Origin of the sequence: Mesorhizobium sp. WSM4976, from assembly GCF_029625685.1 — a bacterium.
GTDB lineage: Bacteria > Pseudomonadota > Alphaproteobacteria > Rhizobiales > Rhizobiaceae > Mesorhizobium.
In genome coordinates, this window is record NZ_JARTVT010000017.1 from 1 (window position 1) to 50897 (window position 50897).

Annotated in this window: 50 protein-coding genes and 1 pseudogene; 11 read left to right on the forward strand and 40 right to left on the reverse strand. The window is 62.8% G+C overall.

Annotation, left to right across the window (positions count from 1 at the left end):
- From P9272_RS20560 to eno, 5 genes are all read right to left on the reverse strand, one after another.
- Positions 1-669, reverse strand: a 669-nt coding sequence (locus P9272_RS20560; RefSeq protein ID WP_278161965.1) for a biotin/lipoyl-containing protein, incomplete at its 3' end; no start/stop codon positions are given.
- 18 nt (positions 670-687) lie between these two features.
- Positions 688-2073, reverse strand: a complete 1386-nt coding sequence (locus P9272_RS20565; RefSeq protein ID WP_278161966.1) for a pyruvate dehydrogenase complex E1 component subunit beta — start codon at positions 2071-2073, stop codon at positions 688-690.
- A gap of 15 nt (positions 2074-2088) precedes the next feature.
- A complete protein-coding gene (pdhA, locus tag P9272_RS20570; RefSeq protein WP_278161967.1) occupies positions 2089-3144 on the reverse strand; it encodes a pyruvate dehydrogenase (acetyl-transferring) E1 component subunit alpha in 1056 nt (351 codons plus the stop codon).
- Between the two features lie 176 nt (positions 3145-3320).
- Complete coding sequence (locus P9272_RS20575) at positions 3321-3644, reverse strand: septum formation initiator family protein (protein ID WP_278161968.1); 324 nt, start codon at positions 3642-3644, stop codon at positions 3321-3323.
- 155 nt (positions 3645-3799) lie between these two features.
- On the reverse strand, positions 3800-5074 hold the full coding sequence (gene eno / locus P9272_RS20580) for a phosphopyruvate hydratase (protein ID WP_278161969.1): 1275 nt from the start codon (positions 5072-5074) through the stop codon (positions 3800-3802).
- A 200-nt stretch (positions 5075-5274) separates the two neighbouring features.
- On the opposite strand from eno, the gene P9272_RS20585 reads away from it, so the two are divergent.
- On the forward strand, positions 5275-5397 hold the full coding sequence (locus P9272_RS20585; RefSeq protein ID WP_278161970.1) for a hypothetical protein: 123 nt from the start codon (positions 5275-5277) through the stop codon (positions 5395-5397).
- 67 nt (positions 5398-5464) lie between these two features.
- Here P9272_RS20585 and P9272_RS20590 read toward each other — a convergent pair whose 3' ends face one another.
- The 7 genes from P9272_RS20590 to P9272_RS20620 all read right to left on the reverse strand — a co-directional run bounded on the left by P9272_RS20590 (position 5465) and on the right by P9272_RS20620 (position 11842).
- Complete coding sequence (locus P9272_RS20590) at positions 5465-5830, reverse strand: PRC-barrel domain-containing protein (protein ID WP_128260648.1); 366 nt, start codon at positions 5828-5830, stop codon at positions 5465-5467.
- A 139-nt stretch (positions 5831-5969) separates the two neighbouring features.
- Complete coding sequence (kdsA, locus tag P9272_RS20595) at positions 5970-6815, reverse strand: 3-deoxy-8-phosphooctulonate synthase (protein ID WP_278161971.1); 846 nt, start codon at positions 6813-6815, stop codon at positions 5970-5972.
- A complete protein-coding gene (locus tag P9272_RS20600; protein ID WP_128260650.1) occupies positions 6812-7687 on the reverse strand; it encodes a VOC family protein in 876 nt (291 codons plus the stop codon). Before P9272_RS20600 ends, kdsA begins: the two co-directional genes overlap by 4 nt.
- 70 nt (positions 7688-7757) lie before the next feature.
- The gene (locus P9272_RS20605; protein ID WP_128260651.1) at positions 7758-8048 is read right to left on the reverse strand and encodes a Dabb family protein; all 291 of its coding nucleotides are present in this window, start codon (positions 8046-8048) and stop codon (positions 7758-7760) included.
- Positions 8049-8150: 102 nt separating this feature from the next.
- Positions 8151-8279 (reverse strand): hypothetical protein, encoded by a 129-nt coding sequence (locus P9272_RS20610; protein ID WP_278161972.1) that lies wholly within the window; start codon positions 8277-8279, stop codon positions 8151-8153.
- A 165-nt stretch (positions 8280-8444) separates the two neighbouring features.
- Positions 8445-10433: a bifunctional 2',3'-cyclic-nucleotide 2'-phosphodiesterase/3'-nucleotidase gene (locus P9272_RS20615; RefSeq protein WP_278161973.1), complete on the reverse strand. Its 1989-nt coding sequence runs from the start codon at positions 10431-10433 to the stop codon at positions 8445-8447.
- Between the two features lie 143 nt (positions 10434-10576).
- On the reverse strand, positions 10577-11842 hold the full coding sequence (locus tag P9272_RS20620) for an NAD(P)/FAD-dependent oxidoreductase (RefSeq protein WP_278161974.1): 1266 nt from the start codon (positions 11840-11842) through the stop codon (positions 10577-10579).
- A 172-nt stretch (positions 11843-12014) separates the two neighbouring features.
- Between P9272_RS20620 and P9272_RS20625 the strand changes: the two genes are divergently transcribed.
- Complete coding sequence (locus P9272_RS20625) at positions 12015-12674, forward strand: 5-formyltetrahydrofolate cyclo-ligase (RefSeq protein ID WP_278161975.1); 660 nt, start codon at positions 12015-12017, stop codon at positions 12672-12674.
- On the opposite strand, the gene P9272_RS20630 is transcribed toward P9272_RS20625, so the two are convergent.
- Positions 12671-13021: a hypothetical protein gene (locus P9272_RS20630; RefSeq protein ID WP_128260655.1), complete on the reverse strand. Its 351-nt coding sequence runs from the start codon at positions 13019-13021 to the stop codon at positions 12671-12673. The genes P9272_RS20625 and P9272_RS20630 overlap by 4 nt on opposite strands.
- Before the next feature lie 40 nt (positions 13022-13061).
- Positions 13062-13535 carry an Lrp/AsnC family transcriptional regulator gene (locus P9272_RS20635; RefSeq protein ID WP_040994689.1) on the reverse strand — a complete coding sequence of 158 codons (474 nt, stop codon included), beginning with the start codon at positions 13533-13535 and terminating at the stop codon, positions 13062-13064.
- A 214-nt stretch (positions 13536-13749) separates the two neighbouring features.
- On the opposite strand from P9272_RS20635, the gene ald reads away from it, so the two are divergent.
- Complete coding sequence (ald, locus tag P9272_RS20640) at positions 13750-14865, forward strand: alanine dehydrogenase (protein ID WP_278161976.1); 1116 nt, start codon at positions 13750-13752, stop codon at positions 14863-14865.
- A 460-nt stretch (positions 14866-15325) separates the two neighbouring features.
- Here the strand turns inward: ald and P9272_RS20645 are convergent, their stop codons facing one another.
- The 6 genes from P9272_RS20645 to P9272_RS20670 all read right to left on the reverse strand — a co-directional run bounded on the left by P9272_RS20645 (position 15326) and on the right by P9272_RS20670 (position 20182).
- Positions 15326-15793, reverse strand: a complete 468-nt coding sequence (locus tag P9272_RS20645; RefSeq protein ID WP_278161977.1) for a DUF1203 domain-containing protein — start codon at positions 15791-15793, stop codon at positions 15326-15328.
- 650 nt (positions 15794-16443) lie between these two features.
- Positions 16444-16653 (reverse strand): hypothetical protein, encoded by a 210-nt coding sequence (locus P9272_RS20650; protein ID WP_278161978.1) that lies wholly within the window; start codon positions 16651-16653, stop codon positions 16444-16446.
- Between the two features lie 245 nt (positions 16654-16898).
- Positions 16899-17462 carry a GNAT family N-acetyltransferase gene (locus P9272_RS20655; protein ID WP_128260684.1) on the reverse strand — a complete coding sequence of 188 codons (564 nt, stop codon included), beginning with the start codon at positions 17460-17462 and terminating at the stop codon, positions 16899-16901.
- Positions 17462-18313, reverse strand: a complete 852-nt coding sequence (gene sseA, locus P9272_RS20660; protein WP_278161979.1) for a 3-mercaptopyruvate sulfurtransferase — start codon at positions 18311-18313, stop codon at positions 17462-17464. The genes P9272_RS20655 and sseA overlap by 1 nt, the downstream gene beginning before the upstream one ends.
- A gap of 91 nt (positions 18314-18404) precedes the next feature.
- Positions 18405-19148: an alanyl-tRNA editing protein gene (locus tag P9272_RS20665; RefSeq protein ID WP_278161980.1), complete on the reverse strand. Its 744-nt coding sequence runs from the start codon at positions 19146-19148 to the stop codon at positions 18405-18407.
- Entirely contained in the window at positions 19148-20182 is a 1035-nt protein-coding gene (locus P9272_RS20670; RefSeq protein WP_278161981.1) for a cysteine synthase A, read from the reverse strand. The genes P9272_RS20665 and P9272_RS20670 overlap by 1 nt, the downstream gene beginning before the upstream one ends.
- Positions 20183-20373: 191 nt before the next feature.
- On the opposite strand from P9272_RS20670, the gene P9272_RS20675 reads away from it, so the two are divergent.
- On the forward strand, positions 20374-21222 hold the full coding sequence (locus P9272_RS20675) for an SDR family NAD(P)-dependent oxidoreductase (RefSeq protein WP_128260662.1): 849 nt from the start codon (positions 20374-20376) through the stop codon (positions 21220-21222).
- Positions 21223-21306: 84 nt separating this feature from the next.
- Complete coding sequence (locus P9272_RS20680) at positions 21307-22293, forward strand: alpha/beta fold hydrolase (protein WP_278161982.1); 987 nt, start codon at positions 21307-21309, stop codon at positions 22291-22293.
- 59 nt (positions 22294-22352) lie between these two features.
- Here P9272_RS20680 and P9272_RS20685 read toward each other — a convergent pair whose 3' ends face one another.
- Positions 22353-23810 (reverse strand): DEAD/DEAH box helicase, encoded by a 1458-nt coding sequence (locus P9272_RS20685; protein ID WP_128260664.1) that lies wholly within the window; start codon positions 23808-23810, stop codon positions 22353-22355.
- Between the two features lie 387 nt (positions 23811-24197).
- On the opposite strand from P9272_RS20685, the gene P9272_RS20690 reads away from it, so the two are divergent.
- The 3 genes from P9272_RS20690 to waaF are packed head-to-tail and all read left to right on the forward strand — an operon-like array spanning position 24198 to position 27755.
- Positions 24198-25730: an acyl-CoA carboxylase subunit beta gene (locus P9272_RS20690; protein WP_128260665.1), complete on the forward strand. Its 1533-nt coding sequence runs from the start codon at positions 24198-24200 to the stop codon at positions 25728-25730.
- Between the two features lie 19 nt (positions 25731-25749).
- Positions 25750-26691: a glycosyltransferase gene (locus P9272_RS20695; protein WP_128260666.1), complete on the forward strand. Its 942-nt coding sequence runs from the start codon at positions 25750-25752 to the stop codon at positions 26689-26691.
- Between the two features lie 59 nt (positions 26692-26750).
- The gene (gene waaF, locus P9272_RS20700) at positions 26751-27755 is read left to right on the forward strand and encodes a lipopolysaccharide heptosyltransferase II (RefSeq protein ID WP_278161983.1); all 1005 of its coding nucleotides are present in this window, start codon (positions 26751-26753) and stop codon (positions 27753-27755) included.
- Between the two features lie 19 nt (positions 27756-27774).
- Here the strand turns inward: waaF and P9272_RS20705 are convergent, their stop codons facing one another.
- A complete protein-coding gene (locus P9272_RS20705; protein WP_278162086.1) occupies positions 27775-29292 on the reverse strand; it encodes an NAD(P)H-hydrate dehydratase in 1518 nt (505 codons plus the stop codon).
- A gap of 346 nt (positions 29293-29638) precedes the next feature.
- On the opposite strand from P9272_RS20705, the gene P9272_RS20710 reads away from it, so the two are divergent.
- Together P9272_RS20710 and glnA are read left to right on the forward strand one after the other, a co-directional pair.
- A complete protein-coding gene (locus tag P9272_RS20710) occupies positions 29639-29977 on the forward strand; it encodes a P-II family nitrogen regulator (RefSeq protein ID WP_018428041.1) in 339 nt (112 codons plus the stop codon).
- A 61-nt stretch (positions 29978-30038) separates the two neighbouring features.
- On the forward strand, positions 30039-31448 hold the full coding sequence (gene glnA, locus P9272_RS20715) for a type I glutamate--ammonia ligase (protein ID WP_042642240.1): 1410 nt from the start codon (positions 30039-30041) through the stop codon (positions 31446-31448).
- A 303-nt stretch (positions 31449-31751) separates the two neighbouring features.
- Here the strand turns inward: glnA and P9272_RS20720 are convergent, their stop codons facing one another.
- Positions 31752-32789 (reverse strand): glutamine synthetase beta-grasp domain-containing protein, encoded by a 1038-nt coding sequence (locus P9272_RS20720; protein WP_128260669.1) that lies wholly within the window; start codon positions 32787-32789, stop codon positions 31752-31754.
- 309 nt (positions 32790-33098) lie between these two features.
- On the opposite strand from P9272_RS20720, the gene P9272_RS20725 reads away from it, so the two are divergent.
- Positions 33099-33290 carry a DUF2735 domain-containing protein gene (locus tag P9272_RS20725; RefSeq protein WP_278161984.1) on the forward strand — a complete coding sequence of 64 codons (192 nt, stop codon included), beginning with the start codon at positions 33099-33101 and terminating at the stop codon, positions 33288-33290.
- Positions 33291-33368: 78 nt separating this feature from the next.
- Here P9272_RS20725 and P9272_RS20730 read toward each other — a convergent pair whose 3' ends face one another.
- The 17 genes and pseudogenes from P9272_RS20730 to secY form a co-directional block, all read right to left on the reverse strand.
- Positions 33369-35258: an MFS transporter gene (locus tag P9272_RS20730; RefSeq protein WP_278161985.1), complete on the reverse strand. Its 1890-nt coding sequence runs from the start codon at positions 35256-35258 to the stop codon at positions 33369-33371.
- Positions 35259-35519: 261 nt separating this feature from the next.
- A complete protein-coding gene (locus P9272_RS20735) occupies positions 35520-36311 on the reverse strand; it encodes an ATP12 family chaperone protein (RefSeq protein WP_278161987.1) in 792 nt (263 codons plus the stop codon).
- Between the two features lie 10 nt (positions 36312-36321).
- Positions 36322-37239 carry a DMT family transporter gene (locus P9272_RS20740; RefSeq protein WP_278161988.1) on the reverse strand — a complete coding sequence of 306 codons (918 nt, stop codon included), beginning with the start codon at positions 37237-37239 and terminating at the stop codon, positions 36322-36324.
- A complete protein-coding gene (locus tag P9272_RS20745) occupies positions 37236-37442 on the reverse strand; it encodes a hypothetical protein (protein WP_278161989.1) in 207 nt (68 codons plus the stop codon). The genes P9272_RS20740 and P9272_RS20745 overlap by 4 nt, the downstream gene beginning before the upstream one ends.
- 16 nt (positions 37443-37458) lie before the next feature.
- Positions 37459-38439: an RluA family pseudouridine synthase gene (locus P9272_RS20750; RefSeq protein ID WP_278161990.1), complete on the reverse strand. Its 981-nt coding sequence runs from the start codon at positions 38437-38439 to the stop codon at positions 37459-37461.
- Between the two features lie 123 nt (positions 38440-38562).
- Positions 38563-38927: pseudogene (locus tag P9272_RS20755) on the reverse strand (DUF779 domain-containing protein).
- A 69-nt stretch (positions 38928-38996) separates the two neighbouring features.
- Positions 38997-40514: an aldehyde dehydrogenase gene (adh, locus tag P9272_RS20760; RefSeq protein ID WP_278161991.1), complete on the reverse strand. Its 1518-nt coding sequence runs from the start codon at positions 40512-40514 to the stop codon at positions 38997-38999.
- Between the two features lie 142 nt (positions 40515-40656).
- On the reverse strand, positions 40657-41625 hold the full coding sequence (locus P9272_RS20765; RefSeq protein ID WP_278161992.1) for a helix-turn-helix domain-containing protein: 969 nt from the start codon (positions 41623-41625) through the stop codon (positions 40657-40659).
- A 172-nt stretch (positions 41626-41797) separates the two neighbouring features.
- A complete protein-coding gene (locus P9272_RS20770; RefSeq protein ID WP_278161993.1) occupies positions 41798-42625 on the reverse strand; it encodes an aspartyl/asparaginyl beta-hydroxylase domain-containing protein in 828 nt (275 codons plus the stop codon).
- 208 nt (positions 42626-42833) lie between these two features.
- Positions 42834-44144, reverse strand: coding sequence for a replication-associated recombination protein A (locus P9272_RS20775; protein ID WP_278161994.1), 1311 nt, complete (start codon positions 44142-44144; stop codon positions 42834-42836).
- Between the two features lie 100 nt (positions 44145-44244).
- Entirely contained in the window at positions 44245-45732 is a 1488-nt protein-coding gene (locus tag P9272_RS20780) for a DegQ family serine endoprotease (protein WP_278161995.1), read from the reverse strand.
- Positions 45733-45924: 192 nt separating this feature from the next.
- A complete protein-coding gene (gene rplQ, locus P9272_RS20785; protein ID WP_278161996.1) occupies positions 45925-46356 on the reverse strand; it encodes a 50S ribosomal protein L17 in 432 nt (143 codons plus the stop codon).
- 104 nt (positions 46357-46460) lie between these two features.
- On the reverse strand, positions 46461-47471 hold the full coding sequence (locus P9272_RS20790) for a DNA-directed RNA polymerase subunit alpha (protein ID WP_040994640.1): 1011 nt from the start codon (positions 47469-47471) through the stop codon (positions 46461-46463).
- Positions 47472-47568: 97 nt separating this feature from the next.
- On the reverse strand, positions 47569-47958 hold the full coding sequence (gene rpsK / locus P9272_RS20795) for a 30S ribosomal protein S11 (protein WP_006205444.1): 390 nt from the start codon (positions 47956-47958) through the stop codon (positions 47569-47571).
- Positions 47959-48098: 140 nt separating this feature from the next.
- Complete coding sequence (gene rpsM, locus P9272_RS20800) at positions 48099-48467, reverse strand: 30S ribosomal protein S13 (RefSeq protein WP_027170351.1); 369 nt, start codon at positions 48465-48467, stop codon at positions 48099-48101.
- 206 nt (positions 48468-48673) lie between these two features.
- Complete coding sequence (locus P9272_RS20805) at positions 48674-49264, reverse strand: adenylate kinase (RefSeq protein ID WP_278161997.1); 591 nt, start codon at positions 49262-49264, stop codon at positions 48674-48676.
- Complete coding sequence (secY, locus tag P9272_RS20810) at positions 49261-50601, reverse strand: preprotein translocase subunit SecY (protein ID WP_126061028.1); 1341 nt, start codon at positions 50599-50601, stop codon at positions 49261-49263. Before secY ends, P9272_RS20805 begins: the two co-directional genes overlap by 4 nt.
- Positions 50602-50897: the final 296 nt, after the last annotated feature.

Genomic DNA, 50897 nt, shown 5'->3' on the forward strand with positions numbered 1-50897 from the left:
CTCGTAGGAGCCTTCCGCGAACAGCTTCAGCACCTGATCGTCCGACATCGGCTTGGACGCGGGCGCCGGAACGGACGGAGCGCCGGCCGGCCCTTTCGCGGCAGGCGTCGCCTTGGCGCCGCCGGAAGAGATCGCCGCCTCGACGTCGACCTTCACCACGCGGCCATGCGGACCGGAACCCGTCAGCGCCGTCACGTCGACGCCGGCATCCTTGGCGATGCGGCGGGCCAGCGGCGACGCGAATACACGATCGCCGGCGGCGTGGCCGTTGGCGACGGGAGCAGGCTCGGCCTTCGCCGGCGCGGGCGCCGCGGCTGCTGGCTTGGGTGGCTCCTTGGTGGCTTCGGCCTTCGGAGCATCCGCCTTCGGCGCTTCGGCCTTTGGCACGGCGCTGCCACCGCTCTTGGCTGCGGCGCCGGCATCCTCGCCCTCGCCGGCCAGGATGGCGATCAGTGCGTTGACCTTGACGCCTTCGGTGCCGGCCGGAACCACCAGCTTGGCGACCGTGCCTTCATCGACGGCTTCGACTTCCATCGTCGCCTTGTCGGTTTCGATCTCGGCGATCACGTCGCCGGGCGAAACCTTGTCGCCTTCCTTGACCAGCCATTTCGACAAATTGCCCTCTTCCATCGTCGGAGAGAGCGCCGGCATGGTGATGTTGATTGGCATGATGTCCTCCCGACCGGCTTAGCGATAGGTAACGGCTTTGACGGCATCGACGACCTCGCCGACATTGGGCAGCGCCAGCTTTTCGAGGTTCGCCGCATAGGGCATCGGCACGTCCTTGCCAGCGATGGTGATCACCGGCGCATCGAGGAAGTCGAAGGCGCGCTGCGAGACTTGGTTGGCGATGTGGTCGCCAACCGAGTTCTGCGGAAAACCTTCTTCCACCACAACGAGGCGGTTGGTCTTCTTCACCGAGGCGATGATCGTGTCGAAGTCGAGCGGCCGGATGGTCCGGAGATCGATGATCTCGGCATCGATGCCCATGCCACGCAGCTCGGCTTCCGCCTTGACGGCATAGGTCATGCCGATGCCGAAGGAGACTAGCGTGACGTCCTTGCCCTGCTTGTGGATACGCGCCTTGCCGATCGGCAGCACGAAATCGTCGAGCTTCGGCACCTCGAAGGAATGGCCGTAGAGGATCTCGTTCTCGAGGAAGATGACCGGGTTCGGATCCCGGATCGCAGCCTTGAGCAGGCCCTTGGCGTCGGCAGCCGTGTAGGGCATCACCACCTTCAGGCCGGGGATATGGCTGTACCAGGCGGCGTAGCACTGCGAGTGCTGTGCCGCGACGCGGGCTGCGGCGCCGTTCGGGCCGCGGAAGACGATCGGCGCGCCCATCTGGCCGCCGGACATGTAAAGCGTCTTGGCGGCCGAGTTGATGATCTGGTCGATCGCCTGCATGGCGAAGTTGAAGGTCATGAACTCGACGATCGGCTTTAAGCCCGCCATCGCCGCGCCGACGCCGACGCCGGCAAAGCCGTGCTCGGTGATCGGGGTATCGACGACGCGACGCGGCCCGAATTCCTGCAACAGGCCCTGCGTGATCTTGTAGGCGCCCTGGTATTCGGCGACCTCCTCGCCCATGACGAAGACATCGCCATCGCGGCGCATCTCCTCGGCCATGGCGTCGCGGAGCGCCTCGCGCACCGTGGTCGAAACCATCTCGGTGCCGGCGGGAACGTCCGGGTCGGCCGCGACTTCCGTCTTCGGCGCGGCGGCGACAGGGGTCGGAGCATCGCTCTTGGCGGCAGCAGGCGCCGGCGCGGCTTCAGCCTTGGCCGGCGGTTCTTCACCGACACCTTCGCCGGCCTTGTCGACGTCTTCACCGTCGACCGCGAGCACGGCGATCACCGCGTTGACCTTGACGCCCTCAGTGCCGGCCGGAACGACGATCTTGGCGAGCGTGCCTTCGTCGACGGCTTCGACCTCCATCGTCGCCTTGTCGGTCTCGATCTCCGCGATCACGTCACCGGCGACGACCTTGTCGCCTTCGTTCTTCAGCCATTTGGAAAGATTGCCCTCTTCCATCGTCGGCGAGAGCGCGGGCATGAGAATTTCGATCGGCATGTCCTTGCCCTCTCCTTAGAGTACGATGTCGGTCCAGAGCTCGGACGGATCCGGCTCGGCGTCGTTCTGGGCGAATTCGGCGGCGTCGGCGACGATGTCGCGGACTTCCTTGTCGATGGCCTTGAGCTCGTCCTCGCTTGCCCATTTCTTGTCGAGCAGCCGCACCCGAACCTGCTCGATCGGGTCGTGCTCGGAGCGCATCTTCTGCACCTCCTCCTTGGAGCGGTACTTCGCCGGGTCGGACATCGAATGGCCGCGGTAGCGGTAGGTCTGCATTTCCAGGATCAGCGGCCCGTTGCCGGCGCGGCACCATTCGGTGGCGATGTCGGCGGCCGACTTCACGGCGCGGACGTCCATGCCGTCGACCTGGATGCCGGGGATCTTGAAGGAGGCGCCGCGATGCGAGAAGTCGGTCTCGGCCGACGAGCGCGACACGGACGTGCCCATGGCGTAGCGGTTGTTCTCGATGATGTAGATCACCGGCAGTTTCCACAGCGAGGCCATGTTGAAGCTTTCATAGACCTGGCCCTGGTTGGCGGCGCCGTCGCCGAAATAGGTCAGCGAGACGTTCTTGTTGTCGCGGTAGCGATTGGCGAAGGCGAGACCGGTCCCGAGCGACACCTGGGCGCCGACAATGCCGTGGCCGCCATAGAAATGCTTCTCCTTGGAGAACATGTGCATGGAGCCGCCCTTGCCCTTGGACAGGCCGCCGCGGCGGCCGGTGAGCTCGGCCATGACGCCGCGCGGCGACAGGTCCATCGCCAGCATGTGGCCGTGGTCGCGATAGGCGGTGATCATCTGGTCGCCTTCGACCAGCGCCATCTTCATGCCGGTGACGACGGCCTCCTGGCCGATATAGAGATGGCAGAAGCCGCCGATGAAACCCATGCCGTAAAGCTGGCCGGCCTTCTCCTCGAAGCGGCGGATCAAGAGCATATGCCGGTAGGCCGAGAGCTCTTCTTCCTTGGTGAAATCAGCGGGTTTGGGCGCTGACAGATTGGGCTGCTTGTCGGATCTGGATTTGTTGTCGGATCTGGATTTGGCGGGCGCTTTTTTGGCGGCGGTGGCCATGCATCACTCCCTGTTGGCGTCTCTTTGCGGACATTCAGGGAGAGCGAAAGGTCTCTCCACCGATTTGCGCGAGGCTAACATGCAAGGATGCATTGCGCCATGCCGAAAAATGCATGGCTGGCATGCATCTAAGCAATTAGAATCATTACGAATAAGCTCGATTAACCGAAATTCGGTTATTTCGTCTGAGCGGGCAGCATGATGGTGATTTCGTCGGGCTGGGACAGATTGAGCGCCTTTCGTGCCTGCTCGTCAAGCATATCCTTCTCCAGCGAGCCTTCATGCATCAGCTGGACACGGCGCTCGAAGTCGATCCGGCGCGCCTTGACAGCATCGAGCTGCGCCTGCAACTCGGCCTTGCGAGCTTCAAAGCGGTATTTGGAATAGATGCCGAATTCGCCGTGATAGGCATGGAAGCCGAAATAGGCCAGGAACAGCACGCAGAGCGAAGGAATGATCAGCCTGCCGGTGTTTCTCTGCTTGTGCTGACGTGTCCACATGACCCGAACCCCTCGCGGCCGCGAACGCAAGCGGCCATGAGTCGTATTTCGCCCGATTGTACTTAATGGACGGTTACGGGCGACCTCTCTCGGGGACCGGAAACGAAAAAGGGCGGGATGCCCCGCCCTTTCCAAACTGTTTCAAACAGGCTGGATCAGCCCTTGACCACCGACTTGCCAGCGTAACGCGCCTGCTTGCCGAGCTCTTCCTCGATGCGGATGAGCTGGTTGTACTTGGCCATGCGGTCCGAACGTGACAACGAGCCGGTCTTGATCTGTCCGCAATTGGTGGCGACCGCGAGGTCGGCGATGGTCGAATCCTCGGTCTCGCCTGAGCGATGCGACATGACGGCGGTGTAGCCGGCCTTATGCGCGGTCTCGACCGCGTCGAGAGCCTCGGTCAGCGAGCCGATCTGGTTGACCTTGACCAGGATCGAATTGGCGACGCCCATACGGATGCCGTCGCGCAGCCGCGCCGTGTTGGTGACGAAGAGGTCGTCGCCGACGAGCTGGGTCTTCTTGCCGATCAGGTCGGTCAGATATTTCCAGCCTTCCCAGTCGTCCTCGGCAAGGCCGTCCTCGATGGTGATGATCGGATAGTCGGCAGCCAACTTGGCCAGGTACTTGGCCTGGGCCTTCGGATCGCGGGTCTTCTTCTCACCTTCATAGACGTAGTTGCCGTCCTTGAAGAACTCGGTCGCCGCGCAGTCGAGGCCGAGCGCGACATCCTCGCCCGGCTTGAAGCCGGCCTTCTCGATCGATTCCATGATGAAATCAAGAGCCGACGGCGCGCTCTTCAGGTTGGGAGCGAAGCCGCCCTCGTCGCCGACATTCGTGTTGTGGCCGGCATCCTTCAGCTTCTTGCGCAGCGTGTGGAAAATCTCGGAGCCCCAGCGCACGCCGTCGCGCAGCGTCGGCGCGCCGACCGGCAGTATCATGAACTCCTGGAAATCGATCGGGTTGTCGGCATGGGCGCCGCCATTGATGATGTTCATCATCGGCACCGGCAGGATATGCGCCTTGGCGCCGCCGACATAGCGGTAGAGCGGCAGCCCCGCGGCTTCGGCCGCGGCCTTGGCGACCGCCAGCGATACACCGAGGATGGCGTTGGCGCCTAGGCGGCTCTTGTTCGGCGTGCCATCGAGCTCGATCATCGTCTGGTCGATATGGATCTGGTTTTCGGCTTCCATGCCGCCGATCGCCTCGAACAGCTCGCCGTTCACCGCTTCGACGGCGCGCTGCACGCCCTTGCCGAGATAGCGTGGCCCGCCATCACGCAGTTCAACCGCCTCATGCGCGCCGGTGGATGCCCCGGATGGCACCGCGGCGCGGCCCATCGAGCCGTCCTCCAGCACCACGTCCACCTCGACGGTCGGATTGCCACGGCTGTCCAGGATTTCACGCCCGACAATGTCGATGATGGCGGTCATTTGCGATGTCCCCGATTGATCGATTGAAGCGTCGCGCTCCTCTTAGCCAAAGCGGCGCAAAAGGCAATCGGCGGCGCCGCAATTATTGCCGCGGGCCGGATTCACGAAGCGCAAATTTTTGTCATCATAAGTCATGCGCATCGCGTGGCCTTCTGATCTATGGTCGCGTTCGCGCGGGGCGAAACAGGAGGAGTTTCGCCATGTCCCAGTTGAGCGGTATCGTGAGTTTGTTCCTGATCGCGGCAGCATTCCTGACGTCATGCGACGATCAGAAGCCGCAGCAGAGTTCGATGGAATTGTCCACGCTCCAAGCGGCGCAGTAGTTCAAAAAGCCAACCGCCTCCGGGTTTTGCCCGGGAGCGGTTGGCTTTCAGTGCACCTATCAAGCGGTCAATGCCAATAGGGCTTCACGTGATAATACTGGAATGACGCATCGCGTGCGGCTTCGCCGTCCGCGCCGGTCAGTTCCTCGATCGAATAGGCGGGCGCGGCTTGGAGTTGCTCCTTGGTGAACGGCACGACATAGCCGCCTTTGTTCTCGTCATAGTCGAGCGTCGCCCATGGAACGGCGTGATACTTCTCGCCCATGCCGAGAAAGCCGCCGAAACCGATCACTGCGAACATGATGCCGTTCGACATCTTGTCGAGCATGACGTCTTCAATACTGCCGATGCTGTCGCCTGCGGTGTTGTAAACCGATGTGCCGATAACGCGCGAGGCGGCGATGGCTTCGGTATGCCCGGACGGGGTGGTCATGATGGTGCTCCTCTCGTTTGAAATGTCTGCATTGACAATGAGAGGAGCGCGCTAAGGTTCCCGACGACCTTGCTCTGCTGTCGGTGAGGATAAAGCGACCATTATGTTACGCCGTATGCGGCAATCTTGCCGTCCGAGACTAGTGCCCCTTGGCGATGCGATCGAAGGCCATCAGCTTTTCCAGCAGCGCCGGCATGTCCTTCAACGGGACCATGTTCGGACCATCGGAGGATGTCGAGTTGTCGGGGTCCTGATGGGTCTCGATGAAGACACCGGCCACACCGACGGCAACGGCCGCACGCGCCAGCGTTGCGACGAAGCGCCGCTCGCCGCCGGAGGAGCCGCCCTGCCCGCCCGGCTGCTGCACGGAATGGGTCGCGTCGAAGATCACCGGAGCGCCGATCTCGGCCATGATCGGCAAGGCGCGCATGTCCGAGACCAGCGTGTTGTAGCCGAACGAGACGCCGCGCTCGGTGGCAAGCACGTTCGCATTGCCGGAGCCGGTGATCTTAGCGACGACATTCTTCATGTCCCAGGGCGCGAGGAACTGGCCCTTCTTCACATTGATGACCTTGCCGGTCCTGGCCGCGGCGACCAGCATGTCGGTCTGCCGCGACAGAAAGGCCGGGATCTGCAGGACATCGACATGGGGCGCGACAACAGTGCATTGTTCCTCGGTGTGCACGTCGGTCAGCACCGGGAGTTCAAATTCCTTGCGCAGATCGTCGAAGATCGGCATCGCGGCGTCGAGGCCCGCACCGCGCGTCGCCGAAAGCGAGGTGCGGTTGGCTTTGTCGTAGCTGGTCTTGTAGACGAGGCCGATACCCAGCCGGTCCGTCAGTTCCTTCAGCGCGCCGGCCATGTCGAAAGCATGCTGGCGCGATTCAAGCTGGCATGGGCCGGCGATCAGCGACAGCGGCGCATTGTTGGCGAAGACGACCTTGCCGACCGTTACCGATGAATTGGGCGCCAGGGGAATGCTCATGGGGTCTCCCGGAAGATGAAGGCGGCGCCCTGCCCGGGCGCCGGCGGAACGACGATATCATTGCCGCTCATGTTGTGTCGGACTGCGTTGTCTGCAAACAGGTGCCTGGCGGCAGCCTTGTCGCGGATCGAGAAGACAATGGCCGTGAAGCGCAGGTTCGGCGATGGCGCGACTGTCAGGCCAAAGCGCGAGCCATAGCGTTCGGACGAAAGAACGCTGAGGACTGCATTCGGCAGCCGCACGGCATCGCCATCGCCGGCGTCAGCTTCGGCGGCGGTCGCGATCAATCCGATCTGCGCCACGGGCCTGTCGCTGACGGCGATGATTTCGAGAATACCCGTCACGCCATTGGCGTGCGCCTGCAGCGCCGTGCGATCAATCTTGGGCGCGTTGATGCGCTGGCAGGCGAAGAGGAAGGCCTCGTCGGCCTCCTTGTCGGATACGAATGCCAGCTTGAAGGAAGCCATGTCGCTTTTGCCGTTTGCGTCGGTAAAGGCGCGCGAGAAGCTCAGCATCTCGCCGGCCGAAAGACCGGCCTCGACATAGCGCGCATGATCGGCATCGGCATCGGCCGTTCCGAAGACGACCGCGGAAAAACCTTCATCGCCAAGGGCTTGGCGGTAGAGGCGGTCCCGCGCGACGAAGACATTGCCTTCGCTTATGGCGAGGTCCGCCGTCTGTTCATTTCCGACCGCCAGCGGCTCCAGATAGGTGCCGTCGACGAAAAAGACGCAGGCATTCTCCGTGCCGAACGGGTGGATGCCCGTGGGCGCGACGACAAAGCCGAGCGACGTCAGGCGCGCCCGGACGGCATCGAGGCTCCCTGTCGGCAGCACGAGGTGGTCGAGCGGATGAGCTGATTTTTTGATCATACCGGCGCGGTTTGCCCTATTCCGACCCCCGGTTCAAGGGCGCCGGGCCGAGAGTGCACGCTTCGCCGGTTCAGGCCGCGGCCACGACATCGGCCGAATAGCGCAGTTCGCGCAGCGGCTTCACCTTGCTGGTCGTATCGGCATAAATCGGATGCGCCTTGTAAGCGGCAAGCGCCGCGTCGTCCTCGAACTCGGCATAGACGACCACGTCGATCGCGTTGGAGAACAGATCGACCTTGGTGTTGAGCGTTACTTCGAAATGCTTCGAATGCGGAATTTTGCTCAGCGCCAGCAGGCCCGAGCGCACAGCCTCGACATCTTCCTTGCGCCGCACGCTGAAGAAAACGATGTGCCGGATCAAGCCAGCCTCCATGGTCGTCGGTTCAGCGGTGTATTTGTGGAAGCGACGCGTGAGCGTCAACCGGAAATGATGTCGCGCCCGCGATATGCAACCGGCAAGGCTTTATCCGGTAACTTGGCGCACGATGCGCGACATTTCCCGCACGGTCACGTCGAGATAGTGACCATGATTGTAGAGGCCATCCCAGATCAGGAAGAAGGCAATGGCTGCGATGACGATTACATAACGCATGGCTAAAACTAGCGCATGTGGACGGCTGGAACCAGTGCGGAGCGGCGGCGGTCCTTCGAGTTCACGGCTTTTTGCGCCGTGCCGCTTGCTACGCGCCGGTCACTAAGCACTCGACAACAGCGCCGTGACCAGCCCACCCAGACGGTCGCGCGAGGTGGCACAGCGTCAAAGCGTGATGCGATATCTGGCGAACCCTGCCTCGCCGCTGCCGGCCGGCTCGATCTTCAAGGACTTGACCTCGGCGATGAAATCCTTGGCCCTCGGTCCCGTCTCGAAGACGACGCTGGCGCCGGGCATCGGCGCGAACGACCAGTTGTCGTCGGCGGATGGATTGATCGTGCCCTCGCTGACGACATAGCGCACGATCACGTCGCGGTTGGTGTCCGGCGCCTCGTAGATGATCCGGGAGGCATTGATGCCGGGGAAATTGCCGCCGCCGCCGGCACGATAGTTGTTGGTGGCGACGACGAATTTCGCTGCCGGATCAATCGGCCTGCCGTCGAATTTCAAATCGACGATACGGGTGGAGCCGGCATTCGCGACGCCGCCCTTGGCATCGTATTTCGGCGGCTGCGACAGGTCGATCCTGTAGGTGACGCCGTCGATGACGTCGAAGTTGTAGGATGGGAAATCGGCGTTGATCAGGGGCTGGTCCGCCTTGCCCGGCTCGATATGGTTGAAGACGCCGGCCGACATCTCCAGCCATTCCTTCACCTCGGCGCCGGTGATTTCGACGGCGCGCACCGTGTTCGGGTAGAGATAGAGATCGGCGACGTTCTTGATGGCGATATTGCCCGCGGGAACGTCGGTATAGTAGTCGGCGCCGTTGCGGCCGCCGGCCTTGAAGGGCGCCGCCGCCGACAGGAGCGGCACGTCCTTCCACTTGGTGCTCTTCAAGATATCCTTGAGATACCAGCTCTGCGCCTGGTTGACGATCTGCACGGACGGATCGTCGGCCACCAGCGCGAAATAGGAATAGAGCGGCGCCGATGTCTTGCCGACGGGGCGGCGGACATAGGCGAGGGTCGCCTGATGGTCCTGCTCGAGCGCTGCGGCGATGCGCTTGTCGTCGCCGACCTTCGCCTTGTTCTTGTTGTCGACGCGCTCATAGATCGGCCGCGCCTCGGAGGTGGCCGAGACGACTTGCCATTTCGAGCCGTCGCGCTCCAGAAGCAGATCGATCAGACCCATATGCGACCCCCAGAAGCCGCCCATGACCGCCGGCTTGCCCTGCAGCGTGCCGTTCTCAGCGTCGACGCCTTGAAGCGCCTGGAAATCCTTCTTGCCGGGGAAGACCAGATGCTGGTGGCCGGTGAAGACTGCGTCGATGCCCTCGACGCCGGCGACGAAGAAGGAAGCGTTCTCCATCTTGTCGCCCTGCCTGATATCGATGCCTGAATGCGAAAGCGCGATGATAATGTCGGCGCCCTCTTCCCTGATCTGCGGCACCCAGGCCTTTGCCGCCTCGACGATGTCGCGCGTCTGGACGTTGCCTTCGAGGTTCTTGAGATCCCAGACCATGATCTGCGGCGGGACGAAGCCGATGACGCCGATCCTGATCGGCTGCTCAGCCCCCGACCCGTCCTTGATCTTCCTGTCGAGGATTACATAGGGCTTGAGATAGAGCTTGTCGGCGCGCGGGCTGGTGGCAAGCGTGGTGCCGCGGATCAGGTTCGCGCAAACGAAGGGGAAATTGGCGCCGGCCAGCACCTTGTCGAGGAAGGAAAGGCCGTAGTTGAATTCATGGTTGCCGAGCGTCGAGCATTCATAGCCGAGCAGGTTCATGCCCTTCATGACCGGATGTAGGTCGCCATCCTTCATGCCCCTCTCATAGGCGACATAGTCGCCCATCGGACTCCCCTGCAGGAGATCGCCATTGTCGATCAGCATCGAGTTGACGGCTTCCTTGCGCACCGCGTCGATCAGCGAGGCCGTTCGCGACAGGCCCATCGTGTCGTTCGCTTTGTCGGCGTAGTAATCGTAAGGCAGCAGGTTCACATGGATGTCGGTGGTCTCCATGATCCGGAGATGCGCCTGGTTGGCCGCGGCGTGGGCGGAGAACGGATGCAGCATGATCAGCGCGCCGCCGGCAGCAATGCCGGCCAGGAATTCGCGACGGGAGAATTCGGGACGGAAGACAGGCAGTCGCGACATTTTCGTCTCCTCTTCGACAACGCGACAACCCCTGCCCCCAGCGCATTGAGCATGGCGCTGAAGACCTTCCGAGTCCATGTGCCCTCGAAGCCTTTCGATCACGAGAAGGTGAGGCGTCAATCAAGCAGGCAACGGCGAGGCGATCAGCTTTTGTCGTCATCGCCCTGCGTGATCAGCCGCGCGCTGCGCTGACCGGTCAGGTAGATCCATAGCCAGCTAAGCGAAACCGCGAGACGGTTGCGGAAGTCGATCAGAAAATAGATGTGCGCGATGCCCCACAGCCACCAGGCGAGCCAGCCGGTGAGCTTGATCCAGCCGAAATCGATCGCCGCGGCGCGTTTGCCGATCGTCGCAAGGTCCCCGGCATGCCGGTACTGGAAAGGCCGTGTCGCCGTGTCGCCGGCAAGGCGCGCCTTGATCGTCGCGGCGACATGCTTGCCCTCCTGCTTGGCGGAAGGCGCCACCCCGGGCACGGGCTTTCCATTCGGACGCAGCACATGCGCGGTGTCGCCGATGACGAAAATGTCGGGATTGCCCGGCACGGTAAGGTCGGGTTCGACGATCACCCTGCCCGCCCGGTCGGCCGCGGTCCCCAGCCATTCGGCCGCCGGCGAAGCGGCAACGCCGGCCGCCCAGATGATCGTCCTTGCCGGCAGGCGCTTGTCGCCGAAGACGACGCCTTCGGCATCGAGTTGTGTCACGGGGCGTCCGAGCTCGACGGTGACGCCCAGTCGTTCCAGGGCCTTGCGGGCATAGTCGGAAAGCTGTGGCGCGAAATTGGCCAAGATGCGGTCGCCGGCTTCGATCAGCACGACACGCGCCTGGCGGGTGTCGATGTTGCGGAATTCACCGCGCAATGTGTCATGCGCCAGCTCGACAATGGTGCCGGCGAGCTCGACGCCAGTCGGTCCGCCGCCGACGATGACCAGCGTCAGCAATGCCTGGCGCCTGGCGGGATCGGTTTCGCGCTCAGCCTGCTCGAAAGCGAGCAGGATGCGGCGCCGGATTGCGGTGGCATCCTCGATTGTCTTCAGGCCCGGCGCGAAGGGCTCCCATTCGTCATGGCCGAAATAGGCGTGGCGCGCGCCCGTGGCGAGCACCAGCGTGTCAAAGGGAACCGAGCCGCCGTCTTCGAGCACCACGCGCTTGCCTGCGCGGTCGATGCCGGTGACAGTGCCGAGAAGCGTCGTCACGTCCTTGCGCCTGCGTAAGAGATGGCGGATCGGCCAGGCAACCTCGGAGGTCGCCAGCGACGTCGTCGCCACCTGGTAAAGCAGCGGCTGGAACAGGTGGTGATTGCGCTTGTCGATCATGGTGATGCGCACCGGCGCGCCAGCCAGCGCGCGGGTGAGTTCTAGCCCGCCGAACCCGGCGCCGACGACCACGACATGATACTCGGGTTCGCTCATTTGATCCACCTCGCGGCGTAAAACCACCCCAGACATGTAGGTTTTTTTGTGCGCTGCAGCAACGTCTTGCCGGGCAGCAGACATGCCCCAGAGTCGTCGCGCGGCGTCGTGAATGCATATGTGGCGCGTGCTGCCGCAGGTATAGCGTGAGACACCACGACAGGAACCTATCATGGCTGATAATCGCGACGACGAAGGGCCGGCCCAATACGCATCACCGCCCTGCTTCATGCATGAACTCGATCCGGAATACCGGGAGCCGCTCTCCGACTGGACGGATGTGAGGCGATGGCGCAAGGCCGAACGCGAGCGGCTCATCAGCGCCCGCCTTGCCGTCTCAGCCGATGCGCGGGCGGCGATGTCGGCGCGTATCGCCAATGGCCTCGACGCGCTGATCGGCGACATAGACGGCCGGATGGTCAGCCTCTATTGGCCGTTTCGCGGCGAGCCGGATCTGCGCGGCTGGATGGCTTCGATCAACGAGCGCGGTGGCCGCACTGCGCTGCCTGTCGTCATCGAGAAGGGTCAGCCGCTGGTGTTTCGCGCCTACAGACCCGGCGACCGGCTGGAAAAAGGTGTCTGGAACATCCCGATTCCGGCCGAAGGCGATCCGGTGCTGCCCGACATCGTGATTTCGCCGATCGTCGGCATCGATCCCGGCAACTACCGGCTGGGCTATGGCGGCGGCTTCTACGACCGCACGCTGGCGGCGATGCCGTTCAGGCCGCTGGTGATCGGCGTCGGCTACGAACTGCAGCGCATTCCGACCATCTACCCGCAGCCGCACGACATTCCGATGACGACTGTGGTGACGGAGGCGAATCCCGCCTAAACGGTCCAGGTCCAATCGATCGGGTAGTGGAAAATCGGCGTGAAAGTGACGCCGACCGCTTCCATGTCCCTGCGGCCGTCGACGACCATCTCCTTCAGGGTGTTGAGTTGCGCCGCATGCTCGTCGGTATCCCAGACGCTAACTTGGACCATCTCGCCTTTCGGCGAGACGCCCGAATAAAAGTGGAGGAGTCCCGGCAGCCGCCTGACGGCTGGGATAATGTACTGCGCGGTCTTCTTGCTGGCGGCATCAACCTCGGCAAACCGAGTCGGGTCGAAGTTGGCGCGCGAGATGCGGATAACGGAGCTTGTCGGCAATGACTCGGCGAGCGTAGTTCTTTCTGTCATATCGCAGGTCCTGTCTCCTACTGGTTATGAATCCAGAACCCTAGGCCATCTCCGGCCGCAAGCCGACCGCCGTGCGGTCGACGATCTCGCGCAGCGCGAAGGACGAGTTGATCTTCGTCACATGCGGCATGGCCGACAGCCACTCCTTGTGGATGCGCTCATAGTCGACGAGATCTTTCGCCGCGATGCGCAGGATGTAGTCGTATTCGCCCGACATCAGATGGCAGGAGAGCACGTTCGGGCAGCGCTTGATCGCCGCCTCGAAATCCGACAGCGTCTTCTCGAATTGCCCCGACAGCGATATGTGCACGATCGCCGTCATCTGGTGGCCGAGCGCGGAATTGGACAGCCTGGCGTGATAGCCGCGGATGGTCCCGGATTTTTCGAGATTGTCGAGCCGGCGCGAACAGGCCGATTGGGAAAGCCCGACCTTCTCGGCAAGCGCCGCGTTGGGGATCCGGCCATCCTTCTGCAAAGTCTCCAGAATGGCGATATCAATCCTGTCGAGCGGCATTCTTCGTGGTTCCTGCGAATTTCTAGCCATTTGGCGCAACGATTATCGAAGAGCAGTCCTTGCCGCAAGTGCATTCGCAAACACATACGGAACGATTCGTGGTTGACTGCGATTATTGCGTGTCGCTTCCAAAACGCGCGGCGTTCTGGAGCTGACGGCATGCGCCAATGACAGGGAGAGCGCCCTTTGAACGGGCGCGGACAGGAGAAGAAAGATGCGTGTCGGCTGCCCCAAGGAAATCAAGAACCATGAATATCGCGTCGGCCTGACGCCTGGCTCGGTCCGCGAATATGTCGCGCATGGCCACGAAGTGCTGGTTGAGACGGGCGCGGGCGCTGGCATCGGCGCCGACGACAACGCCTATCGCGGCGCCGGCGCCACCATCGCCAAGACGGCGGCCGACGTGTTCGCCAAGTCGGACATGATCGTCAAGGTCAAGGAGCCGCAGCCCAACGAGTGGGTGCAGCTGCGCGACGGCCAAATCCTCTACACCTATCTGCACCTCGCTCCCGATCCGGAGCAGACCAAGGGCCTTCTCGCTTCGGGCGTCACAGCGATTGCCTATGAGACCGTGACCGACGACCGCGGCGGCCTGCCGCTGCTCGCGCCGATGTCGGAAGTCGCCGGCCGCCTGTCGATCCAGGCCGGCGCAACGGCCCTGCAGAAGGCCAATGGCGGACGCGGCGTGCTGCTGGGCGGCGTGCCCGGCGTGCTGCCCGGCAAGGTCACCGTGCTCGGTGGCGGCGTCGTCGGCCTGCATGCAGCAAAGATGGCGGCCGGCCTCGGCGCTGACGTCACCATTATCGACCGCTCGATCCCGCGTCTGCGCCAGCTCGACGACATCTTTGGCGGCCGCGTTCATACGCGCTACTCGACCGTCGAGGCGCTGGAAGAGGAATGCTTCTCGGCCGACGTCGTCATCGGCGCAGTGCTGATTCCTGGCGCCGCTGCGCCCAAGCTCGTCACCCGCGAAATGCTTTCCGGCATGAAGAAGGGCTCGGTGCTGGTTGATGTTGCGATCGACCAGGGCGGCTGCTTCGAGACCTCGCATGCCACGACGCATGCCGATCCGACCTATGAAGTCGACGGCGTGATCCACTATTGCGTCGCCAACATGCCCGGCGCCGTGCCGGTCACTTCGGCGCACGCGCTCAACAACGCGACGCTGCATTATGGCCTGCAGCTCGCCGACAAGGGTCTCAAGGCGCTGGTCGACGACCACCACCTGCGCAACGGTCTCAACGTCCATAAGGGCAAGATCACCAACCGCGCCGTCGCCGAAGCGCTCGGCTACGAAATGGTCGAGCCCAAGGCGGTTCTTGCCGCCTGACGTCCGGCCGGCCCTTCCTCCTGTCGCGCCCGCCGGCCATTCCGGCGGGCTTTTTCTTGCGCGCAGGTTAGGCAGTTCCACGGGAAATCGGGGCAACAAAAAAGCGGAGCAAAAGCCCCGCTTCCTCGATGTTGCGATCTGCCGCCGGTCCATCCGCGGTCGACTGATCATCAACCATTGCTTTTTAGCGCAGGAGTACGACGGGAATACGACAGTCTTGAAAGACCCGGTTTCCATCTTCCGGGCCATTGTGCACCTTGTGTGAAATGCTTCACATTCGCACCGCGCCAATGACGACTAGACACATGCCGTTACTGGCGGCCCGAGCTGTCTGCCGGGACCAGTTCCGGCCCGGACAGCACTTTGCCGACAGCTTCTGTCAGACCCTCCAACGGCCCGCCCGACCATCGGCGGGCTCCTTTTTTGGGTCATGACGGTTTGGGATCGGGCCGGTTTGGGATCACGCCCGCTCGATGCGGCATTGATAGCAATTGTTCCGGGCCGAGCGGACATGGATGTAGGCGATCTCGTCGCGCTCAAGCAGTGTTGTCGCGCGGGCTGCAATATCGCCTGTCGGCGTGACCGCACCGCTTCCATAGACGATGCGATCGTCCTTGCCATAGCCCCTGACGATATAGTCGCTGCTTTCCAGCATTTCCGGCAGCGCGTCCCCGTCGGCGGCGCGTTCGCATTCCTCGGCGTGCAGGAAGATCGGGCCGGTTTCGGCATAGGGTTGCAATTGCGGGAACGGCCTGTAGGCCACGATCAGGTAGCCGTCACCGGCTGCGACGTTCTTCATGCAGTGCCTGCATGGAACGCCGTCGCCGTCGGAGATGCGGTGTTCCGCGGTGAGGCCATAGGCATCGGGCCCTCCCCGCTGCAAGGCGCGCACGGCTTCGGTCGGCAAGGCTTTGAACTGGATGCTCATGTCAAATCTCCGATTTCGATGTCCGGAAATTATGGATAGGCGAGAGTGCCTCCCACCCGATTCCTGACGAGGCGGCGCGCATAGAGCCGGCGTCGAATCGGGGCCGCCTTCGCGCGGTCAACGGCAACAAAAAGCCCGCCGGCCGAAGCCAACGGGCATAGTTTTGCTGGAGTAACCTGGGGTGCGCCACAGGCAACGAAGCGCAAGCAGGTAATCGTTCAAAGCGCGAACTGGCTCTATGTTCCCCATAATTCCCGCCCTTCGTCCTCCAGTCGGTGTCATTCTAGGACCATGGTCGAAGCAGCTAACTCATAGGTCCAAGCCGCGAAACTTGTGCTCTCCTGGCAATTAGACACCGGCCGGCGAGCATAGTTCCTTCATCGCCGTTTCAATGGTGCCCCTGAGACCAGCGAACCGGCGGGCACCCATCGGTACAAAGGTGCGTAGTTGCCCATTCCTCAAGAACTGAACGACAAATATCTCACATTTGAGTGTCCCCAATGCGGACATCAAATCGCTCGAAAAGGACTCGGTTTAAGACGATATCGTCTTTCAAATGCCCGTCGTGCAACGCTTCGTTGCGTATTGGATACCCTGAAAAGTGACACCTTTTCGCGGCTCATATACATCTAGTAGGCAGACCCGGAAATCTAGCGCCCGAGCGGTAGCTTTGAAGCAGCGAGCAGCTCATCCTCGTCTCTTAGGCCGGCCAAGTAATTTGCTAAGAGTCGAGATGCCAACATCTCACGGCGCTCCGGCGACTGATGTTCGTTCTTCAGCTTGTCGAATACGCGGCCAAGCAGGGCGACATCTGAAGAGCTGAATATCCCTGCCTCTTTCGCCCTCTTGTAAATAGGCATGACGCCTCTGCACCTCAGTTTCCGCCGATGATCCGAGCTACAGCATGTGCACAGCACACGGGGCCCACCTTGACGTATATCAATGCCGGAAGCTTCAGCGCACCCTTGGCCCAACTAAAAAGCCCGCCGGCCGAAGCCAGCGGGCGCCGTTGAAGGTTGGTCTCGGCCCCATCAGGGTCGAGCAGAAATAGAGCCATATCGCGGGGACGCGGCGCCCCCACAAATGTTAAGTGCGTAAAACCGCTCTAGCCTCGCATGACGCTGGCCGAACGCTCGGCGAAGGTCAGCGGGTGCACGACTTCCTTCTTCTGCGCCACGGGCGTGAAGCCGAGTTTCTGGTAAAGCGGCAGAGCCGCCGGATGGTCGAGCGTGCAGGTCTGAACGGACACGAACTTTGGCCCATATGCCCAGGCCGCCGAGATCGCGGCGCCGAGGAACCAGCGGCCGAGGCCCTGGCCGTGCGCATGTTCCATCATGCCGAAATAGGCGAGCTCCACTTCCTCCGGAAGATGCGGCTTGAGGTCGAAGAAGCCGGCGGGAGCGCCGTCGAGATAGAGCACCCTGACGTCGCGGTCCTCGCGGTGCAGGCCGGCGGCAAGCTCCTCGTCGCTCATCCTCAGCACATTGACCCAGTGCCATTTGCGCCCGACGCGATCTATCAAATAGCGGTAGAAATGGAGCGGGATGTCCTTGGTCTTCAGCAGCGCGATCTGGCGATTATAGGGGATCGGAGGCGAGACCGCTGGTGCGGCGTGCATCTCCAGGAACGTGACCGTGACATCGATAGCTTGCGGCGCACCGTTTTCCATCATTCTTTCCCCGTCACCACCGGTGTGTCGCTGAGACCGCCCCATTCCGTCCACGAACCGTCGTAAAGCCGGTTATCGGTATGGCCGAGCGTCTCTAGCGCCAGCGTGATCGCCGCCGCCGTGATGCCCGAGCCGCAAGACGTGACAACCGGCTTCGACAGGTCGATGCCGGCATCCTCCATCACCTTGCGCAAGCGGTCCTTGGGCAGCAGTTCGCCATTCTCGGCAAGCGCCGTGATCGGCACATTGTGCGCGCCCGGCATATGGCCCGATCGGACGCCCGGGCGCGGCTCCGCATCGGTTCCGGCGAAACGGCCAGCCGAGCGCGCGTCGGCGATCTGGCTCTCTTGGTTGCCAACGATCCTGCGCATCTCGTCGAGGCCGACGACCCGACCTTTGTCGAAATCGGCATGGAAGACGCTCGGCGCGATCTTGGTCGGTTCGGAAGTCACTGGGCGCCCCTCGGCCTTCCAGCGGTCGAAGCCGCCGTTCAGGATGTAGACCTGGAAAACGCCCATGACCCGGAACATCCACCAGGCGCGCGGCGCCGAGAAGAGGCCAGGCCCGTCATAGACGATAATTGTGTCGTCAGCCGTAACCCCCATCGCGCCGACATACTGGGCAAAGTGCTGCGGCGAGGCCAAGGTGTGCGGCAATTTTGAATCCGGATCTGAAACCGCATCCTGGTCGAGGAAGCGCGCACCGGGAATGTGCGCGGCATCGTATTCGGCGCGGGCGTCTCGCTTTTGCGCAGGCAGATACCAGGAAGCGTCGATGATGGTGAGGCCGGGCTCGCCAAGCTGCTTCTCCAGCCAGTCGGCGTCGACGATGAAGGGGCTGTCCTGCGCCATTTTGTTCTCCCTGGTCCGCCTCGCTTTAGAGCATGATGCCGAAAGCTGTGAAGCGGTTTCCGGGCGACATCATGCTTCATCTCTTCGAGCGTCAATTCGCCGGTATTGGCCCGAAGCGGATGCGGAAGCGCCGGTTCTCGCGGCCCTTCTTCTCGATCTTGCCGATATGGATCTCGCCGACCTCGCCGGTCGACTTCACGTGCGTGCCGCCGCAGGGCTGGCTGTCGATCGAACCGTTGTCGCCAATGCAGACCAGGCGGATTTTTCCTGTGCCAACCGGCGGGCGGACGTTCTTCGATTTGACGAGGCTGGGATTGGCGGCGAGTTCGTCGTCTGTGATCAACCGGGTGAAGATTGTATGGTCGGCGCGCACCAGCTCCATCAGCCGGACCGTCACCTCTTCCTTGGTGAAGCCGGCGTCGGGGATATCGAAGTCGACACGGCTGTCGTCCTCGGCGACCGCCGCCCCGGTGATCGGAAACGGGCAAACGACCGTCAGAAGGTGGCAGGCAGTGTGCATGCGCATCAGAAGGTGCCGCCGCTCCCAGTCGATCGAAAGCTTCAGCCTTTCGCCGACAGCGGGGAGCGGCTGCTCCGGCGCTGGCACGTGGATGATCTCGTCCTTGGTCTCGCCGGTGATGGTCGCAGCGATTGCGATGCGGCTGCCGTCTGACCGCTCGAACAACCCGGTGTCACCCGGCTGGCCGCCTGACGTTGCATAAAAGATCGTGCGGTCGAGAAGGATGCCGCCCCGATCGTTGATTGCGACGACCTCGGCCTCGGCCGTCCTCTGATAGGCGTCGTCGCGAAACAGCGCCTCGGTCTTGTGCGCCATCATATTACCTTTTCGAACGGCACGGAAATGTCGGCCTTCTCTTCCATCCAACCCGGCACCGGAAGATTCTTGCCGCGCAGGAACTCCGGATTGAAGAGCTTGGACTGGTAGCGCGTGCCGTAATCGCAAAGCACGGTGACGATCGTATGGCCGGGTCCGAGCTCGCGTGCCAGCCGGATGGCGCCGGCAATGTTGATGCCAGTCGAGCCGCCGACGCAGAGCCCCTCTTCCTGGATCAGATCAAAAATGATCGGCAACGCTTCCTCGTCCGGAATCTGGTAGGAGAAGTCCGGCATGAAGCCTTCCAGATTGGCGGTGACGCGACCTTGGCCGATACCTTCGGTTATCGAGCTGCCATCGGATTTCAGTTCTCCAGTGGTGTAGAAACTGTAGAGCGCCGCGCCCATCGGATCGGCGAGCGCGATCTTGACGTCCCTGCTCTTATCCTTGAGCCCGAGCGCGACACCGGCGAGCGTGCCGCCGGAGCCTACGGCCGAAACGAAGCCATCTACCTTGCCGCCGGTTTGAGCCCAGATCTCCTGGGCCGTCGTGCGGATATGACCGTCGCGGTTGGCGACATTGTCGAACTGGTTGGCCCAGATGGCACCGTTCGGCTCGGAGCGCGCCAGTTGCTCGGCAAGGCGGCCCGACAGCTTCACGTAATTGTTCGGGTTCTTGTAAGGGACGGCCGGCACTTCGATGAGCTCGGCGCCCAGTATCTTGATCGTGTCCTTCTTTTCCTGGCTCTGCGTGTCGGGGATGACGATGACGGTGCGGTAGCCGAGCGCCTTGGCGACCAGCGTTAAACCGATGCCTGTGTTGCCGGCGGTGCCTTCGACGATAAGCCCGCCGGGCTTGAGCAGTCCACGCTGTTCGGCGTCGCGAATGATGAACAGGCCGGCCCGATCCTTGACGGATTGCCCGGGATTCATGAACTCGGCCTTGCCGAGGATTTCGCAGCCTGTCGCTTCCGAGGCTTTGTTGAGCCGGATCAGCGGGGTGTTGCCGATCGCTTCGATCACAGAACGGGGCATGCGGGATTCCTTCATGTGTGCGGCGAGACCCTAAAAACCGGACGCCGCGGTTTCAAGGCAAGATTTTGCCTGGTCCAGTCGCATTCCGGATGGTGCAATGTCCGCGATCATTTCAGTGCCAGGTGCAAAACCGCTCTTTTCAACCGATTTCTCCGCCGCTAGAGCAAACCGGAACATCCGCAGGACACCCCATGACACTCTACCGGGCCAATCCGAAAGACGGTGTCGCCTGGATCACGGGCGGCAGCAGCGGGCTTGGTCGCGCGCTGGCCAAAGATCTCGCCAATCAAGGCTACGCCGTGGCGGTGACGTCGCTGCCGGACGATCCGGCCGACACGCTGATCGTCGAAACGGCGCAAATGTCCGGACATGTGCGGTCCTTTCCCTGCGACGTCACCGACGAGCACGGCATGGCGCGCACGGCCGCCGCGATCGAGGAGCAGATGGGCCCGATCGTGCTTGCCGTCTTCAACGCCGGCAACTACATCGCCACCCCCGGCGAGAACCTGGTGGTGCGCGATTTCCACCGCTCCTTCGCCGTGAACTACTTCGGCATCGTCAACGGTGTGGTGCCTGTGGTTGAGCATATGCGGGTGCGTGGACGCGGCCATGTGGTTCTTGTCGGATCGGTCACCGCCTATTCCGGCTGGCCGACCACTGCGGCCTATGGGGGCACCAAGGCCGCGATCAACATCCTGGCGGAGTCGCTGAAATACGACTTCGACAAAATGAACATCCGCATCCAGGTCATCAATCCGGGGTTCATCGACACGCCTTTGACCGAAAAGAACAAGCTGCCGATGCCGGGTCTCATGCCTGTGCATCGCGCATCGCGCCGTATGGCGCGCGGCATCAGGAAGGGCGGCTTCGAAGTCACCTTCCCGTATCACATAAGCTGGCCGCTGAAGTTGCTCGGCCTGCTGCCGCGGCCCACCGGCCGCTTCGTCATCGGCCTGACCACCAGCTGGTGGGGGCGGCCACTGCATTTCGATCGCAGGCTGTCCAGCAAAAAAGACCCGTCCCGCGACGAGGCGACATAAGCCGGCTCAACATAAGCAGGCGAAACGGCGATTGCCTGGCGGCAGGTACGGCCATAGGTTGAGAATCATTGCTTGGAGACTGTAATGGGGCGGCGGATCGTGCTGGCGGTGCTTGGCCTTGCAGTCATCCTGGTCGCCGGCTTCTTCCTTGGCCCGCGCGTGCCGGTAGACACCACAATCAGGTTCAATCCGTCGGTGATCGGCGACGATCCGCAGGCTTATCTGGCGCGGGAAGAGGCTGCCGTGCCCAACATACGCGACGGGCTCGACAAGGAGATCATCTGGGCGAACCCGATGGTCCACGCGAAGACGCCTTTGGCCATCGTCTACATCCATGGCTTTTCCGCCTCGAAGGGCGAGGTCCGCCCCTTGCCGGACGACATTGCGGATGAACTGGATGCCAACCTTTTCTACACGCGACTGACCGGCCACGGCCAGGACGGCGCGGCGATGGCGCAAGGCAGCGTCAATGCGTGGATCAACGACTATCAGGAGGCCTTGGCCATCGGCCGCGAAATCGGCGACAAGGTGATCGTCATCGGGACGTCGACCGGCGGCTCGCTGGCGGCATGGGCAGCGACGCAGCCGGGTGCTTCGGACGGCGTCGTGGCAATCGCGTTCATATCCCCAAATTTCGGCGTCAAGGCCTCCGGCGCGGAGTTGCTGACGATGCCGTGGGGCGGGCAGATCGCAGAGCTTGTCGGCGGCAAGCAGCGCAGTTTTTCCGCGCGCAACGCGCTCCACGAAAAATTCTGGACCACCAAATACCCGATGAAAGCGGTGCTGCCGATGGCCGCGCTCACCGAGCTCGCCTATGCCGCGCCGGTCGAGAAGGCGAAGATCCCTGCCCTGTTCATCTTCTCGGATGCCGACAAGGTGGTGCGGCCGGACCGTACGCGCGAGATCGCCGGGCGCTGGGGCGGTCCGCACGAGCTGGTGCCGGTCGACGACACCGGCGATCCGGACAATCACGTCATTGCCGGCGATGTGCTGTCGCCGCAGACTACGGCCTTCCTCACCCAGCGCATCGTGGTGTGGGTGAAGGCGTTGATGCAGCAGCAATCGGGCTAGTGAAACGAGGAACGGCCGGAGCATTCGCTCCGGCCGTTCCTCGATCAGATTTGATGGGTTCAAGCAGCCCGGTTTGCCGGACGCTTGCCGCCGAAGCGGCGCTTGTTGTTGCCCTTGAAGCGCTTGAAACTGCCGGGCTTGCGCTCGCCGTTCGGCTGGGCGGCAGCCTGGCGCTCGCCCTCCGGCCTGGGAGCGCGCCCGCCATTGGGCTTGCCGGCGACGTGCTTCTTGCCACCGCCATTGCCCGGGCGGCGGCCATCGCGGCGGCCGCCATGATGCTCGCGGTCATTGGCCGGCTCGAAATGGCGCTCGGTCTTTTCCCTGGGATCGCGCTGCGGATCCGGGCTGCCGAGATGGTCGGCAATGACCGGCAGCTTCATGCGGATGATCCGCTCGACCTGCCGCAGCTTGGCATTCTCCGAAGGATCGCAAAGCGTGATCGCGATGCCGTCCCTGCCGTTGCGACCGGTCCGGCCGATGCGGTGGACATAGCTTTCCGCTTCGTCCGGCAGGTCGAAATTCACGACATGGCTGATGCCCGGCACGTCGATGCCGCGCGCCGCGATATCGGTCGCCACCAGGATGCGGACCGAGCCGTCGCGGAAATCGTTGAGCGCCTTCTGACGGGCGTTCTGCGACTTGTTGCCGTGGATGACGGCGGCTTCAAAACCGTCGCGCACAAGGTCCTTGGTGACGCGATCGGCGCCATGCTTGGTGCGCGAAAACACGATCACCGTGCGCATCGCCTCGTCGGCCAGCATCTTGGAAAGCACCTGGCGTTTCTGCCTTGTGCGGGCAAACACCACGCTCTGCACGATCTCGGCGGCGGTCGTGCTCTGCGGCGAGACCTCGACGCGGACCGGATTCTTCAGGAGGCCCTTGGCAAGCTCGGCGATCTCGTCGGGCATGGTGGCCGAGAACAGCGCCGTCTGGCGGTCCGGCGCGGTTGCCTTGGCGATGCGCTTGACGTCGTTGATGAAACCCATGTCGAGCATGCGGTCGCCCTCGTCGAGGACGAGCCATTTGGTGTCGGCAAGGATAAGGTCGCCTTCACGCACCAGGTCGGTCAACCGTCCAGGCGTGGCGATCAGGATATCGACGCCGGGCGCGATCTTCTTAACCTGGCTGAAGCGCGAGACGCCGCCGAGCACCAGCGCGGTCGAGACATGCGCGCCCTTGGCGAGCAGCTTGATGGTGTCCTCGATCTGCACGGCGAGCTCGCGCGTCGGCGCCAGGATCAGCGCGCGCGCCGTCTTCGGCCGGCGCTTGGTGCCGAGGCCGATGATCTTCGACAGGATCGGCAGCGCGAAGGCAGCCGTCTTGCCCGAGCCGGTCTGGGCGATACCGAAAATATCGCGGCCTTCGAGCTGCGGCGGGATCGCCTGCACCTGGATAGGCTTCGGCTCGGTGAAGCCCGCGGCAAGCGTGGCCTTCAGCAGCGCGCCGCCAATGCCAAGGGTCGCGAAACCGGAGAGTTCCCCTGCATCGTTGCCGGGGAGAGTGTTTTCGTTGGTCAAATTTATCTTCTTTCAAGCGGCGCAATCGCCGCAAACGTCAATGGCGGTAGGGCGCAACCTGCCGTCGAAACAATCATCAGGAAACGACAAGGCGGCGGACGGGAAACGTCCGCGCGGCTGCGCTGTCGTGCCCGCGGACTTCATGCCCCGGGGCTTTTTCGCCGTCTTGCCTATCGACCTGGGTCGACTTGAAAGAGGGAAAACAGACGCAACCAGTCTCATTCGTGGAGAAAGCCGGACATACCGGCCCAAGCGCCTATGTCCCGCATATGGCCGAGTCCGGCCCGAAATGCAAGGGGGCATGCTGCAATGCAGCAAAACAAGGGCGCTTGCGCTCCTCTGCCCTCCCCATTACCACAAATCACTTATCCGTTTTGGGGACCAGCGATGAAAGACGTGCTGAAGGAACTCGAGCGTCGCCGCGATATTGCCCGCATGGGCGGCGGCAAGGACCGCATCGAGGCCCAGCACAACAAGGGCAAGCTCACCGCCCGCGAGCGCATCGAGGTGTTCCTCGACGAGGGCTCGTTCGAGGAGTTCGACATGTATGTCGAGCACCGGTCGACCGATTTCGGCATGGAGAAGACCAAGATCGCCGGCGACGGTGTCGTCACCGGCTGGGGCACGGTCAACGGAAGGCCGATCTATATCTTCGCCAAGGATTTCACAGTGTTCGGCGGATCGCTGTCGGAGGCGCATGCCGAAAAGGTGATCAAGGTGCAGGAGATGGCGCTGCGCAACCGCGCGCCGATCATCGGCCTCTACGATGCCGGCGGCGCGCGCATCCAGGAGGGCGTGGCGGCGCTCGGTGGCTACGCCGAGATCTTCCAGCGCAACGTGCTGGCATCCGGCGTCATCCCGCAGATATCGCTGATCATGGGCCCTTGCGCCGGCGGCGATGTCTACTCGCCAGCCATGACCGACTTCATTTTCATGGTGCGCGACACCTCCTACATGTTCGTCACCGGACCGGACGTTGTGAAAACGGTGACCAACGAGACCGTGACTGCCGAAAGCCTCGGCGGCGCTTCCGTGCATACCACCAAATCCTCGATCGCCGACGGCGCCTATGACAACGATGTCGAGGCGCTCTTGCAGATGCGCCGGCTGGTCGATCTGCTGCCGGCGTCGAACACGGCGGAGATTCCCGAGATCGAGTGCTACCAGTCGGTGACGGACCACGACCTGTCGCTCGACCGGCTGATCCCCGACAACGCAAACAAGCCTTATGACATCAAGGAACTGATCCTGAAGGTCGCCGACGAAGGCGACTTCTTCGAGATCCAGCAGAGCTTTGCCAGGAACATCGTCACTGGCTTCGGCCGCGTCGAGGGCCGCACGGTCGGCTTCGTCGCCAACCAGCCGATGGTGCTGGCTGGCGTGCTCGATTCCGATGCCAGCCGCAAGGCGGCGCGCTTCGTGCGGTTCTGCGACAGTTTTTCGATTCCGATTGTCACCTTCGTCGACGTGCCGGGCTTCCTGCCGGGCACCGCGCAGGAATATGGCGGATTGATCAAGCATGGCGCCAAGCTCCTCTTCGCCTATGCCGAGGCGACCGTGCCGAAGATCACCGTCATCACCCGCAAGGCCTATGGCGGCGCCTATGACGTGATGGCGTCGAAGCATTTGCGCGGCGACATGAATTATGCCTGGCCGACGGCGCAGATCGCGGTGATGGGCGCCAGGGGCGCGGTCGAGATCATCTACCGCAAAGACATCGGCGATCCGGAGAAAATTGCCGCTCACACAAAAACTTACGAGGATCGCTTCCTGTCGCCCTTCGTCGCCGCCGAGCGCGGATATGTCGATGAGGTGATCATGCCGCACTCGACCCGGCGCCGCGTTGCGCGCGCGTTGCGCATGCTGCGCAACAAGGACATGCAGAACCCCTGGAAGAAGCACGACAACATCCCGTTGTGAGAAGCCGCGCCGACAAGAAATGCGCATAACCCTTGCAGCTCAGAGCCTTATTCCGGCCAAGGGGTATGGCGGAACGCAGCGCCAGGTCGAGTGGCTGGTCACCGAACTGGTCAAGCTAGGGCACCATGTCGTCCTGATCGCCGCGCCGGGATCGTCGCATCCGATGTGCGAGGTCAGGCATGCGGTCAGTGATGCCGAGTGCCGCGCGGCGATTCCCCTCGACACCCAGATCGTCAATCTCCACGCCTGGAAAATCGAGGTCCCCTTCCCTACGCTCAACACCGAGCACGGCCACCTTCCGGACTATCCGCGGCCGCAGCCCAACTGGAACTTCCTCAGCGCCCGTCATGCCGAACTGCATGGCCGCAAGACCTTCGTCTACAACGGGTTTCCCGTTGACGCTTACCGGCTGACGCCGACGAAGAACGATCATCTCTTCTTCATGGCGGCGATTGCGCGCGCCGGAAAGGGGCTGAACCGCGCGGTGGATCTCGCCAAGAAATTCGACTTCGTCCTCGATATCGCCGGCGGTTCGCGCTGGAAGCTGCTCGGCCGCAGCAAGACGCGCCGCGAGGGCGTGTTCTTCAAGAGCCTTTCCGCCCGCTACCGCTTTCACGGCATGGTCGATGGCCAGGACAAGCTGCGCCTGCTGGGTGAATCGAAGGCATTTCTGAATCCGATCTCGTGGGAAGAGCCCTTCGGCATGGCGCAGGTCGAGGCGATGTTGTGCGGCACTCCCGTGCTCACCACGCCACGCGGCGCGCTCGTGGAAACCGTCGATGCCGATACCGGGCGCTTCTTCCAAACCGACGAGGAGTTCGGGCACGGTCTTGCTGAGATAGGAGGCCTGTCGGCGCAACGATGCCGCCAGTCGGCCGCCGACAGGTTCCCTATCGAGAAGACGGCCAAGGCCTATCTGGAACTCTATGCGCGCGTCCTTGATGGCGAAGCGCTTCCGTGACAAATCACCGTCATGTTAGCCATTGGTGGCGATTGTTCCGGATCTAAAGGTAGCGCCCGTTGCGTCCCATCCTCGTCTTCTGCTTGCCGGCGATCGGAGACTTCATCCGTTGCCATTCGGCAATTCAGATTCTGGCCGGGAAGTTTCCCGGGTATCCGATCGACGTCGCCACTTCGCCGCTTGCCGCGCCGCTGGCGCGGCTGATGCCGCATATCCGCAAGACATGGATTGTCGAGAAGCATTGGAAGCCCGGGCTGAAACAACGGGCAGGTCTGGCGCGCGAAATCCGCAAGGAGAACTACCAGGCGGCCTATATGCTCACCAGCAGCACCAAGGCCGCGCTCGTGCCATGGCTGGCCGGCATACCGGAACGCATCGGCTATCCACGGGAATTTCAGTTCGGCATCATCAACCGCCTGCCGGCCGGCTGGCTGAAGAGCTTCGTGGCGTTCGGTCCGCGCAAGACCAGATTGTACGAACAGGTCTGCGCCATCGCGATGCTGGGTGAAAAGCCAGTCGACGGCATGCGGTTGCCTGCTCCACAAATGGCTATTTCGGCCGAAGCGCTTTCCGATTGGCGAGCCCGACACGGGATCGATCCCGCGCGACCGGCGCTGGCGCTTTATACGTCCGCTTTCTCCAACTTCCGCTCATGGCCGGCGGAGCGTTTCATCTCGGTAGCGAGAGATCACGCCCGGCGCGGCTGGTCGGTTTGGCTCATCGGCGGCCCACGAGAACGCGAGGCCGCCGCGCAGATCCGGGCAGCGCTTCCGGAGGCGGTGGATTTCACGTCGACACCGCAGCTGACGGACGCCATGTGCCAGATCGCCGCCTCGACTGTCTTCCTCGGCGTCGATGGCGGCCTCTGCCATGCGGCCGCAGCGCTGGGCAGACCATGCGTGCTTATCTTCGGATCAAATCGGTCTTATGAGACAGGACCTGTAAACGATCAGGTGCGTTATCTCGAACCACCGATTTCGACGCCGAGCTGGGTGCTTGACACACGCGGTGTCAGCGAGGAGCGAGTTCTCGCAGCTTTGGCCGACGCCGCACCTGGAAAATGAATCATGAGCCCCGTCCGAATCATCGGGCACTGCCCTCCAGCAGGTCGCGGATAACAGGCCCCATCGCCAGGGGCAGGTCTTCGGCTATCAAGCCCGGGCCAAAGCGACTGCCGGCCTCGGCATGGATCCAGACCCCGGCGCAAGCCGCTTCGAAGGCCGGCATGCCTTGGGCAAGAAAGCCCGCAATGATGCCTGCCAGCACGTCGCCCGAACCGGCCGTGGCGAGCCACGGGGCACCATTGGCGTTGATCGCGGCGCAGCCGTCCGGCCCGGCGATGACGCTGTCGGCCCCCTTATAGACGATCACGGCGTTGGCGCGTTGGGCGGCTTCGCGCGCCTTGGCCAGCTTCGACAACGCCTTGTTGCCCGCAATGTCCGCGAACAGCCTGCCGAACTCACCCTCATGCGGCGTCATGATCAACGCCGGTGCATCCGGTCTGCCGGCCGCCTCGAACAGCTTCGCGTCCGCATTGCGGAAAGACGTGATGCCGTCGGCGTCGAGCACTAGGCCCTCAACGCCATCGCCCTCTCGCTTCCTGGACAGCACGCCTAGCGTGAAATCGCGCGCCTTGTCGCCGATGCCGAAGCCGGGACCGAGGACAAAGCTGGACGGCCGGCGATCGCCGATCAGGTCATGCACGTCCTCGATCGCGTCGACCTTGCGCAGCATGATCGAGGTCAGATGCGCCGCGTTGACCTGCATGGCGTTTGCCGGTGAGAGCACGGTGACGGCCCCTGCCCCGCTTCTTGCGGCCGCCAGCGCCGAAAGGCGCGCCGCGCCGGTCGCGGATGGTCCGCCCGAAAAGACGCTCGTATGGCCGCGCTTGTATTTGTGCGCGTCGACCGCCGGCACCGGAAAGTTCGCGATCCAAAGCCCGGGCCGGTTCTCGAAAGCGTGGGGCGCCACCTTGTCGATAATCTCGTCGCCAATGCCGATGTCGGCCAGCACGATCTCGCCGCATCGCTGGCGGCCCGGCAGCAACAGGTGCCCGGGCTTCTTTCGCGCAAAGGTCACCGTGAGCCCCGCGTGAAATGCCGAGCCGAGCACTTCGCCGCTATCGCCGGAAACGCCCGAAGGAAGGTCGATCGCGACCACCGGCAGGTTCATCCCTGTCACGATGTCGACCGCGGCCTCGGCGTCGCCGGTGAGAGGCTTCGATAGGCCTGCGCCAAAGAGCGCGTCGACGACCAGCGACCCGGCTTCGGCCGTGAGGGCCGACAGCGGGCGCCGCTCCAGGGTGCAGGCGGCTGCCGCGAGCGCGGCGTCGGTGCCAGCCCGGGGTTCGCCCAACGCCCAAAGAAACACATCGACGCCCGCATCGGCCAACAGCCGCGCCACGACATACCCATCGCCGCCATTGTTGCCGGGGCCGCAAAGCACATGCACCCTCTTCGCGGTGGGGTGGCGCGCCAGCACCAGGGCCGCGACCGCTTCGCCGGCGCGCTGCATTAATCCGTAACCGTCGAGCGGTCCGCCCGCGATCGCCAGTCTGTCCGCCTCAGCCATCTCGGCCGTCGATAGAAGTTCATTGCGCATGGGATTGCCGATCTCCGTGCGATCAAGCATTGTCCAGTTTTCGGTCCGAAGCAAACCACCGCGGCCGCGCATCATTTGCAAATGTGGTCGCATCCGAGAGGGGTCTGCCTGCCAATTGCGCTTCCTGCCCAATTTTTGTGCAGGACTGAGGAGGGGCGATGTATAGGGTTTGGGCGTCCATGCCGCATCCGACGCAGCGGATGACGCGAATTTGCATCCGTGCGCGATGCGGAATCGAAAACGCCCTGTGCCGCCTCCGCTCCCTTGGATTGGCACGGTTCGTGCTAGATGGAGGCGCAAGCGGGGTACACAACCCGTCTTCTTGGCAGTGGAGGCCATTTTATACATGAAAAAGATCGAAGCGATCATCAAGCCATTCAAGCTGGACGAAGTGAAGGAAGCGCTTCAAGAGGCCGGACTGCAAGGCATCACCGTGACGGAGGCCAAGGGTTTCGGCCGTCAGAAGGGGCATACCGAGCTTTATCGCGGCGCCGAATATGTTGTCGACTTCCTCCCCAAGGTGAAGATCGAGGTGGTGCTGGGCGACGAAGCCGTCGAAGGCGCCATCGAGGCCATCCGGAAAGCGGCGCAAACGGGCCGGATCGGCGATGGAAAAATCTTCGTTTCCAACATAGAGGAAGTCGTGCGCATCCGTACCGGCGAAACCGGTATCGACGCCATCTGACGCCCCCCATCCTTCCGCAACGTCATCATCAAAAACACGTCATCACACAGGGATACATGACATGACGACAGCCAAAGACATCATGAAGCAGATCAAGGACAACGACGTGAAATTCGTCGACCTGCGCTTCACCGATCCGCGCGGCAAGCTGCAGCATGTGACGATGGATGTCGTCGAGGTCGAGGAAGACATGTTCGCCGATGGCGTCATGTTCGACGGCTCCTCGATTGCCGGCTGGAAGGCAATCAACGAGTCCGACATGGTGCTGATGCCCGACACGGACACCGTGCACATGGATCCGTTCTTCGCGCAGTCGACCATGGTCATCCTGTGCGACATCCTCGATCCGATCTCGGGCGAGGCCTACAACCGCGACCCGCGCGGCACCGCCAAGAAGGCCGAAGCCTACATGAAGTCGGAAGGCATCGGCGACACCATTTATGTCGGCCCCGAAGCCGAGTTCTTCGTGTTCGACGACGTCAAGTACAAGGCGGACCCCTACAACACCGGATTCCGCCTGGACTCCACCGAACTGCCGTCCAATGACGACACCGACTATGAGACCGGCAATCTCGGCCACCGTCCGCGCATCAAGGGCGGCTACTTCCCTGTGCCGCCGATCGATTCCGCACAGGACATGCGCTCCGAAATGCTGACCGTGCTGGCCGAGATGGGCGTGCGCGTCGAGAAGCACCACCACGAAGTCGCAGCCGCCCAGCACGAGCTCGGCATCAAGTTCGACACGCTGGTGCGCAACGCCGACAAGATGCTGATCTACAAGTATGTCGTGCACCAGGTCGCCAATGCCTATGGCAAGACGGCCACCTTCATGCCAAAGCCGGTGTTCGGCGACAACGGCTCGGGCATGCATGTGCATCAGTCGATCTGGAAGGGCGGCAAGCCGACTTTCGCCGGCAACGAATATGCAGGCCTCTCGGAAACCTGCCTCTATTACATTGGCGGCATCATCAAGCACGCCAAGGCGATCAACGCTTTCACCAACCCGCTCACCAACTCCTACAAGCGTCTGGTGCCGGGCTATGAAGCGCCAGTGCTGCTCGCCTACTCGGCGCGCAACCGCTCGGCCTCCTGCCGTATTCCGTTCGGCTCCTCGCCGAAGTCGAAGCGCGTCGAGGTCCGCTTTCCCGATCCGGGCGCGAACCCCTATCTCGGCTTCGCCGCCATGCTGATGGCCGGCCTCGACGGCATCAAGAACAAGATCCATCCGGGACAGCCGATGGACAAGGATCTCTACGACCTGCCGCCGAAGGAGTTGAAGAAGATCCCGACCGTCTGCGGCTCGCTGCGCGAGGCGCTGCAGAACCTCGACAAGGATCGCGGCTTCCTGAAGGCCGGCGGCGTCTTCGACGACGATCAGATCGATGCTTACATCGAGCTCAAGATGGCCGAGGTGATGCGCTTCGAAATGACCCCGCATCCGGTCGAGTACGACATGTACTATTCGGTCTGACCACCGAACTTATCCGCATCGGCGACAAAGACGGACCCCGGCGTTTCGCCGGGGTTTTCGTATGGGCAAGCCTATCGGCGGGCTGTCGCCTTTCCGCAAACCCATCGGAACCACGCAGCACGCGGCGGTCCGCCGCTGCAGAAGTAGCCGTCATGGCTCAATCGCGTAGCGTTGCTGCCGGCTGATGGCGGCGGGCGAAACATTCCCGCCGGTGCCTGCCACGCAAAAAGCCCCGGCGAAGAACGCCGGGGCTTGCGAAATTGAAACTTATGGGGCGCAGGCGCGAGGCCCGCGCTTGGATAATCAGGCGGCAGCCGAAACAGCGGCGGTCGGAACCTCCGAGATCGTTTTCAGGACCTGCGAGGCGATCTGGTAGGGGTCGCCCTGCGAATTCGGGCGGCGGTCTTCCAGATAGCCCTTGTAGTCGTTCTTGACGAAGGAATGCGGCACGCGGATCGAAGCGCCGCGGTCGGCGACACCGTAGGAGAATTTATTCCACGGGGCGGTCTCGTGCTTGCCGGTCAGGCGCTTGTCATTGTCCGGGCCGTATACGGCGATGTGATCCATCAGGTTCTTGTCGAACTGGGCCATCAACGCCTCGAAATAGGCTTTGCCGCCGACCTCACGCATGTAAGCGGTCGAGAAGTTGCAGTGCATGCCCGAGCCGTTCCAGTCCGTGTCGCCGAGCGGCTTGCAGTGGAACTCGATGTCGATGCCGTATTTCTCGGTCAGGCGAAGCAGAAGGTAGCGCGCCATCCACATCTGGTCGGCGGCCTTCTTGGAGCCCTTGCCGAAGATCTGGAATTCCCATTGGCCCTTCGCCACTTCGGCGTTGATGCCTTCATGGTTGATGCCGGCGGCCAGGCAGAGGTCGAGATGCTCCTCGACGATCTGGCGCGCGACATCGCCGACATTCTTGTAGCCGACACCGGTGTAGTACGGGCCCTGCGGCGCCGGGTAGCCGCTCTCGGGGAAGCCGAGCGGACGGCCGTCCTTATAGAAGAAATACTCCTGCTCGAAGCCGAACCAGGCGCCCTCGTCGTCTAGGATGGTGGCGCGCTTGTTCGAGACATGCGGGGTCACGCCATCGGGCATCATGACTTCGCACATGACCAGCACGCCATTGGTGCGGGCCGGATCCGGGTAGACGGCGACGGGCTTCAGCACGCAGTCGGAGCTGTGGCCCTCGGCCTGATTGGTGGACGAGCCATCGAAACCCCACAGCGGCAGTTGCTCCAGCGTCGGGAACTCGGCAAACTCCTTGATCTGGGTCTTGCCGCGCAGGCTGGGGGTCGGGACGTATCCGTCGAGCCAGATATACTCGAGCTTGTATTTTGTCATTCCAGTGCCTCTCGTTGCTAGGACGCCGCAAGCGGCGTCAACGCATGGCCGGGCTTGCCGGCCTGCCGATGGTTAAAAAGCAATTCGTATGCCACTCCGCCGTCGGCGGGTGCGGCAAAATGGTCCTGGCAACACGTGGATTTTGCTCGGCCGCCTCAATAATGCGCTCGGATCGCTCAATCGATATTTCTGCACAAACAATTGGCAAGTAATGATCTTTTTGTAGGCATATTGCCTAAACGAATCGCAGAACCTATCTTGCTTGCTACGTTGAATCGGCAAGTCTCTAGACAAGCAAGGAGGTCGCCAATGCAGGTCATGCAACCGCGTCCGTCGGCCAAAATCCTGATGTTCCCGCTGGCAGGACGTAAGTCTGCCTCAAATTTGGGCGCAAAGGCGAAATTCGCGGCAGAGCTTGCGACGCTTCGCGGCGAGCATGCCGACTTTGATGGCTGGTATCATCAAGCAGCCGTCGAGGAAGAAAATCAGCGCAAGAGCTGATCGCCCCTTAGTTTTATGAACGAAATAGCCCGGCACGATCGCTCGCGCCGGGCCTTCTTTTTGAGCAGATGACCGAGGTCAGTCCTTGGCGTGCAAGTCGGTGCCGAGCGTATCCCTGACGAAGATCATGCCGATGATCAGCGACATCGCCGCGATGATCACCGGGTACCAGAGACCATAGTAGATATCGCCCTTGTAGGCGCTGAGCGCGAACACGGTCGCGGGCAGCAGGCCGCCGAACCAGCCGTTGCCGATATGGTAAGGCAACGACATGCCGGTATAGCGGATGCGGGTCGGGAACATCTCGACCAGGATCGCGGCGATCGGCCCATAGACCATGGTCACGAACAGCACCAGGATGAACAGGATGCCGATCGTCATCGGCCAGTTGATGGCTGCCGGATCGGCGAACATGGCGAACGCGCCGCCGCCCGGTATGTTGTGGACCGTGACTTCCGTCGCACCGGCCGCCTCGTCCTTGGTCAGCAGCTTGTCGGCGATCGCCTGCTCGGCCGGAACCGAGGCCTTCTCGCCACCACGGATCGTGGCCGCATCGAGCTTCAGCTCTGGATTGGCCGCGATGAAGGCATCGAGCTTCTGGTCGGGCACCTTGATCGCGGCGCGCTTCAGCGGATAGCCGCCGTCCCTCAGCGCCATGTTCACCGCCTTCTGGAAGACTCCCTCCTTGGCCTTGGCCTGATCGCCGGCGGCAACGGCGTCATAAGACTCCACCGTCTCGTTGCCGATCTTGACCGTGGCCGCGGTTCCAGGCGCGGCCGTGGTGACGACGTCGTATGGCACCGAGTTCTTGGTCAGGAACGAGGTCGCGATATCGCAGGATGTCGTGAACTTCGCCGTGCCGACCGGGTTGAACTGGAACCTGCAGTCGCCAGGAGCCGCCGTCACCGTCGCGCGGGTGTTCTGCTGGGCGGTGGCCAGAGCCGGGTTGGCGGCCGAGGTCAACGCCTTGAACAGCGGGAAGGTACAGACGATGCCGAGCGCAAGGCCGGCCATAATGATCGGCTTGCGGCCGATCTTGTCGGACAGCCAGCCGAACACAACGAAGAAGATCGAGCCGATGGCAAGCGCGATGGCAATCATGATGTTGACCGACTGCGCGTCAACCTTCAGCACGTTGGTGAGGAAGAACAGGGCGTAGAACTGGCCATTGTACCAGATCACGGCCTGGCCGGCGGTGAGGCCGAGCAGCGCAAGAAGGGCGATCTTGGCGTTTTTCCACTGGCCGAAGGCCTCCGTCAGCGGCGCCTTGGAGCCCTTCCCCTCGTCCTTCATACGCTGGAAGGTCGGCGACTCCGACAGCGACAGCCGGATCCAGACCGAAACGGCGAGCAGCAGGAAGGAAACGATGAAGGGAATGCGCCAGCCCCAGCTGGCATAGGTTTCCTTGCTGAGCGAGGCCTGCACGATCAGGATGACGATGAGCGACAGGAACAGGCCGAGCGTCGCCGTCGTCTGGATCCATGACGTGTAGTAACCACGGCGATCGTCGGGCGCATGCTCGGCGACATAGGTCGCGGCGCCGCCATACTCGCCGCCGAGCGCCAGGCCCTGCAGCATGCGTAGCCCGATCAGGATCACCGGAGCCGCGATGCCCCAGCTCGCATAACCGGGCAGCAGGCCGACCAGGAAGGTCGACAGGCCCATGATCGTCATGGTGACGAGGAAGGTGTATTTGCGGCCGACGAGATCGCCGATGCGGCCGAACACGAGAGCGCCGAACGGGCGCACCAGGAAGCCTGCGGCGAAGGCCAGCAGTGCGAAGATGTTGCGCGTCGCCTCCGGGATCGCCGGGCTGAAGAAGGTCGAGCCGATGAAGGCGGCCAGCGAACCGTAGAGATAGAAATCATACCATTCGAAAACGGTGCCGAGCGATGAGGCGAAGATGACTTTCTTCTCCTCCCGCGTCATGCCGCGGCTGGTCCCGCCGGCGGTCGAAGCCATTGCCATTTGAATATCCTCCCGTGAGATCCCGTCTGTCCTCGATGGCTGCGCGCCACCATCCGCGTTGCTCCGAACGCGGACTCAAAACGCAACCAACGAAGGAAAAAATGACAGAAACAACGAGCGAAAGGCACCGCGACAATGGGATTATGACTTTGGTATTAGGTGCACTGCGAAAGCGGCGTGCGCCTGGAGTGGCTCAACACCCGGCCGGTCGCCGGTCCACTCCAGATTTGTTTGTTTAGGCAATTCCAGACGGAATTGCTTTTAGCCTTGCAGTGCCTCGAGCAGGCTGACCGCCGCCATCATGTCGCGTTTGCGAGCCGAGCGGCGGGCGACAGCCTCCGCGTCCTGGCCCCAGTGTTCGATCTGCCAATCCTCATCGACATGGGCCGCAAGCCAAGCTTCCTCGGCGTCCAGCTCGCCGAAATCCACGGCCAGCGCCAGCAGCGCCGAACCGGTCAGCGCCGTCATGACATGGATCGCGGCCAGCCGCATCGGCTCGGAGCGCTGGCCGAGATGCGCGCCGAGGACGGCTATGGCTTCGCGCGGCTGCTCGACATGGATGACGCCTTCGGCAAGGTTGAAGCGCGCGCCGAGGCTGCCGCGTGCCCAGTCCAGCACCGGATCCCACAGCCTGTTCTGACGATCGACCAGACCTTGCGGACCGTCGGCGCGATAGCAAAGCAGATCGGACGAGGCGAAGCGCAGCACATCTTCCAGCACCGCCTGCGGGTCGGAGGCGACGCCGTCAATGGCGGTGTTGACGAGGCGCATGACCGGCATCGTCACGGGGTCGATGACCTCCCCCTGCGCGCTGAATTCGCCGGCCACAAGTGCTGCGGCCTTTTCGGTCGGCAGCACCATCGCCGCCTTGCCCGGCGTGCGCACCGGCCGGCCGTCGAGATGAACGGCAAAACCGTTTTCCACCGGGACGACCGAAACCGCCTTGTAGAAACGCTTCGGCAGCGGCGTCTTCATCTGGATCTGGGCGCGGCGCACGGGATCGGGATCGGAAAGCAGTTTTCCGGATTCGAGGTCTTCGAGGATGTCGCGCATGCCGAACTCCCTAAACTGTTGGCTGCCTGCGCGCCGGCCGGTTGACGACGATGAGACCGGCGGCAATCAGGGCCAGAGCCAGGAATATCCTGGTGGTCGGCGCTTCACCAAGGACCACCGCGCCGCACAAGACGCCGAACACCGGCGACAGGAAGGCGAAGCTCGACAGACCGGACGCGGGGTAGCGCCGAAGCAACCAGAACCACAATACATAGGTGAAGGCGACGATATAGAAAGACTGGAAGAGCAGCGCCAGCGTCGGCAAGGCGGCAACCGCGCGGATGGGCGGGCCGGCCAAGGGCATCACCAGGACACCGACGACGGCGGCGCCGGCCAGTTGGTAGAGTAGCAGTTTCTCGGCGCTGGTCGCGACCAGTTTCGAGCGCTTGATGACGATGCTGGTCGCCGCCCAGAGAATGCCCGAGCCGAGACTGAGCAGATCGCCGGTCAGCGTTGCGTCGCTGCCCGCGACAATGCCGTCCGAGAACACGGCCACCAGGCCGCAGAAGGCCAGGACAAGCCCACCGAGCTTGCGCGCGTTGATGTGCTCGCCGAGCAGGAAATGACCGCCGATCAGCACCCAGAACGGCATGGTGTTGACCAAGAGCGTGTTGCGAGCGACGGTCGTGTACTCGAGGCCGATATAGAGGCACAGGAACTCGACGCCGAAAAGCACGCCGACGGCGATGCCGGCGGCCAGCGTTCCATCCGCTTCGAACAGCTTGATGCCGCGCAGCCGGCACCAGCCAAGCACGCAGAGCCCACCGAGGAGCGAGCGTGCGATCGAGACGAAGACGGGATCGTAGCCTGCGTAGGAAATCTTGGCGGCGACGTAGTTCAGTCCCCACGAGAAGGTCAGCCCGACCATGATGGCCGCTGCCGCCATGTCGACCGCGTCGCGGCGATCCAACTCCGCTGCCGTAGTCATTGCTTCGATTGGCTTTCGAGTTTTGCAAGCAGCGCTTTCAGCGCTTCGGTGTTCTGCCTGACCGCCTCGGTGTTCTCGCGGCCGACCTCGGCCATCGATCCCTGCCTTGTCGCGATCCGACGCGTATAGACAACCCACACGACAAAAATCAGGACGAACGGCAGCCACCCGATCAACTGGCTCGCGAGACTGTTCCCTTCCATGATCGGGGTCCCCTCCTTAGTCCTCGGCACTCTGCTCATCAAAACCGAGCAGGTTCCAGCTCTGGCGCATATGCGGCGGCATCGGCGCCGTAACATCGATGACGCCCTGGTCCGGATGCGGGATGACGATGCGGCGGGCATGGAGATGCAATCGATTCTGGATGCCGCCCGGGAATTCCCAGTTGGTATCGGCCTCGAAATATTTCGGGTCGCCGATGATCGGGCAGCCGATATGAGCGGCGTGAACGCGCAGCTGATGCGTGCGGCCGGTATAGGGCTCCATCTCCAGCCAGGACAGCGACTGCGCCGCCTGCTCGACGACGCGATAGTAGGAAACGGCATGGTCGGCGCCCTTCTCGCCATGCTTGGCGACACGCACGCGATCGCCGTCCGGCGTCGTCTCCTTGACCAGCCAGGTCGAGATCTTGTCCTCGCGCTTCGGCGGCACGCCCTTGACCAGCGCCCAGTAGGTCTTCTTGGTCTCGCGCGCCCGGAACGCTTCGGAAAGCTTCATCGCGGCCAGGCGGGTTCGGGCGACGACCAGAACGCCGGAGGTGTCGCGATCGAGACGGTGGACCAGGCGCGGCTTCTCACCCTTCTGGTTGCGCCAGGCCTCCAGCATGTCGTCGACATTGCGGGTGACTCCTGAGCCGCCCTGCACCGCCAGGCCGGCCGGCTTGTTGAAGACGAAGACCTTCGGGTCCTCGTGCAGAAGCATCTTGGCGAGCACGTCGGCATCGCCCTGGTTGCGGATCGAGTGGCCGGTGAGGGAGCCCTCGCCCTTCTTGTCGACGTCGAGCGGCGGAACGCGGACGGACTGGCCGGGCTCGACGCGTGTGTCGGCCTTCACCCGTCCGCCGTCGACGCGGATCTGGCCCGAACGCAGGAGCTTTTGCAGGTGGCCGAAGCCGAGGCCCGGATAATGGACCTTGAACCAGCGGTCGAGCCGCATGCCCGCCTCGCCGGCCTCCACCGTGATCTGTTCAACACCTGCCATGGATACGCTTTTCCGTTTGAAAGCGGGGCCATAGCACTAAGGCGATTAGGTTGCGAGCCAAAGACCCAACAAAGCGCGACGATTACCCCAATCGCGGCGCTGCGTGCCGTCCAGTCTATTCGCTCAGTTGCCGGAAGATGGCGTCGGGACGGCGCAGATCGTCGAGCGGGTGAGAAACCTCTTCTCGCGGCCATTGTCGAGGGAGAACATGCCGCCCCTGCCCTTCACCACGTCGATGATAAGGTCGGTGTGCTTCCACGCCTCATAGTGAGAGGCGCTGATATAGACCGGCGTAACGCCGATCTCGCCGAGCTTCACGTCACTGTCGCCGATCATGAACTCACCACGCGCATAGCACATCGGCGAGGATCCGTCGCAGCAGCCGCCGGACTGGTGAATGAGCACTGGCCGTGGTCGGCGATGATCTCGGCCAGCAGCGCCTCGGCCTCCGCCGTGGCTGTGACTTTGCCCAATGAAGTCCTGTCCATGGCAATCCTCCTATGTTGAAGGGAGAGCACCGTCCGCGGCGCCCTCCCTTCCCCTTCGCCCTGGGAGGATCAGAAGAAGCCGAGCTTCTTCGGGCTGTAGCTGACCAGCATATTCTTGGTCTGCTGGTAGTGGTCGAGCATCATCTTGTGCGTCTCGCGGCCGATGCCGGACTGCTTATAGCCGCCGAAGGCGGCATGCGCCGGATAGGCGTGATAACAGTTAGTCCAAACGCGACCTGCCTGGATGGCGCGGCCGAAGCGGTAGCAGCGGTTCGCGTCGCGGCTCCAGATGCCTGCGCCGAGGCCGTACAGCGTATCGTTGGCAATCGACAGCGCCTCGTCATCGTCCTTGAAGGTCGTTACCGACACCACCGGCCCGAAGATCTCTTCCTGGAAGATGCGCATCTTGTTGTGACCCTTGAAGACCGTCGGCTTCACGTAGTACCCGCCGGCGAGGTCGCCCGGCAGGTGGTTCTGCTCGCCGCCGGTCAGCACCTGGGCTCCCTCCTGGCGACCGATGTCGAAATAGGAGAGGATCTTTTGCAACTGCTCGCTCGATGCCTGCGCGCCGATCATGGTGGCCGGATCGAGCGGATCGCCCTGCACGATCGCCTCGACGCGCTTCAGCGCCCGCTCCATGAACTTGTCGTAGATCTTCTCATGCACCAGCGCGCGGCTCGGGCACGTGCAGACCTCGCCCTGGTTGAGCGCGAACATGACGAATCCCTCGATCGCCTTGTCGAAGAAGTCGTCATCCTCGCCGACGACGTCCTGGAAGAAGATGTTGGGCGACTTGCCGCCGAGTTCCAGCGTCACCGGGATGAGGTTCTGCGAGGCATACTGCATGATCAGGCGGCCAGTCGTCGTCTCGCCGGTGAAGGCGATCTTGGCGATGCGGTTGGACGATGCCAGCGGCTTGCCCGCCTCGAGGCCGAAGCCGTTGACGATGTTGAGCACGCCTTCCGGCAAAAGGTCGCCGATAAGGTCGGCCCATAGCATGATGGTGGCGGGCGTCTGCTCGGCCGGCTTCAGCACCACGCAATTGCCGGCGGCGAGCGCGGGCGCCAGCTTCCAGCAGGCCATCAGCAACGGGAAGTTCCAAGGGATGATCTGGCCCACGACACCCAGCGGCTCATGGAAATGATAGGCGACCGTGTCATGGTCGATCTCGGAAAGGCTGCCCTCCTGGCTGCGAAGGACGCCGGCGAAATAGCGGAAGTGGTCGATGGCCAGAGGCAGGTCCGCCGCCGTCGTCTCGCGGATCGGCTTACCGTTGTCCCATGTCTCGGCCAGCGCCAAAAGGTCGAGATTGTCTTCCATGCGGTCTGCAATGCGATTGAGGACCAAGGCGCGCGCCGCCGGGCTGGTCTTGCCCCAGGCATCCTTCGCCTTGTGCGCGGCGTCGAGCGCGGCTTCGACGTCCTGTGCGTCGGACCTTGCGATCTCGCAAAGCGGCCGGCCGGTCACCGGCGAGATGTTGTCAAAGTATTTTCCGGCATGCGGGGCGACCCAGCGGCCACCGATGAAGTTGTCATAGCGCTTGGCGAAGGGAACCTTGGCCGCGCGTGCGAACTCAACCTTGTTCATTGTCTGCCTCCCAGCAAAACGGCGTCACGGAATGTGGCGCGTCGCCGGAAACACTTGCGGATGCTCTTCAGCCTGTCATCCCCAGGCAAACGGATCGCGGCCGGCGAGTGTCGCAGAACTGCGACAGGTCAGGTTGCGTAAATCAACGCGGCCGGCGGATGCTGAAACGCGCGAGCTTGCGATGCAGCGTCGCGCGCGAGATGCCGAGGCTCTGCGCCGCCGCCGAGACATTGCCGCCGGTGCGCGCCATCGCGCGCTGCAGCACGCTGCGCTCGGCATCGTCGAGATCCTCCCGGGCCCTGGCCGGATCCCCAAGGATGTCGGCGGCGAGCAAGCCCCTGGCCAAGCCTTCCGAGGTTATGCCAAGAGCAAGCCGAGCCGAGCGTGTCGCGCCGATCACAAGGTCGTCGGCGTCGACGGCGATTAGCGCGCCGGCGCTACGCTCGGCGACCGGTGCAAGCAGGATGCGGGCATTGGAATAGACCATACGGAAATTCTCCGCCTCGATCCGGCGCGAGGCGTCACCTACCGCGACCGAGATAAGCTGGACGAAGCCTTCCGTGAGGTCAGAGCGGCAGGACGATACGTCGAGCGCGGCTGCCAGGTTGCCTTCATGGTCAAAGACGGGAGCCGTGGTGCAGCTCATGAGCGTGTTGCGCGAAAAGAAATGCTGGTCGCGATGGATGGTCAGCGGCCGCTGATCGGCAAGACAGGTGCCGATGCCGTTGGTGCCTTCACTGTCTTCGCTCCAGACCGTGCCGGTCCACAGACCCCATTCGTCGAAGGTCTCGTCGTCGGCGACCGCGCCCCGGCGCTCGACAGGGATGCCGTCGCGGTCGGCCAGTATCACGCAGCAGCCGACACCGCCGACCGCCTGATAGAGCCGGTTGAGGCTTCCCTCGGCCGCGCGGATCATTCGCTCCATGCGTTGACGGGCTTGGCGCAATTCGGCTTCGGTCAGTCGTCTGGGTGCCTTGCGCTCAGCCGGATCGAGATGATGCAATTGAAGGGAGCGCCGCCAAGAGGCGACCAACGCCGAATGGGCCGCATCGCTTCTGGCGATCGAAGCCTGGACGAAATCCGCATGACCGGCTGCTTGCCGCCCGCTCAAACCTATCCTCCCAGCGAGCGGACCTCCTTCCGCCCGTCGTTATATCCTGGTGGATATATCCGATGGAGGAGTTGTAACGGTTGCAGCCGATCGGCGCTATAGGACGTTGGTTTAAGAGTAGGCATCGGAGGCTCGGCCGCGCAGGCCGAGCCAGGTTGAAGAGTCGCCAGGATCAGTTGGCGGCGGCCTTCGGCTTGGACGACCCGATCATCTTCCAGTTCTTGTAGAAGATAGAATTGATGCGCTCAACGCTGACCGAGACGATGGCGAGAAGGCCCGCGATCAGTTTTGGGAACGGAGACGGCCGGATGATGTCGACGAAGACGCAGTAGCGGCGGCCGTCATATTCGTTGACCGAGCGGTGGAACAGCGTGTCGTCGAAGATGAACAAAGGGTTGTCGTACCAATAGTTCTTCCTGCTGCCGCACTGCACGAAGATCTCCGCCTGCACCGGGATCAGATTGTAGAGGATGCGCAGACTGAGGCGGAGCGGACCGAAATGCCAGGACGTGGATTCGCGCTTGCTGAAAACGGATACGGCGATCGTCTTGATGTATTTGTAATCCTTGTTGAATTCGGGAACGTTGTCGATCTTGTGCTTGCCATACCACTGGTAGACATACATGCCGCGCCTGCCGGCGCCGAAATTGGCGTCGATGTCGGCGATGATCTCGTCCTTGCGGGCCTTGAAGACGCCCAGGACCTCGTTGATCTCGCGCTGATAGTCCTCAGGGAACTGTTCGGGCTTCCATACGCCGGGGTTGCGATAGCAGAGCAGGTCGACGATCAGGTTGAACGGCGACAGCAGCCAGGTGAACATGCCGTTGCCGAGAAAGTAGCGGTCGAAAAGCTTCCAGTTCTTCTGATCGTTACGCAGGACGTCGATCAGGCCGCAGACGACCCAGATCGCGGTCAGGATCGGGATGAAGTAGAGAGCGAGCGCGAGAACCACGACCGCGATGGCGGCCTTGCGGAGCGACTTGACGGTTTTCTTTTTCATTGCCATTCGCGCGGGAGGCGCGATCCTGTTCCATGCGACAAAATCACGGCGACCCCCGTCAGCCGTGCGTCTTGATAGGATTTTTTGTTTCCCGGTACAATGCCGTCGCGCGAACCCGTCAATCGGCCAACAGAAATATTGGAGTTACAACTCCACCTCAATGCTCAGCCGACATGCTGCTAGCATGCCGACCACGGGGCCACGCACCTCAGTTGTTCCGTTCGCTGCGCAGCTTCGCCCAATATTCCAGCCGCTTGCGGATATCGCGCTCGAAACCGCGCTCCGGCGGATCGTAGAAAGTGTGCCGGCCCATTTTCTCGGGAAAATAGTCCTGGCCTGAAAACGCGTCGGGCTCGTCGTGGTCGTAGCGATAGCCGGCGCCATAATCCTCCTGCTTCATCAGCTTGGTCGGCGCATTGAGGATGTGCTTGGGCGGCAGCAGCGAGCCGAACTCCTTGGCGGCCGCGGTCGCAGCCTTGAAGGCTGTGTAGACAGCGTTCGATTTCGGCGCGGTGGCGAGATAGACGGTGGCTTGGGCGAAGGCGAGTTCGCCCTCGGGCGAGCCTAGATAGTCATAGGCGTCCTTGGCCGCGTTGGCGACGACAAGCGCTTGAGGATCGGCGAGCCCGATATCCTCCACAGCCATGCGCACCAAACGCCGCCCGAGATAGAGCGGATCCTCGCCGGCGTCGAACATGCGGGCAAGATAGTAGAGCGCCGCATCAGGATCGGAGCCGCGCACCGATTTGTGCAGCGCCGAGATCAGGTTGTAATGGCCGTCCTGGCCCTTGTCGTAGATCGGCGCACGGCGCTGGATGACGCGCTGCAGGCCTTCCGGACCGAAGACCTCGCCTTTCTTGGCGGCGCGCCAGACTTCCTCGGCCAGCGTCAGAGAGGCGCGGCCGTCGCCGTCCGCCATGCGGATCAGCATCGCGCGGGCCTCGTCGTCGAGCGGCAGCGCCCTGCCCTCGGTTTCTTCCGCCCGCGCCAGAAGCTTGGCGAGGCTTTCCTCGCCCAGCGAACGGAACACCAGCACGCGCGCTCGCGACAGAAGCGCCGCATTGAGCTCGAATGACGGGTTCTCCGTGGTTGCGCCGACCAGCACCACGGTGCCGTCTTCCATCACCGGCAAAAACCCGTCCTGCTGGGCACGGTTGAAGCGATGGATCTCGTCGACGAAGAGCAGCGTCTGGCGGCCGTTGGAGCGCCTGAGCTTCGCCGCCTCGAAGACCTTCTTGAGGTCCGCGACGCCGGAAAATACGGCCGAGATCTGCTCGAAGGCGAGCTTGGTCTCGCCGGCCAGCAGCCGGGCCACCGTCGTCTTGCCGGTGCCGGGCGGCCCCCAGAAGATCATGGAGCCCAGCGAACCGGAATCGATCAGCCGGGTCAGCGCGCCGTCGGGGCCGGTCAGATGCTCCTGGCCGACGACCTCGCCGAGATTTTTAGGGCGCAGCCGATCGGCCAGCGGCCGTCCGGGCGGCGCTTTCTCCGGCTCATCGGAACTGAACAGATCGGCCATGCAAGTCTTTTGGTTGAAACGCGATCCCACTCTTTTGAGAGCATGATCTTTTCAGGTGAACCTTTCGGTTCGGGATCATGCCTTAAATGGGCAGACCGCCTCAATAGCGCAACACCTGGCGCAGTATCTGCCCGCCGCGCTCGACGGTAAAGCGCCACCAGCGCGTGTCCTGCTGGGCAACCTGTGCCAGCGTCGCCGCGGTGTCGATGCTGGTGCCGTTCACCTCGCGCACGATATCGCCGGGCTGGAAGCCGAAATCGGCGGCCGGCGAATCGCGGCTGATATCGATGACGGTGACGCCCTTGAGATCGGTGCGAAGGCCAAGCCGCTGGGCAAGCCTGGGCGACAGCTCGGCGACCTTGGCGCCGGCAAAGGGACTGCGGCCGCGCAAGGTCACCTCGCTGGGCTTGGCGCCCTCCGGCGCGCGATCAAGCGGGATTTCCAGCGTCGCCTGCTGGCCCTTGCTCAGTACGACGAAGGTCGCCTTGGTGCCGATCGATAGCGTCGCCATGCGATAGTCGAGCGCCTCGATGCTTTCGACCGGGGTGTTGTTGAGCGACAGGATGACGTCGCCGGGCTTCAGGCCGGCCTTGCCGGCGGGGCCGGAACCTTCGACCGATGAGACCAGCGCGCCGGTCGGCTTCTCCATGCCGAGCGATTCCGCAATCTGCGGTGTCACCATTTCGAACTCGGCGCCGATATATGGCCGCTCGAAAAAGTCGAGACCAGCCTTGGCGGCATCGGCAAAGGCGCGCACCATGTTCGAGGGGATGGCGAAGCCGATACCGATCGAGCCGCCGCTGCGGCTGTAGATCGCCGTGTTGATGCCGACCAGCTGGCCGCCCATGTTGATCAGCGCGCCGCCCGAATTGCCGGGATTGATGGCGGCGTCGGTCTGGATGAAGTAGCCGGAATCCGAAACGCCGATGTGGCTGCGAGCGAGCGCGGAAACGATGCCACTGGTGGTGGTCTGGCCGACGCCGAACGGATTGCCGATGGCCAGCACAAGGTCACCGACCTCCAGCGCGTCCGAGTCGCCGATGGCAACCACCGGGAACGGCTTGTCGGCCGAGATCTTGAGCACCGCGAGATCGAGTGTCTCGTCCTTGAGCATGACCTTGGAGGTGAACTCGCGCCCGTCCGCTGTCGCGACCTTCACCTCGTCGGCGTCCTTGATGACATGGAAATTGGTCACGATGACGCCGCTCGGATCGACCAACACGCCCGATCCCAGCGACGATTGCGCGCGCGGCTGGGCGCGACCGAAGAACTCCTCGAAGAAGGGATCTCCCTCGAAAGGCGACGTCACCTTGGCGGTCTGCGAGGCATAGACGTTGACCACGGCAGGAGCTGTCTGCTTGACCAGCGGGGCGAAGGAGAGCTGCACCTGCTCGCGGCCGAACGGCACGCGCTTTTCCGGGCTGGCCGTGCCGTTCTCACCTTCAACGCCATGCAAAAGATCAGTCAGCACGTCGGAGAGGCCCGGGTCGGCCGGCTTGGCGGCGTTGTCGGCAAAAGCCTGTCTTGCGGCCGGTGCCGCAGCAAAGACGGCAAGCGCAGCAACAAGAACCAGTCGCTTGAGGTGCATCTTCGAATACCTCCAGATCGGGGGCCATTGTCCCGACGATTGTGCAGAATGAAAGGCTAATGCACACAAATGCGACACTTGTCGCGCAAAAGCTTGAGCCCGGACGTGAAATTCCGCTCGCTCGGCTCAAACCGTCCCAAATGCAGAAAGGGGCCCGAAGGCCCCTTGAAGTCATTGACGAAAATGCAGGCCTCAGGCGGCCGCGGCTTCCTCGCTGGTGCCTTCCGCCTCAAGGCGGGCCCGATCGGCGGCGCCCTTGGCCGAGGTGTCGCGATCAACGAATTCGATGACCGCCAAGGCGGCGTTGTCGCCCTTGCGGAAGCCAGCCTTCATGATGCGCAGATAGCCACCGTTGCGCTGCGCGTAACGCGGCGCAATCGTGTCGAACAGGCGCTTGACGACCGGCTCGTTGCCGATCTGGGCGATGACCTGACGACGAGCGTGCAGGTCGCCGCGCTTGCCGAGCGTGACGAGCTTCTCGACGATCGGACGCAGGTCCTTCGCCTTCGGCAGGGTGGTGACGATCTGCTCGTGCTCGATCAGAGACACGGCGAGGTTGGCGAACATCGACTTGCGGTGGCTTACGCTGCGGGCGAAGCGACGGCCTTTGAAACCGTGGCGCATGGCTCTTTTCCTTCTTCAGTTGTTCAAGAGGCCACGGCCTCTGATGGTTTTCCGCATGACCGTCGGATCGAGTGGCTTACGCCGCCGACCCTTGGAATTCATGCTCAATATTGGTCTTCGTAACGCTTGGCGAGGTCTTCGATGTTTTCCGGCGGCCAATCCGGCACTTCCATGCCGAGGTGGAGGCCCATGGCCGCCAGCACTTCCTTGATCTCGTTCAGCGACTTGCGGCCGAAGTTCGGGGTGCGCAGCATCTCGGCTTCGGTCTTCTGGATCAAGTCGCCGATATAGACGATGTTGTCGTTCTTCAGGCAGTTGGCCGAACGCACCGAAAGCTCGAGCTCGTCCACCTTCTTGAGCAGCGCCGGGTTGAAGGCGAGCTCGGTGACGGCTTCGGTCGCGACTTCCTTCTGCGGCTCGTCGAAATTGACGAACAGCGCGAGCTGGTCCTGCAGGATGCGGGCGGCGAAAGCGACCGCGTCCTCGCCCGAGATCGAGCCGTTGGTCTCGATGGTCATGGTCAGCTTGTCATAGTCGAGCACCTGGCCTTCGCGGGTGTTCTCGACCTTGTAGGAGACCTTCTTGACCGGCGAGTAGAGCGAATCGACCGGGATCAGGCCGATCGGCGCGTCCTCGGCGCGGTTGCGCTCGGCCGGCACATAGCCCTTGCCGGTGTCGACGGTGAACTCCATGCGGATCTCGGCACCCTCGTCCAGCGTGCAGATGACGTGGTCGGGGTTGAGGATCTCGACGTCGCCGACGGTCTGAATGTCGCCGGCGAGCACGGCGCCCGGGCCCTGCTTGCGCACGACCATGCGCTTGGGACCATCACCTTCCATGCGGATGGCGATTTCCTTGATGTTGAGCACGATATCGGTCACGTCCTCGCGCACGCCGGCGATGGACGAGAATTCATGCAGTACGCCGTCGATCTGCACGGCGGTGACGGCCGCGCCACGCAGCGAAGACAGAAGCACGCGCCGCAGCGCGTTGCCCAGCGTCAGACCAAAGCCGCGTTCGAGCGGCTCGGCCACCAGCGTGGTCAGCGTCTTCTTCTTCGACGAGAACTCGATCTTGTTCGGCTTGATCAGTTCCTGCCAGTTTTTCTGGATCATAAATGTCTTCCTTCCTTTGCCCCGCCACCATCCAATCGTGGCGGGCGACACGGAAAACCGCGGAGGAACGCCGTGGCGTTCGCGCGGCGCTTAAAAATCAGACGCGGCGCTTCTTGCGCGGACGGCAGCCATTGTGCGGGATCGGCGTCACGTCGCGGATCGAGGTGATGGTGAAGCCGGCGGCCTGCAGCGCGCGAAGGGCCGATTCACGGCCGGAGCCGGGTCCGCAGACCTCGACCTCAAGCATGCGCATGCCGTGTTCCTGCGCCTTCTTGGCGACGTCCTCGGCAGCCATCTGGGCGGCGAACGGGGTCGACTTGCGCGAACCCTTGAAGCCCTGGGCACCGGCCGACGACCAGGCGATCGAATTGCCCTGCGCATCGGTGATGGTGATCATGGTATTGTTGAAGGTCGAATTGACGTGGGCAACGCCCGACGAGATGTTCTTGCGTTCGCGACGGCGAACACGAGCGGCTTCCTTGGCCATGATAGTCCTTTCAGTTGATCTCTACACCGCCGTAATGCCAGCGGCTCCACCTTGGAGAGGCAGTAGGGGATCAAGGCAGTAAGGGAGTAGGGAAAACGCGATCCCTTTTGCCTTACTGCCCTACTCCCTTACTCCCCCAATTACTTCTTCTTGCCGGCGATTGCCTTGGCCGGGCCCTTGCGGGTGCGCGCATTGGTGTGCGTGCGCTGGCCGCGGACCGGCAGCGAGCGGCGGTGACGCAGGCCGCGGTAGCAGCCGAGGTCCATGAGCCGCTTGATGTTCATCGAGACTTCGCGGCGCAGGTCGCCTTCGACCTGGTAGTCGCGGTCGATCGTCTCGCGGATCTGCAGCACTTCCGCGTCAGTCAACTGGTTGACGCGGCGGTCCGCCGGGATGCCGACCTTGTCGACGATCTCCTGGGCAAACTTCTTGCCGATGCCGTGAATGTACTGAAGCGCTATGACGACGCGCTTGTTGGTCGGAATGTTGACGCCGGCTATACGAGCCATATTCTTCTCTTTCTCCATGTAGGCCGGACGAGCCGGCGTTCGAGTTACCCCGCGTCCGGTGGAGGCCGGCCCTTGCGGGAGTTTCCTGGTTCAAAGCGGACGCCTTGCCCGCAAGGGCAAGCAAAGTCCATGCCTAATAGGAAGACGGGCCGCCATACCCCAACGGCTCACTTCAGTCAAGCGCAATCTTTAATTGTCGGCGCGAACTATTTCGCCGCGGCCGCGAGCACCTTATCGATCTCGGCGGTCACCGCATCGATACTGGCCATGCCGTCGACGGTCTTGAGCTTGCCTTTGGCATAATAGTAGCCCGTCAGCGGCGCGGTCTTCTTGTAGTATTCGCGCAGGCGCTCCTCGAACACCGCCGGGTTGTCGTCCTTGCGCACCGGCTGGCCGGCGGCCTTGGCATCCTCCGCGCGCTTGATGATTCGGCCGACCAGCGCCTTGTCGTCGACGACAAGCTCGATGACCGTGTCGAGCGCGATGCCGCGCTCGGCAAGCATGGCATCGACCGCGTCCGCCTGGACCAGCGTGCGCGGATAGCCGTCGAGGATGAAACCCTTGGCGCAATCCGGCTGATCGATGCGCTCGGCGACGATGGCGTTCACGATTGCGTCAGAGACCAGCTCGCCGGCATCCATCACCGCCTTGGCGCGCTTGCCGACCTCGGTTCCGGCCTGGACGGCGGCACGCAGCATGTCCCCCGTCGAGAGCTGGGGGATACCGTGTTGTTCTACCAGTCTTTGTGCTTGCGTCCCCTTGCCCGCCCCTGGCGGCCCAAGCAATATCAGCCTCATCTGCTCCTCTTCCCCCCGCGCAACTTCGACTTCTTGATCAGGCCCTCATACTGGTGCGCGATCAGGTGACCCTGAATCTGCGCCACCGTGTCGAGCGTGACACTGACCACGATCAGAAGCGATGTGCCACCGAGGTAGAAAGGTACGCCAGTCGCTGAAATCAGGAACTCAGGCAGCAGACAGACCAGCACCAGATAGATGGCGCCGATGACGGTGATACGCGTCAGAACATAGTCGATATACTCAGCCGTGCGCTCGCCCGGCCGATAACCCGGGATGAAGCCGGAATGCTTCTTGAGCTGGTCGGCCGTGTCCTTCGGGTTGAAGACGATCGCCGTGTAGAAGAAGGCGAAGAAGACAATCATGCCCGCATAGAAGATCATGTAGAGCGGCTGGCCGTGGCCGAGCGAGGCCAGGATCGTGCTTGCCCAGGCCGGCAAGTTGGTCGCCTGCGAGAAGCCCGCGACCGTTGCCGGCAGAAGCAGCAGCGAGGATGCGAAGATCGGCGGGATGACGCCCGAGGTGTTGAGCTTCAGCGGCAAATGCGAGGTATCGCCCTGGAACATGCGGTTGCCGACCTGGCGCTTCGGATACTGGATGAGCAGCCGCCGCTGCGCGCGCTCGAAGAAGACGATGAGCGCGATGACGATGATGGCCAGCACTATGATCGCGAGGATGAGGCCCGTCGACAGTGCGCCGGTGCGGCCGAGCTCCAGCGTGCCGGAGATCGCCCGCGGCAGGCCGGCGACGATGCCGGAGAAGATGATCAGCGAAATGCCGTTGCCGATGCCGCGCGCCGTGATCTGTTCGCCGAGCCACATCAGGAACATGGTGCCGCCGACCAGCGTGACGACGGTCGAGATGCGGAAGAACATGCCGGGATCGTTGACGATGCCGTTGCCGCCTTCGAGGCCGATCGAGATGCCGTAGGCCTGGATCAGCGCCAGGAGCACGGTGCCGTAGCGCGTGTACTGGTTGATAATCTTGCGGCCCTGCTCACCTTCCTTTTTCAGCGCCTCCAGCGACGGGATGACCGAGGTCATCAGCTGCATGATGATGGAGGCGGAGATGTAGGGCATGATGCCCAGCGCGAAGATCGCCATGCGCTGCACGGCACCGCCGGCGAACATGTTGAACATGCCCAGCACGCCCTTGCTCTGCGACGAGAAAGCCTGGGCGAAAGCGTCGGGATTGATGCCGGGAAGCGGGATGTAGGTGCCGAGGCGGTAGACGAGCAGCGCGCCGATGGTGAACCAGATGCGCTTTTTGAGATCCTCGGCCTTGGCGAAGGCCGCGAAATTCAGATTGGAGGCTAGTTGTTCAGCAGCCGAAGCCATGCCTGATTCTCCGCTAGAGCATGATGCCGAAAAGTGTGGAGCGGTTTCGGACTACATCCTGCTCTACTTCATTGATTTCCGTGTCACGCTCGACGCCCACAGCTTGAGGCGGCGCGTGTCACCGAAGCTCACGAGATAAGCTCCGGACCTTGAACATGCAAGCGGCCGCGGTGACGCGGCCCCCCCATACAAAAGATAAAAAACCGGGGGGGGGGAAAAAAACAAATGAAAACCTTGAAACCCCCGAAAAAAAGCCCGTTAAAGGCGGCGGCCCCATACCGCCGCAAAAACCACCC

Excerpts from the sequence above, each read along its gene's own strand:
- P9272_RS20565 (WP_278161966.1), bottom strand. The coding sequence starts at position 2,073 with ATGCCGATCGAAATTCTCATGCCCGCGCTCTCGCCGACGATGGAAGAG.
- pdhA (WP_278161967.1), bottom strand. The coding sequence starts at position 3,144 with ATGGCCACCGCCGCCAAAAAAGCGCCCGCCAAATCCAGATCCGACAAC.
- P9272_RS20575 (WP_278161968.1), bottom strand. The coding sequence starts at position 3,644 with ATGTGGACACGTCAGCACAAGCAGAGAAACACCGGCAGGCTGATCATT.
- eno (WP_278161969.1), bottom strand. The coding sequence starts at position 5,074 with ATGACCGCCATCATCGACATTGTCGGGCGTGAAATCCTGGACAGCCGT.
- P9272_RS20585 (WP_278161970.1), top strand. The coding sequence starts at position 5,275 with ATGTCCCAGTTGAGCGGTATCGTGAGTTTGTTCCTGATCGCGGCAGCA.
- P9272_RS20590 (WP_128260648.1), bottom strand. The coding sequence starts at position 5,830 with ATGACCACCCCGTCCGGGCATACCGAAGCCATCGCCGCCTCGCGCGTT.
- kdsA (WP_278161971.1), bottom strand. The coding sequence starts at position 6,815 with ATGAGCATTCCCCTGGCGCCCAATTCATCGGTAACGGTCGGCAAGGTC.
- P9272_RS20600 (WP_128260650.1), bottom strand. The coding sequence starts at position 7,687 with ATGATCAAAAAATCAGCTCATCCGCTCGACCACCTCGTGCTGCCGACA.
- P9272_RS20610 (WP_278161972.1), bottom strand. The coding sequence starts at position 8,279 with ATGCGTTATGTAATCGTCATCGCAGCCATTGCCTTCTTCCTGATCTGG.
- P9272_RS20615 (WP_278161973.1), bottom strand. The coding sequence starts at position 10,433 with ATGTCGCGACTGCCTGTCTTCCGTCCCGAATTCTCCCGTCGCGAATTC.
- P9272_RS20620 (WP_278161974.1), bottom strand. The coding sequence starts at position 11,842 with ATGAGCGAACCCGAGTATCATGTCGTGGTCGTCGGCGCCGGGTTCGGC.
- P9272_RS20625 (WP_278161975.1), top strand. The coding sequence starts at position 12,015 with ATGGCTGATAATCGCGACGACGAAGGGCCGGCCCAATACGCATCACCG.
- P9272_RS20630 (WP_128260655.1), bottom strand. The coding sequence starts at position 13,021 with ATGACAGAAAGAACTACGCTCGCCGAGTCATTGCCGACAAGCTCCGTT.
- P9272_RS20635 (WP_040994689.1), bottom strand. The coding sequence starts at position 13,535 with ATGCCGCTCGACAGGATTGATATCGCCATTCTGGAGACTTTGCAGAAG.
- ald (WP_278161976.1), top strand. The coding sequence starts at position 13,750 with ATGCGTGTCGGCTGCCCCAAGGAAATCAAGAACCATGAATATCGCGTC.
- P9272_RS20645 (WP_278161977.1), bottom strand. The coding sequence starts at position 15,793 with ATGAGCATCCAGTTCAAAGCCTTGCCGACCGAAGCCGTGCGCGCCTTG.
- P9272_RS20650 (WP_278161978.1), bottom strand. The coding sequence starts at position 16,653 with ATGCCTATTTACAAGAGGGCGAAAGAGGCAGGGATATTCAGCTCTTCA.
- P9272_RS20655 (WP_128260684.1), bottom strand. The coding sequence starts at position 17,462 with ATGGAAAACGGTGCGCCGCAAGCTATCGATGTCACGGTCACGTTCCTG.
- sseA (WP_278161979.1), bottom strand. The coding sequence starts at position 18,313 with ATGGCGCAGGACAGCCCCTTCATCGTCGACGCCGACTGGCTGGAGAAG.
- P9272_RS20665 (WP_278161980.1), bottom strand. The coding sequence starts at position 19,148 with ATGGCGCACAAGACCGAGGCGCTGTTTCGCGACGACGCCTATCAGAGG.
- P9272_RS20670 (WP_278161981.1), bottom strand. The coding sequence starts at position 20,182 with ATGCCCCGTTCTGTGATCGAAGCGATCGGCAACACCCCGCTGATCCGG.
- P9272_RS20675 (WP_128260662.1), top strand. The coding sequence starts at position 20,374 with ATGACACTCTACCGGGCCAATCCGAAAGACGGTGTCGCCTGGATCACG.
- P9272_RS20680 (WP_278161982.1), top strand. The coding sequence starts at position 21,307 with ATGGGGCGGCGGATCGTGCTGGCGGTGCTTGGCCTTGCAGTCATCCTG.
- P9272_RS20690 (WP_128260665.1), top strand. The coding sequence starts at position 24,198 with ATGAAAGACGTGCTGAAGGAACTCGAGCGTCGCCGCGATATTGCCCGC.
- P9272_RS20695 (WP_128260666.1), top strand. The coding sequence starts at position 25,750 with ATGCGCATAACCCTTGCAGCTCAGAGCCTTATTCCGGCCAAGGGGTAT.
- P9272_RS20705 (WP_278162086.1), bottom strand. The coding sequence starts at position 29,292 with ATGCGCAATGAACTTCTATCGACGGCCGAGATGGCTGAGGCGGACAGA.
- P9272_RS20710 (WP_018428041.1), top strand. The coding sequence starts at position 29,639 with ATGAAAAAGATCGAAGCGATCATCAAGCCATTCAAGCTGGACGAAGTG.
- glnA (WP_042642240.1), top strand. The coding sequence starts at position 30,039 with ATGACGACAGCCAAAGACATCATGAAGCAGATCAAGGACAACGACGTG.
- P9272_RS20720 (WP_128260669.1), bottom strand. The coding sequence starts at position 32,789 with ATGACAAAATACAAGCTCGAGTATATCTGGCTCGACGGATACGTCCCG.
- P9272_RS20725 (WP_278161984.1), top strand. The coding sequence starts at position 33,099 with ATGCAGGTCATGCAACCGCGTCCGTCGGCCAAAATCCTGATGTTCCCG.
- P9272_RS20730 (WP_278161985.1), bottom strand. The coding sequence starts at position 35,258 with ATGGCAATGGCTTCGACCGCCGGCGGGACCAGCCGCGGCATGACGCGG.
- P9272_RS20735 (WP_278161987.1), bottom strand. The coding sequence starts at position 36,311 with ATGCGCGACATCCTCGAAGACCTCGAATCCGGAAAACTGCTTTCCGAT.
- P9272_RS20740 (WP_278161988.1), bottom strand. The coding sequence starts at position 37,239 with ATGACTACGGCAGCGGAGTTGGATCGCCGCGACGCGGTCGACATGGCG.
- P9272_RS20745 (WP_278161989.1), bottom strand. The coding sequence starts at position 37,442 with ATGGAAGGGAACAGTCTCGCGAGCCAGTTGATCGGGTGGCTGCCGTTC.
- P9272_RS20750 (WP_278161990.1), bottom strand. The coding sequence starts at position 38,439 with ATGGCAGGTGTTGAACAGATCACGGTGGAGGCCGGCGAGGCGGGCATG.
- adh (WP_278161991.1), bottom strand. The coding sequence starts at position 40,514 with ATGAACAAGGTTGAGTTCGCACGCGCGGCCAAGGTTCCCTTCGCCAAG.
- P9272_RS20770 (WP_278161993.1), bottom strand. The coding sequence starts at position 42,625 with ATGAAAAAGAAAACCGTCAAGTCGCTCCGCAAGGCCGCCATCGCGGTC.
- P9272_RS20775 (WP_278161994.1), bottom strand. The coding sequence starts at position 44,144 with ATGGCCGATCTGTTCAGTTCCGATGAGCCGGAGAAAGCGCCGCCCGGA.
- P9272_RS20780 (WP_278161995.1), bottom strand. The coding sequence starts at position 45,732 with ATGCACCTCAAGCGACTGGTTCTTGTTGCTGCGCTTGCCGTCTTTGCT.
- rplQ (WP_278161996.1), bottom strand. The coding sequence starts at position 46,356 with ATGCGCCACGGTTTCAAAGGCCGTCGCTTCGCCCGCAGCGTAAGCCAC.
- P9272_RS20790 (WP_040994640.1), bottom strand. The coding sequence starts at position 47,471 with ATGATCCAGAAAAACTGGCAGGAACTGATCAAGCCGAACAAGATCGAG.
- rpsK (WP_006205444.1), bottom strand. The coding sequence starts at position 47,958 with ATGGCCAAGGAAGCCGCTCGTGTTCGCCGTCGCGAACGCAAGAACATC.
- rpsM (WP_027170351.1), bottom strand. The coding sequence starts at position 48,467 with ATGGCTCGTATAGCCGGCGTCAACATTCCGACCAACAAGCGCGTCGTC.
- P9272_RS20805 (WP_278161997.1), bottom strand. The coding sequence starts at position 49,264 with ATGAGGCTGATATTGCTTGGGCCGCCAGGGGCGGGCAAGGGGACGCAA.
- secY (WP_126061028.1), bottom strand. The coding sequence starts at position 50,601 with ATGGCTTCGGCTGCTGAACAACTAGCCTCCAATCTGAATTTCGCGGCC.